Genomic DNA, 42,153 nt, shown 5'->3' on the forward strand with positions numbered 1-42,153 from the left:
ATCGTTGTCGTCCTGGCGTTCCTGCTGATCGGCTTGTTGCTGGCCTATCTGTTCGCGACCCGCAGCGGTAAGCCGCTCTTCCGCATTCTCTCGACGCTGACAGAGCGTCCCGGCGGCAAGCAGCCCCGGCGGCCCAAGGAGATGTACGGATTCATTCAGCATTCGCTGTCTGCGCTCATTGATAACAATGCGGCCCTGCAGGGCGAAATTGAGCGGCAGGCCCCCCTGCTGCTGGAAAGCTTCTATGAGCGGCTGCTGAAAGGGGAATTCCTCAACCTGAACGAGATCAACACGCTGCTGCGGCATCAGCAGATGGAGATTGCAGGCGAATCCTATGCCGTTGGTATTCTGCATTTCCGCGGGGGGACCCGGGGCATGAGCGCTGACGCGCTGCGCAAGCTGGATGTGGAGCGGGTCCTGATCAAAGAAGCGCTGCGGCTGGCCATGGGCGGGAGCTACTATGTGCATGATGTAGCCGAGGACAAGATTGCCATCCTGTTCGTGGATACCGGCGGGGACAGCATCCGGTTCCGCCGGAGGATTGAAGGCATTATCGGGGATACCGCAGCGGAGATCGGGGAGCGGCTGCCTCTGGGGCTGTATTTCGCCATCGGCGGCTTCCGCGCTTCGCTGCTGGATGTATCCGGCTCCTATGAGGAGGCGCGCCAGTCCCTGTCGTCCATTACCTATGAGGAAATGGTGCAGACCGCCTGGTTCTATGACCTGCCGAGCGAGAACAGCCTGTTCTATTTCCCCGGAGAGGTGGAGAACCGTCTCGGCAATTACACGAAGGCGGGGGAGACGGCAGAGCTGCGCCGGCTGCTGGATTCTCTGTTCCGGGAGAATTTTCAGGAGCGGCACCTGCCGCTGGCGATGCAGCAGCTCTTCTGCTGTGAGATGATCAGCTGCCTGGTGAAGCTGCAGGAGCAGCTGATGCTGCAATACCCGGAGGAGGTAAGCAGCCTGCTCCAGCAGCTGAACGCCACCGGGAATCTGCGCGAGGTCTATCAGCGTGCGGCAGAGATATTCCTCACCATGAGTGAAGAAGCCGACCAGCGCAAGAAGAGCCGCAATGTCAAGCTGCTGGACTCCATTCTCGTCTATATTCAGGAGCAGTTCGGGCAGGCCAATCTCAGCCTGGATGCTGTCGCGGAGCATATGAATATTTCCAAAGGGTATATGTCACAGTTTTTCAAGGAACAGACGGGCACGAATTTCTCGGAATATCTGGAGAATCTGCGGATGAACGAAGCCAAGGCGCTGCTGGCGAACACGGGCCTGCCGATCCGGGAGATCGCCGAGCAGGTTGGTTATCACTCCACGAACACGTTCTGCCGGGCGTTTAAGCGGGACAGCGGACTCAGCGCCACCGCTTTCCGGGAATCCGCAACCGGATGAGGACACAATCTACATTCAATGGGAAGGCCGGGAGACGCTCCTGGTCTTTTTTTCATAACGTATGATGTAATATAAATTAACTTTGAAATAGCGCTGTATTTAGAATTCATACCATTTAATAGAATAAAAAGGCCGAATTCTAATCGAATGCACATCCGAATGGCAACTGCAAAGGCAGATTTCTTAACAAAAGACAACGAAACGTACGATTGACAATTTACGCTCTGACACTCCGGGTCTATGCTGTGGAACAAGGAAGACACACAAACAAGCCACCAGGGGATTGCCCGCAAGTGTGTACCCAAGACAAGCATAAGAGGAGGTGAGAAGTGAATTGAACGACAAGCCCTTCGTCCACAAGCTGATCAAAAGCTGGCAATTGTACGTGCTGATGGCCCTGCCTTTTCTTTATTTAATCATCTTCAAATACGTGCCGATGTACGGAGCCCAGATTGCCTTCAAGGATTTCTCGGTAGTCAAGGGCATTTGGGACAGTGACTGGGCAGGCATGAAGCATTTCAGCCGGTTCGTCAATTCCTACGATTTCTGGCGGATTCTCAGGAACACGCTGATTCTCAGCTTTTACAATCTGATTGCCGGGTTCCCGATCCCGATCCTGCTGGCCCTGGGACTGAATTATCTCCGCAGTATCCGTTTCCGCAAGGCTGTGCAGATGGTAACCTATGCGCCGCATTTTATCTCCATTGTAGTAGTGGTCGGCATCGTGAAGGAGCTGCTGGACCCGCGGATCGGCATTGTGAACAAAATCCTCGGGTTCTTCGGAATCGGGCCGGTCAACTTCATGGGTGAGATTTCGATGTTCTCCTCAATCTATGTCTGGTCGGATGTATGGCAGCATGCCGGCTTCAACTGCATCATCTTTATCGCGGCGCTGGCCAGTATTGATCCTTCACTGCATGAAGCGGCGGTGATGGACGGGGCCACGAAATTCCGCCGCATGTGGCATATCGATCTGCCGGGCATTATGCCGATGGCCATCATCGTGCTTATTCTGAACACCGGCCATATTCTCGATGTCGGCTTTGAGAAGGTGCTGCTGCTGCAGAATCCGATTAACCTGAAGGCGGCCGAGATTATCGACACGTATGTGTACAAGGTCGGCCTGACCTCGCAGGTTGCCAACTATTCGTATTCAACGGCGATCGGACTGTTCAAATCAATTATCAATCTAATTCTGCTGCTGACGGTCAACAAGATCGCGCAAAAAACCAAGCAGGGCAGCTTGTGGTAAAGGAGGCCGACCATGAACACGATTTTCCGCAATGATTCCGCAGCCGACAAGCTGTTTACAGTCCTGAACAACCTGTTTATGGCTTTTCTCTTTCTGGCGGTACTGTATCCGATTGTGTATATCGTCAGTGCCTCGTTCAGCGATTCGCAGGCGGTGGTGTCCGGGGAGGTCTGGCTGTGGCCGGTGCGTCCGAGTCTGGACGGGTACCGAGCGGTTTTTGAGTACAAGCAGGTCTGGGTCGGCTTCGGCAATTCGATTCTCTATACGGTAACCGGAACGCTGGTCAATGTCATCATGACGGTGCTGGCGGCCTACCCGCTGTCCCGCAGAGATTTCTATGGCAAGAACGGCTTCATGCTGCTGTTCATGTTCACCACGATGTTCACAGGCGGCCTTATTCCGAGCTATCTGCTGGTCAAGGATTTGGGGATGCTGGACACGATCTGGTCGATGATTATCCCCGGCGCACTGAGCGTATGGAATGTGATTATCGCCAGAACCTATTTTCAAATGTCGATCCCGCATGAGCTGCTGGAGGCGGCACAACTAGACGGCTGTAACGATTTCCAGTTTGTTTGGAGGGTGGTTATCCGTCTATCGGGTCCGATCCTTGCGGTCATCACACTCTACTACGCCGCCGCGAACTGGAACCAGTATTTCAATGCCATGCTGTATTTAAAAAGCCAGGACCATTACCCGCTCCAGCTGGTGCTCAAGGATATCCTGGTCAAAAATGATGTGGATGTCGGCATGCTCTCAGGCGATCCCCAGGATGCGGCCAAACGCGAGGCGATGAAGACGCTGCTGAAGTATTCGCTGATTGTTATTTCTTCTTTTCCGCTGCTGGTGTTCTATCCCTTCGTTCAGAAATACCTGGTCAAGGGCGTTATGGTAGGTTCACTCAAAGGATAAATAAAGGGGGACTATATTATGAAATTTAAGGCGGTCGCAACACTACTGGTTGGAGTGAGTATGCTGGGCAGTATTCTCAGCGCATGCAGCAGCAATACGAACAGCAGCAATGGAGCAGCATCAGGGAATGGAGGAGCGGCGCAGCAGGCCGTTACAGAGGCAGGGCAGTTCCCGATTGTCGAGGAGAAAATCACGCTCCGTGTCATGACCGGGGCCAATCCGGCCGTCGAGGATTTCGATACGAATGAGTTCACCAAATATTTCGAAGAGCTGACGAATATCCATGTAGAGTGGGAGATTGTCCCGACCAGTACGGTGACCGAGAAGCTGAATCTGGCGCTGGCCAGCGGTGATCTGCCGGATGTGATTATGACGATGAATGTGACGCCTGAACAGCAGGCCCTCTATGGACAGCAGGGCGTGCTGCTCCCGCTGAATGATTATATTGAGAAATACGGGGTGAATACGAAAAAAATGTTCGCGGAAAGCCCGCTGGTAGAGTCAACGATCACCTCAGCGGACGGCAACATCTACGCGCTCCCGGCACCGAATGAATGCTACCACTGCTCGATGCGCCAGAAGCTCTGGATCTACGAGCCGTGGCTGAAGAAGCTGAATCTGGAGATGCCGACCACGACGGAGGAATTCTATGAGGTGCTGAAGGCCTTCAAAACCCAGGATCCTAACGGCAACGGCATCGCGGATGAAATTCCGTTCTCCGGTGCGCCGCAGGTGAATCAGACGTCTACGCTCACGACCAGCGTTGAGAACTTCCTGATGAACTCCTTCACCTATGCGCCGTTCACCCGGATCTATGTCAATGACGAGGGCAAGGTGGATGTGCCGTTCAATAAGGAAGGCTGGAAGGAAGGGCTGAAGTATCTGAACCGCCTGTACAGCGAGGGGCTGATGGACCCGCAGGCCTTGACACGCGATGCCGCCCAGCTCGTGCAGCTGGGGGAGAATCCGGATGTGCCGATCCTGGGAGCCGCCTCCGGTCCGAATATGAGTGCTATGACCCAGCTGAACGGTTCAAGCGGCAGATGGCTGGAGTATGTAGCGGTAGCTCCGCTCAAAGGTCCTGATGGCGTGCAGGTCACGCAGTATGATCCATATCAGGTAGCCCCGGGACAATTCGTTATTACTAACAAGGCCAAGAACCCGGAAGCCGCCTTCCGCTTCGCCGATGCCCTGTATGACCGGGAGATTACGCTCCGCTCCACGATCGGTGAGCCGGATGTGGACTGGAGATGGGCCAAGGCTGACGAGATCGGCCTGAACGGCAAGCCCGCTGTCTATATGGACATGTCCAAATTCGGGGTGACCCAGAACAAGCAATGGTCGCAGACAGGTATCGCTTACCGTCCCAACTCACTGCGCCTTGGCCTGGTAGCGAACCCGGATAACCCGCTGGACAGCATCCTGTATAACGAGACCAAGGAGAAATATGAGCCGTACCGGGTGGATGTCGAGACGGTGCTGCCGCCGATCAACTTCACGGTGGACCAGTCCTCCGAGATCGCCGATCTCTCCAAAACGATCTACGATTACACCAGTGAAATGATGGCCCGCTTCATTATCGGCGATGCTGATATTAATACCGGGTGGGATCAATATCTGGCTACACTGGACAGCATGAACCTGAGCCGTTATCTGGAGATCAATCAAGAGGCCTACGAAACCTACAAGTCGGCTACGGGAAAATAATACTTCAGCCTGCAGCTGCCCGGATTCTGGGCAGCTGCAGATTTAACACGCCCACAATACAAGAATCGGCAGGAGGACACTCATGACTACACTGGAATTCACCGTCCCGGATCACTGGAAATGGTTCACCGACAGCCGTTACGGAATGTTCATTCACTGGGGGCCATACGCGCAGTATGGCCGCGGGGAGCAGATTCTGTTCCGCGAGCATCTGCATCAGCGGGAATATGCTATGCAGGCTGCTGCCTGGAATCCGCAGCATTTCGATCCTGAGCTATGGGCGGCGACGGCAGTGAAGGCCGGCTTCAAATATGCCTGCTTCACGACAAGGCATCATGACGGCTACTGCATGTGGGACAGCGTCTACACCGATTATTCCAGCGCGAAGCTGGCTCCCCGGCGCGACTTCGTCCGCGAATATGTGGATGCCTTCCGCAAGGCAGGGCTGCGGATCGGGCTCTACTATTCCTGGATTGACTGGAGGCTGCCCGCTTATTTCGACGGCCCGGCCAAGGACCCGGAGGGCTGGGAGAAGGTGCGGAATTATCTGCATAACCAGGTGAAGGAGCTGCTCACTAATTACGGACAGATCGATCACTTCTTCTTCGACGGCGTATGGCCGCGCAATGCCGATGAGCTGCAGAGTGTGGAGCTGCTGGAGGAGATGCGCCGGCTGCAGCCGGGCATCCTGGTCAACAACCGGCTGGGCTACTCCAGCGCTCACGATGAATACCGCGCAGACGGCGGCGTGGGTGCGGGCGACTCGGACACACTTGGGGACTTCGGAACCCCGGAGCATCTGATCGTAGCCGACCGCAAGCGCTTGTGGGAATCTTGCCAGGTGAGCACCTGGCGGCTCTGGAGCCATGTATTCGGCGAGCGCTGGCGTCCGGCCGATTATCTGCTGGATATGCTCTGCGAATGTGCGGAGAAGGGCGGGGCCCACGGCGGCAATCTGCTGCTGAACTGCGGTCCGACAGCGGATGGCGAGCTGCCGCCGGAATTCGTGGAGCGGGCGCTGGATATCGGCCGCTGGCTGGAGGTGCACGGGGAAGCGATCTACGGCTCGGACGGCGGCTCCATCACCGAATTCATTACCAGAGGCCGGCAAACTACTCGCGGCAACAATCTGTATCTGATCTTCCGCTTCTGGGATGGACGGCCTGAGCTGCGGCTGGCGGATCTGACCAGTAAGGTGAAGTCGGTAACCCTGCTGACTACGGGACAGACGCTGGAGTTCGAGCAGCAAGGTGCGGAGTTATTCATTAAAGGGCTGCCTGCGGAAGCGCCGTCCCGCCTGTTCCCGGTGATCCGTGTGGAATGTGAGGGGAAGCCTGAAGCCAATCAGTGGGGCCGCGAGCGTCTGTGGGAAGGCGATCCGGCCCGGGTGGCGGAATGGGCGCGCAGCCAGCGCGGCACCTCGGTCTATACGGACGGAATCGAACGGTAATCAGGTCTCTGGTGTGCACCCTGCTGCGGGTAGCGGACAGAGGATCAGCCACAATAGTGGAACCAAAGGAGAGAATAGCATGGGCAAGGTAGAGCAGCGGCTGCAAGAAAAGGGAATTGTACTGGGAAAGGTGCCTCCGGCTGTAGCGACCTATGTGCCTGCCCGGCAGGCAGGCAATGTCGTCTATACCTCGGGCAATGACTGCCGTATTAACGGAACGCTGATGCTGACGGGGAAGGTAGGCTCCGATCTGACCGTGGAGCAGGGGTATGCTGCCGCCCGGCAGGTGGCAGTCAATCTGCTGGCTGTGCTCAAGGAGCACCTGGGGGAGCTGGACCGGATTAAGCAGGTGGTGAAGATGCTGGCCTTTGTCAATTCGGCACCGGGCTTCACGGAGCAGCCGTATGTCATCAACGGCGCGTCTGATCTGCTGGTAGAGGTGCTGGGCGACAAAGGCAGACATGCCCGTTCGGCGCTGTCGGCCAATGAGCTGCCCTTTGACACCCCTGTGGAGATTGAGCTGATTGTAGAGGTTACAGAAGCATGAGCCTCTACGCAGAGCTGCCGACACCTGCTGTAATTATTGATATGGATATTATGCAGCGCAACATTGACGGGATGGCCCGGCGGCTGAAGGCCTGCGGAATTCAACACCGCCCGCATATCAAATCGCATAAATCGGCGGCGATTGCCCAGATGCAGCTTGCGGCAGGGGCCATCGGCATTACGACAGCCAAGCTGGCGGAGGCTGAGGTGTTTGCCGCCGCAGGTGTGGAGCCGATTCTGATTGCTTATCCGCTGATCGGTGCGGATAAGCTGGAGCGGTTCGCTGCGCTGCACATGAAGTGCAGGGTGATCACTACGGTTGACAGCCTCTCTGGAGCTGAAGGTCTGTCGGAAGTCGGCCTGCGGACCGGGAAGCCGATTGAAGTGCTGATTGAAATCGACGGCGGGCTGCACCGGGGCGGCCGGCAGGCCGGCGAAGACGCCCGGCAGTTTGCTTTAACGGTCCAGGCATTGCCGGGCATCCGCATCTCCGGGCTGATGGGGTATTTCGGGACGATCTATCAGAATAGAGGCGAGGCGGCTTTCAGCGAAGCTGCCCGTGCGGAAGCTGCGCTGATGCTGGAGACTGCCGCGCTGTTCAGAGAGGCCGGGCTGCCGGTGGATATCATCAGCACCGGTTCTTCGCCCGCTGCCCTGATGTGCCGGGAGCTTAACGGGGTGACGGAGGTGCGTGCGGGGAACTATGTGTTGTGGGATGCCTCCGGTGTGGGGATGGGGCTTGCTTCTGAAGAGGATTGCGCACTGCGCGTGATTGCGACTGTAGTCAGCACCCCTCTGCCCGGGCGGGCGACGATCGATGCCGGAACCAAGAGCCTGACCAGCGACAAGGCCCACGGGCGTGACGGCTTCGGAATCATTGTGGGGTATCCGGAGGTTAGGCTGGCTGCACTGAACGAGGAGCACGGCTTCCTCCAGTATGACCCGCTTGCTGAGCTGTTTCAGATCGGGGACCGGGTTGAGATTATCCCGAACCATTCCTGCGTCATTCCGAATCTTCATGACCGTGTAGCCGGTGTCCGTAACGGCCGGTGGGCGGAATGGATTGCGGTGGATGCCCGGGGTTGCAATACGTGACGGCGGGCTGGCCGGCAGGGGAGAACTTTCGTTCGAAGCGAAGATTCAGTGTGCTCCTAACGGACCTGAGAGACCCTATTCCCAGGAAAACGCCACTTTTTGCGGTTTAGCAGACTGAGTGGACCTTAACATCTCTTTACGAGATGTTTAAGAGTAGAAATTCCAAGAATAAGCACCATGGGGTCCGTTACTTTGCCCAAGTGGTGATTTTCATCCGGGATAAGCGCGTCTCAGTCCGTTACGCCGGGCCAAACGCCTTAACAAACAACTCCCATCTTTATCTGGGAACGGCACTTGAAGGGGGGAGCTCCATTCCTGTACTCCTTCAGGCATTATAGAACTAAACCAGCATGGAAGATGACATGAAGGATGACAGAAATGACTGGTATGGAAAAGGAGCGTGGCCTTTCTATGGGACAGGTGGAGATCGATCCCGCAGAAATTACCCGGGTACTGCAGGAACTGGTGGCGATTCCAAGCGTTAATCCGGCCTTTGAAGGGGGCTGCGGAGAGGCGGGGGTCGCTGAGTATGTGAAGCGGTACCTTACGGAGCAAGGAATTCCCTACACCGAGCAGCCTGTCCAGCCTGGCCGCAGCAACATTATAGGGATGCTTCCGGGGACAGAGCCGGGTCCGGCTCTGCTGCTGGAGGCGCATATGGATACCGTTCAGACCACAGGGATGATCATTGAACCGTTCGCTGGTACCGTGATGGACGGGAGGCTGTACGGGCGCGGTGCCTGCGATACCAAGGGCTCGCTGGCGGCGATGCTGGTCGCCATGGCAACGCTGAAGCGCAGCGGCCTGCCGTTGCCGGTGGGTGTACATCTCGCGGCTGTCGTAGATGAGGAATACCGGTATACCGGCGTCAGCAGGCTGGCAGCTGCAATCAGCGCAGGGGAGCTGAGCTATTGCGGAGCCGTTGTCGGGGAGCCGACGGGCTTGCACCGGGTAACCGCCCATAAGGGCTGTGTCCGGTTCTACATTGATGTGCACGGCAAGCCCGGCCATAGCTCCGAGCCGGATACAGGCGTCAATGCAATTGAGCAGATGGCCGGGGTGATCCGTTATCTGAAGGAAGAGATTGCCCCTGCCTATGCGCTCCAGAAGCATCCGCTTACTGGAGCACCGACGCACTGCATCAGTGAGATTAGCGGCGGAGCTGCGCCCAATACCATACCGGGCAGCTGCCGTATTACCGTTGACCGGCGGACCGTTCCAGGCGAGGAGCCGCTGGAGGTCTGGCAAGGCTTCAAGGAGAAGCTGCAGGAGCTGGAGCGCCATACGCCGGGATTGCAGCTTACCGTACAGAAGCCGTTCATTATCGACTATGCGCTGGAGACCTCCGGCAGCCATCCGCTGGTGCGCCAGCTGGCTGCGGCGGTTGCTCAGTTTGCGGAAGGCCGCCAGGAGTATGGGGCCGCTTATGGAACGGATGCCAGCAAGCTGGCCCGTGCTGGCGTACCGGCGGTTGTTTTTGGCCCCGGGCAGATCAGCCTGGCGCATACGGAGGACGAATGGGTGCCAGTCGAGGAGTTAGTCTCCGCAGCTTCGGCGCTTGCCGGGCTGGTACTACATTATAGAAGGGATGGGATGTGACATGAGTATAGTCAAAATAGGCATCGTGGGGGTAGGCACCATCTCCGAGCTTCATCTGAATGCATACCGGAGTAACCCGCATGTGCAGATTTGCGCGGTATGCGATCTGAATGAGGAGCGGGCTAAGCAGGCCGCCGACAAGTATGGGGCGACCAAGACCTACACCAGCTACCAGGAGATGTTCGCGCATGCGGGCATTGATGCGGTCAGCATCTGCACCTGGAACAACACCCATGAGGACATCGCCGTTGCGGCCGTTCAGGCCGGAATCGACGTGCTGCTGGAGAAGCCGCTGACCACCACCGTTGAATCGGCGCTGCGGATGGAAGAAGCCGTGAACAAGTCGGGGCAGATTCTGCAGGTAGGCTATGTGCGGCGGTACGACAATAACGCGCAGCTTGTCAAGCAGTTCACAGAACTTGGGGAATTCGGCTCCTTCTACTATGCCCGCGCCTCCAGCATCCGCCGGATCGGCAATCCCGGCGGCTGGTTCGCGGACAGGTCGCGTTCCGGCGGCGGGCCTGTCATTGATATCGGCGTTCATGTCGTGGATCTGTGCTGGTATCTGATGGGCCGGCCCAAGGTGAAGTCTGTCTCCGCCAATACGTACTATCAGCTCGGCAACCGTGCGAATGTACAGCATCTGGCCGCTTACCGGGCTGCTGATTATGATGCTGCCGCGAGCTCGGTCGAGGATATGGCCAATGCGCTGATCCGCTTCGAGGGCGGGGCTTCCCTGATGCTTGATGCCAGCTTCACCCTCCATGCCAAGGAGAACAAGACAGCGATTCAGCTTTATGGGGACAAAGGCGGTGTTGAAGTCGACCCGGTGTTGTCCTTCACCACAGAGCGGAATAATACCATACTCAATACCACACCGCAGACGACACATCCCGGATTTCATCTGGATTCTGCCTTCCAGAATGAGATTGACCATTTCATTGAATGTGTGCAGCAGCGCCGTGAGCCGCTGAGTCCGGTAGCGGACGGCGTAGAGATCATGCGTATGCTGTGCGGGATATACGAATCGGCGGAGCTTGGGAAGGAAATTATTTTTTGAAGGAGTGATCATCGTATGAAGCTTGGCGTCAGCACTTACAGCTTATATAAAGCGATTCAGAGCGGAGAGATGGATGTTCTGGATGTTATCGAATGGACGGCAGCGGCAGGCGGGGAGCATGTGGAGCTCGTGCCGATCGGCTTCGATCTGCACCAGCAGGACGGACTTGCCGAACGAATCCGCACCAAAGCGGATGAATGCGGCATCGCGCTGTCCAATTATGCGGTCCGCGGCAATCTGATTACAGACAGTGAAGCGGCCTATCAGGCCGAGCTGGCCCGGCTGAAGACGGAGGTGGACATGGCGGCCCGGCTCGGCGTGAAGCTGCTGCGCCATGATGCGGCCACCCATCCGGATACCTCCATCAGGCATTACCGGAGGCAGTTCGCCCGGCTGACGGAAGGCTGCCGGGAGATTGCCGATTACGCGGCAGGCTTCGGCATTACCACCAGTGTGGAGAACCACGGCTATTTCCTGCAGACCAGCGACCGTGTGCTCGGACTGGTGGATGCCGTCGACCGGGACAACTTCCGCACCACACTGGATGTAGGCAATTTCGTATGTGCAGATGAGGACCCGCTGGCGGCCGTCCTGAAGAATGCACCGTATGCTTCCATGGTGCATTTCAAGGATTTCTACATACGGCCGGGAGACCGTGATCCCGGCGGCGGCTGGTTCCGCAGCGCCGCCGGGCGTTATCTGCTGGGTGCCGTTGCCGGGCATGGCGATCTGGAGCTGGCGGCTATTACAGCGGCCGTCAAGAACTCCGGCTACGACGGATATATCTCCATCGAATTTGAAGGGCGCGAGGAATGCAAGGCAGGAACGCAGCTGGCGCTGGAGAACGTCCGTAAGCTGTGGGAGCAGGCATAGGCGAGCGCTTCGCTCCCTGCCAAACGATAAGAAACGGGGATGGATATGAACATACTGGTATTTTACGACGATACATTTCCTTATTCGGGTGACAGGCCATCCCGCAGCATTCTTGAAGGAATTGGTCAATGGGCCACGGTGTCGGATGCGTCTAATCTGGCGGAATACCTCCGGGCCGGCGGATGGGATGCGCTGGTTCAGCTGCATGGCCCCTATTTCCCGAAGGCAGCGTGGAATGAAATCCATGCGTATCTGCTGGGCGGCGGCGGGCTGCTGCATACCGGCGGGGTTCCGTTTCGTGAGCCGGTGTCGGTGTCAGCAGGAGCCGGCGGCTGGAAGGTGGAGCGTCCGCAGGTGGCTTACCACCAGCTGCTGAACATTCATGATGCGCTGGCCGTCAGCCCGGCTCCGGTCGCTACCTTCAAGGCTTCCTCCGAATACCCGCTGCTGGAGAATTACGAGGAGCTGTTCACAGTCAAACCTACCTGGGGACTGACGCTGCACCCCACCAAGACCAGCGATATCCCCGAGGAGATGGGCGCCTGCGGCCCGATGGATATGTTTATCTATCCGCTGCTGACCGGGGTGGACCGTACCGGTCGGGAGCGCTCCGCTCCGGTTGTTCTGCTGGAGCTGTATAAGGGGGACTATGCCGGGAGCCGGTGGATATTGATCAACCAGGAGCTGGATGAACATTTTTGGAGCAAGGAAGGGGCTGCCCTGCTTCGCGAGCTGGCGGAGTATACCGCCCAAGGCGCAACAGAAATATGGCTGAAGAGCAGCTTCGCCTCCTATGAGCCGGGAGAGCAGGCGCTCTTGACCTTGCAGCTGCAAGCGTTATCGCGTACTTCTGCGCCGGAGGCTAAATGGCAGTTCAGGCTGGAGGTCAGCCGGGACGGAAGCGACGATGTGCTGTGGGCAGCGCAGGCTGAGCTGAACGCCGGACCGGCCGCACCGGATTTGCAGTTTGTGCGTTTGCCGGTTCCGCTGCGGCTGGAGCCTGGCCTGTACCGTGTACACTGTGCTGCGGAATCCTCGCGCGGTGAACGGCGGATGCTGAAGCAGGCCTTCTGGGGAATGGACCGGGCGCTTCTGCAGAGCGGGGAGCCGCTGCGCGCGGGCCGCGATTATTTCACCCGGTGCGGCAAACCGGTGCCGATCGTAGGCATGACCTACATGACCTCGGATGTCTCACGGAAATTCCTGCAGCTGCCGAATGTGGAGCGGTGGGAGGCGGATATGGCGGAGATGAAGCGGGCCGGGATCAATCTGCTCCGCACCGGAATCTGGACCGGGTACCGGATGATCATGTTCGCGGACGGCCATGCCGCCGAAGATGTGCTGCGTGCGGTGGATGCCTTCGTACTGACCGCCAAGCGCCATGAGCTGGAGGTAACGTTCACCTTCTTCTCCTTCGCGCCGGAGGCGTGGGAAGGGGAGAATCCTTATCTGGACCCGCGGTCTGTCGAGGCCCAGAAACGGTTCATTGCCTCCATCGTCTCCCGCCAGAAAGGGACAACCAATGTGCACTGGGACCTGATCAATGAGCCGTCGCTGTTTCACCCGCGCCGTGTATTTGAAGGGCCGTACACAGCCGGAGACCGCTTCGAGCAGGCGTCATGGAGCGAGTGGCTGAGGGTAAAATATAACAATGACATCGCTGCGCTTCAGGAGTGCTGGAATATGACGCCCGGCCAGCTGCCTTCCTTCGAGGCAGCCCAGGCGCCGGACCCGAATGACACGTACTTCCAGAGTGTAGTGCAGCCGAAGAAGTGGCTGCGCTGGACGGATTATTCCTTGTTCAGCATGGATATGCATAACCGCTGGGCCTCCGCGCTGATCGCCACGATCCGCCGCTCTGACCCGGCCCACCTGGCAACCGTGGGCCAGGATGAGGGCATCTGCTCGCAGCGGCCGTCCCCGTTCTTCTATGCGGAGACGGTGGATTATACAACGGTGCATACCTGGTGGCAGATGGATCACCTCGGCTGGGACGGGATCTTCACCAAGACGCCGGATAAGCCGAATCTGATTCAGGAGACCGGCATTATGCATGTCCAGCGTCCCGACGGTATCGCCAAGCGGACGGAAGAGGAGCTGCGCAACATTCTGGAGCGCAAATACGCTTATTCCTTCTCGACAGGCGGTGCGGGTGCGGTGCAGTGGATCTGGAACACCAATTACTTCATGAATAACGCCAATGAGTCCAATATCGGCGCCTTGCGTGCCGACGGCACCCAGAAGCCGGAGGCGGATGTGTCCTATGATTTCGGCAGCTTCATGGCGGAGATCGCCGGGCTGTTCGAGTCGCGGGAGCTGGAGGAGATTGCGGTGGTCTACCCGTTCTCGAATGATTTCTCGAACCGCAAGCTGGCCTTCGAGGCTACCACCCAGGCCGTGCGGGTATTGGCCTTCGGCATGAATGTACACCCGCGCGGAATCGGCGAATATCATCTGGAGGCCTTGCAGCGCCATCCGGCGAAGCTGATTATCGTGCCAAGCGCGCATAACTTCGCAGATGAAGCCTTCAGTCAGCTGCTGGAGCTGGCCCGGGAGGGCAGTACCGTGCTATGGAGCGGCCCGCTGCGGCTGGATGAGCATTGGGGACCCGCTGGTGAGCGTCTGCGTGAGGAGCTGGGCGCGCTTGAGCATGGCAATATCCTGCGCGAGGAGATGCTGAAGATAGGCGGGGAGCATTTCCCGGTAGCCTTTGGCCAGAAGAAGATCGGCGCTCTGGCCGTGGAACGGCCCGCCGGAAGCCGCGGAGTGCAGGGAGTGCGGGAAGTGCAGGGAGTACAGGAAGCCCAAGAGGTGCAGGGTGCGCAGGAAGTGCTGGAGGTTGCCATTGGTGCGGGCAAATTCCTGTACTGCCCGCTGCCCGTGGAGCTGAATGAGCGCTGGGAGCCGATTCAGGCGCTGTATGCCTCAGCAATAAGCGCCGCCGGCATCGAGCCGGAGCTGGACTGGCTGCAAGGGGGAGAGCTGCCGGGCGTTTACGGGCGCAAGCTGGCTTTTGCGGGCGGGAGCCTGTACATCTTCGTGTCCGAATTCGGCAGCGATGCCGGGATTAAGGTGAGTGATCCTAAGCACGGTACAACGTATGCCTTCACGCTGGAGCGGGAGCGGACTGTGATGTTCGCCGTCGGTCTGGACGGGCAGTTGCTTGCAGTCTACCGTCCGCAGCAGGTGCAAATCCGGGTGGATTTGCCGTAAACTGGAGACATCGAGCGAAGAGAAAGGGTGAACGATAATGAGGTTGGGCTTATCCAACAAAATCGGTGTGATCGCCGACAGCTTCGGCCGGGATTTGCGCAGCAATCTGCGGATGGCCAAGGAGATCGGAGCAGAAGGTGTTCAGCTCTGGGCGATTCAGGGCGAGATGGACCCGGCCGGACTGACGGCGCAGGACCGCAAGGCGATCAGGACTTATCTGGCGGAGCTGAAGCTTGAGCTGTCTGCGCTTTGTGCAGATTACGGCGGCCAGGGCTTTAAGAATCCGGCGGAGAACGGCTGGAAAATCAGCAGGTCGAAGCAGGCGCTCGACCTTGCGCTGGATTTGGGCTGCCATATCGTTACGACACATATCGGAATTGTGCCGGAGGACCCCGGCGCTCCGGAATATGCGGTGTTGCAGGAGGCTTGCAATGAGCTGGCGGTATATGCTTCCGAACGCGGCGGTTATTTCGCCATTGAGACAGGGCCGGAGCCTGCCGCCCGGCTGAAGTCCTTCCTGGATTCGCTTGACGCCAAGGGAGTCGCCGTAAACTTCGACCCGGCAAATATGGTCATGGTGACAGGCGATGACCCGGTCCAGGGGGTCTACACTTTGCGGGACTATATCGTGCATACGCATGTCAAAGACGGTGTGAGACTGCGCGAGATCGATCCGCATGAGGTATATGGCGTGCTGGATCATGAACGGATTGCCGTGATGGGGGAAGGCGGAGCGGGCTTCCGTGAGGTTCCTCCGGGAGAGGGGAGTGTGGATTTCCCCGCTTATTTCGCCGCCCTCCAGGATATTGGGTATAAGGGATATCTGACTGTGGAGCGAGAAGTCGGCAACCGCCCCGAAGAAGACATCGCCGCCGCCGTGAGATTTATCAGACAGTTCCGGTAAGCGTGGCAGGCATCCGGCGGAGATGGTGATAAAGAAACTGCCTGGAAGAAGCAATATTGTGTTCAACCATAAGAACAGCGGCGCTCTCTTCCGTATGAGCCAGCCGCTGTTTTTGTTGCAGTGAAAATTGGGCGGTGCGGGGGCGTGTTGGGGCAAATGTAATCGAAAAACCGATTACATTGAGCGCTGCGGAGGCACGTTGGCGGAATGTAATCGAAAAACCGATCACATTCGGCGCTGCGGAGGCGCGTGGGCGGAATGTAATCGAAAAACCGATCACATTCGGCACTGCGGAGGCACGTTGACGGAATGTAATCGAAAAACCGATTACATTGGGCGTGGCGGAGTCACGTGGGCGAAATGTATGCGAAAAACAGTATACACCGCACCTTTAGCCAAGTGTAGACGTCTAGACTAAACACTATTTACTCTATTAATCCATATTGAGCAGCTGGTAGCCCCATGATAAGATGAGCAGTGCGGCTAAGCTGAGAGAGTAAAGTAAATAGAGAGCAGGAGAGATACAGATGAGCACCAACGTAACTAGAATCATCATTGATTGTGACACAGGAATAGACGACGCACTGGCCATATTGTATGCGCTCCGGGCACCGGGTGTGGTGGTCGAAGGGATTACGACGGTGTTCGGCAACATAGATGTGCAGCAGGCGGCGGATAACACGCTGCGGCTGCTTGAGCTAGCGGCTCCGGGCTATGAAATCCCGGTAGCGCTTGGCGCTTCACGGGCACTGGTGCGCGAGCTAACCGGCTTCTCCACCCATGTCCACGGGGAAAATGGCATTGGCGGCGTTCAGCTGCCCCCTTCCCGGCAGGTGCCTGTTCAAGAGACAGCAGCAGAGTTCATCGTGCGGATGGCGGATACGAATCCCGGAGAGCTGGTATTGGTCACGCTCGGACGGCTGACGAACCTGTCGCTGGCATTGGAACTGGACCCGCAGCTAACCTCCAAGCTGAAGAAGGTGGTGGTGATGGGCGGCACGGTCTTTAAGCCGGGCAACGTCACGCCGGTAGCCGAAGCCAATCTGTGGGGCGACCCGGATGCGGCTGACCGTGTATTCACCTCAGGACTGCCTGTAATGATGATCGGGCTGGATGTGACACTTCAGACGCGGATTACATCTGAGCATGTGGAGCTGCTGAAGCGGCATGGACGTGAAGAGAACAAGGCGGTCATCGATTTCATGGAAGAGTCACTGGCGTATTATTTTAAATTTTACCGTGAGGCGAACTATCTGATTAACAGCGCTCCGCTGCATGATCCGCTGGCCCTGATGGCTGCCCTGCAGCCGGATCTGGTCACCTGCCGCCGGATGAAGGTCCGGGTAGAGCACCAAGGGGCGTTCACCTCCGGAATGGTCGTAGCCGATCTGCGGGCACAGCCCAAAGAAGGCGAGTTCATCGAAGTGGCGGTAGAGGTGGATGTTGAGCGGGCGGTTGGTGTCTTTTTAAGTGCGTTTATGTAGGTGTTAAAAGAACCCCGGACGGCTGAATCTGTGATGGTTACAGAAATTGGTCGAGAAAGTCTACTCCTTTAGGGGAATGAATCGTCTTTGTTTAATGGAGATCCTTATGCTGTCAAAATTGACAATCCTACAGAAATACCAAAACTACCATATCATTAATTAACTATCATTTTGTTTCTTGCCCTAGATACAGACGTAAGCTGCTAGTTGATCAAGTGGAGAAACAGTTTAAGCAAATCGTTATGGAAATATGCTCCGAACAGGATCGACAACTACTCGCAATGGAAGTCATGCCTGATCATATGCATATTTTTCTAAACGCACGGCCAACCGATTCTCCCGCAGAACTAAAAGCGAAACTGAAAGGAATCACTTCACGGCGCCTCCGTGAACAATGTAAGCACTTAAACCACTTGCCTTCCCTATGGACTCGTTTCTACTTTGTAAACACGGCAGGGAACATTTCAAGCGAAACGATCAAACAATATGTTGAGGGACAAAAAACAAGGGGGTGAGACCCTGCAAACCGTAACGATTCAAATCCGCATTTTTCCAACCCATCCGTCTGTATTGCTGGATATGGGCAACGAATACATTCGTACCGTCAACGAACTAACGGAGCAAGCCGAAAGGTCTGGAATGTTCCCTAAACTAACATCAAAAACCGTTCGTGCCAATCTCCCCTCTGCCGTAAAGAATCAAGTGATTCGAGACGCCAAAAGCCTATTTCAGCGGTTCAAGAAAACGAAGAAGCGACCTCTTCTCCAAAAGAGGGTGTACTATGTGAATAATCAAAATTATACGATTTGGGGCAACCATATTTCTTTCCCCGTTATCATGGATGGAAAAGTACAACGTCTTGTGGTTCCTGCGCTTCTTTCGGATCGGGAGCGGGACATGCTTTCGGATGGGAAGCTTGGACTTCTGCGCGTGGTTCAAAAATCAGCGAAATGGTTTGTGCAAATTTCAATCGAATGCCCCACTGAGCCAGCCGATGGTCATGAAGTGATGGGGGTTGATCTAGGCTTGAAAGTTCCCGCTGTTGTCGTAACTTCTAGCGGCAAGACAAAATTTTGCGGAAATGGACGTAAAAATAAGTTTGTTCGCCGTAAGTACAGTACCTATCGCCGCAAATTAGGAAAGCTTAAAAAGCTATCAGTTATCCGTAAACAGAAGGACAAGGAAAGTCGTTTTATGAAAGATCAGAATCACAAAATCAGCCGCCAGATCGTGAATATGGCGATTCAAGAAAAGGTGTCTGTCATCAAACTAGAGAAACTGACGGATATTCGTAAGACGACAAGAACAAGTCGTAAAAACGCTAAAAATCTACATGATTGGTCTTTCTATCAGTTGCAAATGTTCATTGGATATAAGGCGACACTCGCTGGAATCAAAGTGGTTGAAGTGAGTCCGGCATACACATCGCAAACCTGTCCCTCCTGTGGAGAGCGGAACAAAGCAAAGGATCGAACGTATCAGTGCGACTGCGGTTATACAGCACATCGGGATCGGGTCGGTGCCATCAACATCATGCGTCAACCTGTGGCAGATGGTAACAGTCTGCCAGCCTAGATAGCTATAGGCTCTGATCTAGGATGGGCGAATGAACTCGCCCTTAACTTAGCAGTAGGGCAAAGCGGAAACGGATGCGCCCGCTAACTAGCTAAGAATCCCGCCCTCTTAAGGGTGTGGAGGTTCAAAATGTCTTCATTTGCTATATTTATCTAGTTTGATAGAATAATAGGGGATGTAAGGTTGAGAGATTCGTAATCTATCATTAGAGAGAATGGGGAACTTATTCATATGAAGAAGCATTTGGCCAAAATCATGTTATGCGCTGCAATCTCCCTGGGCGGCTTCTCGGCCCTTCCGGCAAGTGCGGTTCATGCGGCGCCTGCGGGCGTCAGTATTATGCTGGACGGCTATCCGCTGCCCTTCCCGGTGGAGCCGGTGATGATGAACGGAACGACCATGGTGCCCTTCCGCGCCATCTCGGAAGCCCTGGGCATTCAGGTGGAATGGAATCAGAAGGCCCGCAAAATCACAGCGACCCGAAAAGCCGCAGCAGGCAGCAACCCTACAGTAGTTGTCCTGACCCTTGGCAGCAAAAATGCCGTAGTGAACGGGACGACGGTGAAGCTGGAGGTAGCGCCGCAGGACATCCGCGGAACCACGATGCTGCCGCTGAAATTTTTCAGCCAGCAGTTCGGGGCAGTGACCTCCTGGAATCAGGCGAGCAAGACGGTATCCATTACTTCCCCGAAGCGTGACATGTACACGATGGGCTTCTACGCACAAAAGGCGTATAGTGAAGTATCGCTTATTCCCAGCTTCAATGCGGTGGCCTTTGGCTGGGCACGGATTGACAAGGACGGCAAGTTCACCACTACCGGCAAGGACTTCTGGTGGCCGGAGGCTGCAGGTGATGTAACACCGGAGTCGATTGTGCAGAATGCCGCAGCGGGCGGGACCGCCCCTTACCTGATGGTCTATTCCAGTGATTCGTCGCTGGAGCTATCCAAGAATCTGGAGGACCCGCAGCTTCAGCAGCAGACGATTGCCAGTATTGTGGAGCTCGCGTCCAGCAAGGGCTTCAAGGGCATCGGACTCGATCTGGAGGGCCTGGGGCTGACCGGGGATAAGGCGCTGGTGCAGAGCCAATATAACGCTTTTGTCAAAAATCTAGCTACTGCCGCACGCGCCGCCAACCTGAAGCTGACCGTCATCCTGCATCCGCTGAACAGCTCCTACAAGGGCTATGATTACAAGACGCTAGGTACACTTGCAGATGATCTGGTCATTATGGCTTACGCCTATGAAGGGGAGACCGGACCGGAGCCGATGAACAAGGTCGATGAGAGCATCCGGCTGGCATTGAAGCAGGTCAGCAAGGACAAGCTGATTCTCGGAATATCGGTCTACAGTGAGAACGAATCGTCCGTCAATGCCAAAATCGGCCTGGCGAAGCGGTACGGGCTGAAAGGTATCGCCATCTGGCGTCTGGGGATCATCGGTCAGCCGGTGATGGAGCGGATGGGCGAAGCCGTGGAGCTGTAGCCCGCTAGTGTGATTCTAATAAGACTGCCCACGGGGAGTGTGCCTGCCGTGCGGCAGTCTTTTTGCAAATATCAAATGTCACATTAACCTCGCGGGCTAACCTGTATAATTCTATAGTTAACTTTATTGCGGATGTACGCACATTCAAGGAGGACTATAGAAGATGAGTACGAAATATAAAGCGCTGGAACTGGATAAGCCGATGACTTACGAGCTGGAAGGGCTGGAGGTCGGGGTTACCTCGAACTGTAATTTCCGCTGCGACTATTGCTGCGCTTATAATAGAAATGACGGCCAGACCCTGGACGGCAAGGAGGTCATCCGCATTCTGGAGGAGCTGCCCCATCTGAAGCGTGTCCGGCTCTCGGGCGGCGAGGTTACGCTGAAGTTCCAGGATTGTGTGGAGATTGTGGCGTACTGCTCTTCGCGCGGCATCCAGACCCAGCTGAATTCGAACGGCAGTCTGCTGAATGAGCAGCGGATCGTGCAGCTGGTGGACGCGGGGCTGACGACGATTCATATTTCTTTTAATTTCACCACGGCTGAAGGCTTCTCGCGGTATTATAATATTCATCCAAGTGTCTATCACAAGATCAGAGAGAACATCACGATGTTCGCCAAAACGCCGGTCAATGTGGTGCTGGAGACGCTGCTGTTCAATGAGACGCAGGATCATATGCAGGAGATCAGTGAGCATGTCTATTCCATGGGCGTCCGAACGCATGAAATTCAGAACAGTATCATCATGGATCACACCGGCTGGAAGGCGATTGCCGCCCGTGAGCAGCTGAAGAACGCTGTCCAGGAGCTGATCGACCGCAAGCCGGAGGACACGACGCTCTATTTCACTTGTATGGACCGGTTCATGGAAGCACTGGGCTTCAGTGAGCAGCCGGGCGTCTACTTCCCGCACTGCATCGAAGGGATGAAGCAGCTCCATCTGCACGGCAACGGCGATATTCTGATCTCCGAGCTGTGCCATCCGGTCATTATCGGCAACATCTATAACGGCACCTCGCTAAAAGATATCTACAGCAATATGCCTGCACCGCTGTCGAATTACCTGGAGAAACGGCCTTGCCCGGCGCTTGACGCCTTGTTCCCGCAAGGGGTATAGTCCGGTTAACTTGACTTAGCTGTACACCGGAGAGGAGGGATCCCGATATGTTAAGTGCAGTAAGGCGCGGACTAGTATCTTCCAATACGGTACTGGAACGGATCATGCCGCTGCTAACACCCGCAGCCATTGTGGTTGGCGTGCTGAATGAGGCGTCGCTGCTTCCGTTAACGTGGCTGGTGCCCTGGATCTTCGCCGGGATGACGCTGATCGGCAGTCTGAAATCCAATTTCCGGGATCTGCTTGCCGTGCTGGTCAAACCGCAGAAGCTGCTCATTCTGCTGATTATCCTGCATATTGTGATGCCGCTGATTGGCTGGTTGGCAGCGATGCTGTTTTTCCCGGGTGATCCTTATACCGTTACCGGGTATGTGCTGCTCTTCGCCATTCCGACCGGAGTGGTCAGCGTAGTCTGGGTGTCCATGCACGGCGGCAATATTGCGCTTACGCTGGCGCTGATCCTGATCGATACGCTGCTATCGCCAATAATTGTACCGGCTACACTGTTCGTCCTGATGGGGGCAAGTGTACAGATGGATGCGGGGGAGATGATGCGGGGCCTGCTGTGGATGGTCGTACTGCCTTCTATAGCGGGTATGCTGCTCAATCAATTCACTAAAGGCAAGATCAGCACTGTCTGCGGCCCTCCGCTGGCCCCGTTTGTCAAGGTGGGCTTGTTCATCGTGGTCTCCATTAATGGGGCCAGCATTGCCCGGTATTTAAAGCATCCGGACGGACAGCTTGCTCTGATTATTGCCGTAACCTTCGTGACTGTTGCCCTCGGCTATGTCATTGTAGCTGTAGTCTCGCGGCGGCTACACTACGATCATGCGAATACCGTGGCTGTTCAGTTCAACTCTGGTATGCGCAATCTCAGTGCGGGAGCGGTGCTGGCGGTACGGTATTTTCCGCCGGCGGTCGCCCTGCCTGTAATCTCCGGGATGCTGTTCCAGCAGATTCTGGCCGCCTGCTCCGGCATGTTCCTCCGCAGCAGGGCCAGACGGATGCAGCAGCAGGCCCGGTTAGCGGCGGCCGCATCATCCGTGCTCCCCGCTCCGGCAGAGAGTCCGCGAACGCTGTAACATCACACTTGATTAGCGAAGTATGCAAACCCGCTTTTCCTTATTCAGCCGCTGTGTGCGGTTGTGAAGGAGGGCGGTTTTTTTGCTATTTAGTAAATCAGGATTTGCACCTGTCGTGGATAAGCAGGCATCCGTTGGCCGCGAAGGCATGTGGGCCGGATGGATGAGAAATCGATCACAATTGGACTGGGCGCGCCGCGTAAGCCAAATGTAATCGAAAAACCGATTACATTTGACTGTGTGTGCCTCACTGATGCTGTGCGCATATCGCGGATGATGCCGGACGTATTTTCACAGAAAACCGAATACAATGTGCTTTCACGAAGGTGAATACAAAAGGTCATAATTCGACAAAATTCGATGTTTTTTCTGAAAATACAACAATTCATATTCATTACGTTCGCGGAAAATCCGATAATTATTGTAATAAAGTTAGCATTTTGGCTGATTAGAAGCTAGAGCTTAGAAAAGGGCGGAAGGAAGTAGAAAATCATGAAGATTCGTATGAAGCTATCGGTTATGATGATTGTCGTTACACTGATTTCTACAGCATTAATGGGGATTTTTACGTACACCAAATCCACAGGCACCATCATGAACCTGACCGAATCTTCTATGGAACAGGCTAATACCAACAAAGCGCAGACCATTGCCGCCATGATTGACAAAGAGAAGCGGAGTATGCAGCTGGTAGCCGGGGACAGCGAGATTGTGCAGCTTTTGACGCAGGCTGGAAATAATGGATTGAGCGGCGGGGATCCCCTGCAGAATCAGGTGAATGTGAAGCTTCAGGGGCTGGTGAAGGATGCAGGCAACCTGGAGCATATGTTTGTAGTTGATCTGAAGGGAACAGCGGTGGCGGATAGCGATACCAAGCTGGTCGGCGCGAATTTCAGCGATAGAAATTATACGAAGAATGTCTTGAAGACCGGGATGCCTGTCATCAGCGAGACGCTGAAGTCCAAGTCAACAGGGGCATTTATTGTAGCTTTTGTCCATCCGGTAATGAGCGGGGAGCAGATGATCGGGTTCGTAGCTTCGGCGGTCAGAGCGGACAGTCTGGTGACCTATCTGGCCGATGCCAAGGTGGCGGGTGCGCCTTCCTCTTACGCCTATCTGGTGGATGAAACGGGGAATACGCTCTATCATCCCGACGGGAAGAAGATAGGGTCGATGGTGGAGAACGAATCCATCAAAGCCGTGGTCGGGCGGGTGAAGGCAGGGGAGAGCGTTGCGGATGGCATTGTGGAATACACCTTCAAGGGGGCGGAGAAAAAAGCTGCCTACACTGTCCTCCCGGAGACGAAGTGGACGCTGGTGCTGACCGGAGATGTGGACGAGGTACTGCAGCCGGTGAGCGAAATGACCCATTTCATTCTGCTGCTCGGTCTTGGGAGCCTGCTGCTTACTCTGTTGATCGGGACGGCGGTGGCCGGGCGGATTGCCTTGCCAATTATGAAGCTGACCGAGCTGGTTAACCGTACTGCGGAGCTGGACCTCCAATATGACAAGCAATATGAGCATCTGACGAAAAGTAAAGATGAGACCGGAATCATCGCCAGAGCGATGTTCCACACCCGTGCAGTGCTGCGAGAGATGGCCGGCAGTCTTATTGCGATCTCCTCCAAGGTGCTGGACAATGCCGAGACGCTGGAGAAGCTGTCGAACGAGGTTAGAGAGAATGCGCATGATAATTCAGCCACGACCGAGGAGCTGTCCGCAGGGATGGAGGAGACAGCGGCTTCCACAGAGGAGATGACGGCGGCCATTCACGAGACGCTGAACAATGTCAGAATGATCTCCACTAAGGTAAAAGAAGGCTCCGGGGTATCGGGCCAGATTACCCAGCGGGCTCTGGAGCTTCAGCACGATGCTGTAACATCCACTGAGAACGCGAAGCAGATCTACAGCTCGGTCCGCAGCGAGATGCAGCAGGCAATCGAGCAATCGGGAGCCATCGGCGAGATCAACGTATTGGCCGATACGATTCTCTCCATTACCAGCCAGACGAATCTTCTGGCCTTGAACGCAGCGATTGAAGCCGCGCGGGCGGGTGAGGCAGGCCGGGGCTTCGCTGTCGTGGCTGGTGAAATCCGCAAGCTGGCGGAGAAGTCCTCCGAGACGGCTTCAGGCATTCAGGAGGTGGTCAGAAATGTCTATGCCTCTGTGGAGCAGATGACCCGGCATTCCGAGGCCGTGCTAACCTTCATTGACCGCAATGTGCTGGGCGATTATGAGCGCCTGACCGAGGTCAGCCAGCAGTATAATGATGATGCTTCTACGATTAATGAGCTGATGAATCAGTTCGAGACGGCAGCCGATCACCTGAACGAGACCGTCTCCAGCATCGCCATTGCTGTCAATGAAGTAGCGGCTACCGTGAACGAGGGAGCGGTCGGGGTGCAGGATATCGCGGAGAAGACGGCGGAGATTGTGGAGAAGACGCTCCATGAAGCGGCCATGGCCGATGAGAATACGCAGAGTGCCAAAGAGATGCAGGAGCTGGTAGAGAAATTCAAAATCTAGGCCAGTTTCAGCAGATCTTTACCTGCCCTTCATCTGATTTTAAGCTTAGGCGGGTATAGTAATCACATACCCCCCTTTAATATAACTTTTGGCCCCGCCGGACGCTGGCGGGGTCCTTTTTTTAATGATTAGGAAATTATGATTTTCGTTCGGTGTGGATAAGTTGTGCGCGTAGGCGCGTGAACCGGATGTGGTCAAAAAACCGACCACATTTGGTGTGGCAGTGGCGCGTGAATCGGATGTGGTCGAAAAACCGACCATATTTGGTGTGGCAGTGGCGCGTGAGCCGGATGTGGTCGAAAAACCGACCATAATAGCGACGCCGCAGGAGTTTTGTTCCTATATAAGGATTGATATGTTTTGGGGTCCCCGCAAAGTATCTGAGTCATCATCTACGCTAAAGCCCCACTTTGTGGGGTTTCTAAGAGCGGCTCGCCGTCTCCAGTAAGGAGGACATTTCTGTATACCCCTGCGACCGGGCATGGGCCAGCGGCGTGACACCCTCGCGGTCGGCGATGGCTGGATCGGCTCCGTGCGTCAGCAGCAGCTTGACGATCGCCTGATGCCGCTCCCCGCCGTCCCCGAGGATGACGGCCTCCAGCAGCGCGGTCCAGCCCAGATTGTTGATATGGTCGATGTCGACATCCGAATGCACAAGCAGATACTTGACAACCTCGACATGCCCCCGATCTGCTGCGGGGATCAGCGCGGTCCCGCCGTAGCGGTTGGTCAGCGTCGTATCCGCTCCCGCCTCAACCGCCATTTTCACGATGTCCAGATATCCGGATGCTCCGGCATACAGCAGCACATTGTTAAGCATACGGTCACGAATGTTGATGTCGGCACCCTGGGCAATAAGCGCCTCGACCGTCCCGGCATGATTGCCATAAGCCGCAGCGACAACCGCCGTTCTGCCGCTTTCATCCTGCGCCTGTATATCTGCTCCGTCCTCCAGCAGCCGCAACACCTCAGCCGTATCCCCGCGCTCTGCTGCTGCGATTAATGGGTTATTCATAGTTATGACCTCATCTCCCCTGTAAGCTTCGACCTTGTTTGTATTATGGACAAGTCTATGATGAAATGTCAAAAGCCGCGGGTAAACAGCATTTGCGCAAAAGCCCTGGCGTCCGGTATGCTATATGTAAGAAATATACTGGGAGGAGGAACCTTCATGAGCAGATTTATGCTCAGCTCTGCGCAGAGTCTATGGACCCACACACAGCGGTTAATGTGCAGAGCGGATAGCAATTCTCCGCTGTAACGATTCGCCAGTTCCTCTGTGAACACCTGTCTGATAGACTCTGCTGCCTTGATAAGTTGAACTAACTTAAAAGGAGCGGAGCAAGATGAAATATGTAAATGCAGATGTGATTTTGCCGCAGCAGCTGCTGCAGGAGGTTCAGAAATACATGCAGGGCGGGATGCTCTATATCCCGAAGCCTGAAGGACAGCATAAGCGGTGGGGTGAGAGTTCAGGCGGCAGATCCTTCTTAAGCGCCCGGAACCAGTCCATCCGTGAGCATTATGCCAGCGGACTGAGCGTAACCGAACTGGCGGAGCAATTCTGCCTGTCGGCCGACAGCATCAAGAAGATTGTGTATGGGAGCAAGCAGAGAGGGTAGAGGTCTTCAGGTTAAGGGCGCGTAACGTAGCTATTTTAGCTTGTGAAGCACCCCAAGAGCTGGCTTCGGCTGCATTATGTACACTAGATTCCTCCGAAATCCCCCGAAAAATAGCATCTGCTGCACTCTGTACAATAGAATTTTGCACAGGCGGCCTTTTGGAGCAAATATGCAGAAATCTGGTGTATGAAATACAGCAGAATGAGTGATTGGACTGGTTGACAGTGTCTCACAAGCGCCTAAATCTGCCCCACCTTGAACAGTGAGGTTGTTCCAAGAAGTCGCATCATGACTCTTGAAGCAGCCTCTTTGTTGTGTGCAAAAGTCAGGTTATACCTGTCTATTATCTATGTCCGCCGCCTCCGCCAACCCTATAATGAATGCAGACATCCATATGAGGGGGCAGCAAGATGAAATTAGAAACAGCAGCGAGGGATATAGCACTGCGGGCGCTCAAGGCGTACGAATTAGATTGGACGAAGATCGAATATCTTAGAACATCCGATAGCGTCACCTTCAAGCTAGAGACGGAAACGGCGGGCAGGCTGCTGCTGCGGATTCATGGCGGACGGTGCAGCCGGGAGGAGATTCTGTCGGAGCTGGAGTGGCTCAGCCATCTCAGCGGGGCAGCGGAGCTGGTTGTCCCCGTGGGGCTGCCCGATTCAAGCGGCAGTTATATGCTGGAGACTGGCAACGAAGCTGGCAATGAACCTGGCGGCGAAAAGCAGCAGCTCAACTATGTTACCCTGATGCGCTGGGTCGAAGGGGAGCATTCAGCGGGCAATCTGCCGGATGAGCAGCTCCACGCTGTAGGCATGATGCTGGCCACGATGCATGAAGCGGGCGAACAGTTTGTGCCGTCGGCGGAGTTCACCCGTCCGGCTTGGGGAGCGGACAGCTTCCGCAAGAATTGGGATAAGCTGGAGAAGCATCTTTCGGTTCTGGTCCCTGAAGCCTGGTGGAAGCTCTATCAGGCTGCCGCCGCCAGAATCCCGGGTGAACTTGAGGCTATGACGCCGCACCCCGTCAACTATGGCCTGATCCACGGTGATCTGCACTTTGGAAACGTGGTGTTCGCTGACGGACAGCCCCGGGCGATTGATTTCGGCCTCTGCGGCTACGGCTTCTACCTGTATGATCTGGCCGCAGCTCTGCTGGAGCTGTCTGCGGAGCAGCGCAGAATCCTGATCCGGGGCTACAGCAGCATCCGTGCGCTGGAACCTGATTATGAACGGAAGCTGGAATGCTTCTTCATCATGATCATGATCGGGAACTACAGCCACCACATCTCTAATTCCGACGAACTGCCCAGCTTGCGTGAAGAACAGCCGTATGCGCTGGCCTATCTAAAGGAATACCTGGCGGACTCCCGCTTTTTGTTCAAGAGAATTGAACCTGTGCAAGTGTAATAAAGCTGTGCAATCTGTAAATATGTCCACTAAACCTAGCCTGAGGACATTTATTGCCCTCCCCTGCGGCGGTAACATAAAGACATCAAAGAGCAGTCAGCTTTGAATTACCGGTCGAAGGGGAGTATACAGATGAAGCGATCCATGCAAAAGAGAGCATCACTTTTACTGATGGGTATGGTGCTGGCACTGGTTGTAACCGCTTGCGGCGGCAACAATGCGAAGAATAACGGCGCGAGCGGCGCAGAGGCCACACAGGGCTCGGACGGGGGCAGCAGCAGCGGCAAAAAGACAGAGCTTCTGTTCTGGTCACCCTTCTCCGGCTCGGATGGCCCGTTTATGAAGAAAATCGTGGATAAATATAACAGCTCCCAGGATAAGTATAAAGTGAATTTCGTGATCCAGCCGAATGGCGAATATTACAAGCAGCTTGATGTAGCGCTCAGCACCGGCAAGGAACAGCCGGATCTGATGATTATGCATGTCGATCAGGTGCCGACCTACCAGAGCAAGGAGCAGCTGCAGCCAGTGGATGAGCTGGCGGCTGCGGCCGGGATCAACCCGGCTGATTTTGCCGAAGCTCCGGTCACCTATGCGACGATCGACAGCAAGCTGTATACGATCCCGCTGGACATTCATCCGGTCGTTATGTATTACAACAAGGATCTGTTCGAGAAGGCGGGCATCACTGCGCCTCCAGCGAACCGCGCCGAATTCGATGACGCTGTGCAGAAGCTGACGGACAAATCCAAAGGGATCTATGGATACGTAGTGCCGACCCTCTGGCCGCAGCAGTTCATCTTCCCGTCCCTCGTCTGGCAGAATGGCGGGGAGCTCTGGGACGGAACAGATGTAGCCTACAATTCTCCTGAAGCGGTGGAGATGGTGCAGTGGCTGCGCGATATGGTCGACAAGGGCATCTCCCCGGCCAACGTACAGCAGGATGGTGAGAACACCCTGTTCTTGCAGGGCAAGAACGCCATCCAGTTCAACGGGCCGTGGATGAAATCCCAGTTCGATGAAGCCGGACTTAATTATGGCGTCGCTGTCATGCCGCAGATCGGCAAGGCGAAGCAGGCGATTTATGCAGGCTCGCATGGCTTCGTCGTTCCCAAGTCCGTGACAGACAGCGCCAAGCTGGCCGGGATCGGCGATTTCCTGAAATATGTCTCCGGCAACTCGCTGGACTGGGCAGAATCCGGGCAGGCGGTAGCCTCCAAGACGGTGATGGACAGCGCTGAGTTCAAGGCGATGGAGTTCCAGAATACAGTATCGCAGAGCTTCTCCTCCGTACAGTTCGCACCGAATGTGCTGAATTGGGGAACCATTATCGAGCCGGTATGGGGAGAGCTGAGCAGTGCCCTTCTTGGCAAAAAATCACCGCAGCAGGCGATGGATGATGCTGTAGCCAAATCCCGTCAGGCGATGAAATAGCCGGTCCGTGAAGCGGATCATTCGGTAAGCAGGGCGGGGAGCGCAGGAGCTTCCCGCTTTTCCTTATCCTTACCCTAAGGAGGAATCACTTTTGAAAACCCTGTGGACTTCACGCTTGACCTCATTTCTGTTCGTGCTGCCTTATCTGGCTGCCTTCGCACTGTTTCTGCTCTTCCCGATTCTGTATGGCTTTGTCATCAGCCTGCAGGACTTCGAGCTGCTGTCTGCTGCTCACCCCTTTGTGGGGCTGCGCAATTACGTGACCATTTTCACCCCGGGGACCTATGAGAACAGTATTTTCTTCCGGGGGCTGTGGACCACACTCCAATTTGTAATATATTCGGTTCCGCTGCTGATCATTACCGGGCTGGGGATCGCAATGCTGGTCAATGCGCTGCCGGCGAAGCTCCGGGGGCTGTTCCGCACCTTCTATTTCCTGCCCTACGCGCTGTCAGCTTCCGTAATGGCTGTCATCTGGCTGATGATGTTCGATACGAACGCCGGGTTCATTAACAGTCTGCTGCAAAAGCTGGGCCTGACCGGTATCCCGTGGCTAACCGCTACGCCTTGGGCCTGGATTGCGCTGGTGCTTACAACACTGTGGTGGACGATCGGCTTTAATATGATTATTTTTGTGAATGCGCTCAATGAGGTGCCGGAGGATTATTATGAGGCGGCTTCCATGGACGGGGCGAATGCCTGGAAGCGGTTCGTGTCGATAACCTTGCCTTCGATCCGGCCGGTCATGCTGTTCGTAATGATCACCTCAACCATCGCTTCCTTCAATATTTATGCCCAGCCGTTTCTGCTGACGCGCGGGGGACCGGGAGACACCACCCGGGTGCTGCTGATCAATGTGCTGGACCAGGCGTTCGTGCGCAAGGATATCGGTTCGGCTTCGGCGATGGCGATTCTGATGGCGCTGCTGATCATGCTCGTGTCCGTCGTGCAGTTCCGTCTTACGAACCGGAAGGAGAAGGTATAGATGGGAAAAGCCAAAAAAACAGGCCTGCTGCTGCTGGCCATCCTGATTGCGCTGTTCGTGCTGCTGCCGCTGGTCTGGATGCTGTCCACGGCGTTCAAGAATGATTTTGAAGCCCTCTCCGGGCGGATGAACTTCCTGCCGAAGAAGCCGACGCTGGATAATTTCGTTCAGGGGCTGAACGGGGAGCTGATGAATACCCCGATTCTGCGCTGGATTGTCAATTCCCTGTCGGTAGGGATTGCAGGCACAGCGATCGTACTGCTGATCGATTCCATGGCTGCCTTTGCGCTGGCCCGTCTGCCTGATCTGCCCCTGCGCCGTACGCTGCTGGCGATGTTCATCGCTTCGCTGATGATTCCAGGCGTACTGACCTTTTTGCCGATGTACATCGAATTCAATACACTTGGTCTAATCAACACATATCAGGCGCTGATCCTCCCGGCTACCGCCGGAGCATTCGGTGTATTCCTGCTGTACCAGTTCTTCGTCTCCTTCCCGAAGGAGATCGAGGAGGCGGCCCGGATCGACGGGGTGAACAAATGGAATCTGTACCGGAGAATCCTGCTGCCTTCGGCGGTGTCGATCATGACGACACTGGGGATTTTCACCTTTATGGGGATTTATAATGATTTTGTCTGGCCGCTGTATGCGACCACCTCCCCGGAGATGCGGACGATCACCGCAGGGATTGCCATGATGGCCACCGGCAGCTATACCCAGAGCTATGGAAAATTAATGGCCATGACCACCATCGCGGCGCTGCCGGTGCTGATTCTGTTCATTGCCGGCCAGAAGTCGTTCGTCAGGGCGATTACCAGCTCGGGAGTGAAATAGTGGAAGACGGGGAGGGAAGCAGATGAGCACGAAACCGGATATACCGCAGAAGGCATGGGCAGGCAAGCATTCACGTACAATAATCTACTCCCTTGCGGCGCTTCTGTGTCTTATACTCGCAGGAGGTGCATATTTATTGCTGCAGCCTAATAACGGCGTAACAGATGAGGTCTACAAGGGGCATGGCGGAACGTTCAAGAACACGCTGGCCGAGATCGATACGCCTGATCCGAGTGTGATCTACAAGGATGGATATTATTATATGACCTTCACCCATAACGGAACAGATATTATGGTGATGAAGTCGCTCACTCTGGATTTCCGCCAGGCGGAGCGGAAGGTCGTATGGTACCCGCCGGCGGAGACGGCCTATTCGGCGAATCTCTGGGCACCTGAGCTGCAGTATATCCGGGGAAGCTGGTATATCTATTTTGCCGCAGATGACGGACGGAACGAGAACCACCAGATGTATGTGCTGCAAGCGGACAGCGGCGACCCGCTGGGCGGTTATACCTTCAAAGGCCAAGTCACCGACAGCAGCAACCGATGGGCAATCGACGGGCTGGCGATGGAGGTGGACGGGAAGCTGTATTTCGTCTGGTCCGGCTGGGAAGGGGAGGTAAACGCTGCGCAGAATACCTATATTGCTCCAATGAGTGATCCGCTGACGATCAGCGGACCGCGGGTGCTGCTGAGCGAGCCGCTGCTTCCCTGGGAGCAGGCCGGAGGCCCGCCGTATATTAATGAAGGCCAGTCCGTGCTTCATCATAACGGCCGGGTCTTCATTGTATATTCCGGTGCGGGAAGCTGGACTCCCTATTACAGTCTGGGACTGCTTACGCTGAAGCCGGGCGGCAACCCGCTGGAGGCCGCAGACTGGATCAAGGGGGAACAGCCGCTGCTGGCTATGGATGAAGCTGCCGGCGTCTACGGTCCGGGGCATAATTCATTCACGGTCTCGCCGGACGGAAGCGAGCAGTGGATCGTCTATCATGCCACGAGCGGGGCGGATGACGGCTGGAACAACCGCAAGGCACGGGCCCAGCGGGTTAGCTGGAATGCTGACGGCCTGCCGGTCTTCGGCAAGCCGCTGCCTTTGAGTGAGGCTATACCGGTTCCCGCAGGCATGGGCGTGTTCCCGGCGGAAGCGGCCCTGCGCAGCGGCAACAAGCTGGAATTCCCGTCCCTGCCGTCCACGGTGGACAGCAAGGTCCCGCTGCTGGTGCATTATGTGAATCCGGGCGGAGAACCGGCCGGGGCGGCAGTCTCGGTGAATGGGGCGGCACCGGCGGCGCTTCCACTGCCGCCATCCGGCGAGGGCCAGACCGGTTATGGTTATCTGAGCCTGCCGTTCACAGCCGGGAAGAATACAGTAGCCATAGAGCTGCCCGAGGGTGCTGGGGCAGAAGTGAAGGCGATTGAAATTCCGCGATATGAAGGCGAAGCCCAGGCCATGGAGGGGAACGCTGCGGCAGAGGATAATCCCTTTGCCTCGGGCGGGGCAGCGGCTGTCTTAAGCGGCAGCGGAGCTGCGCTGAAGTTCAGCCATCTTCAGGTCCCGCATAGCGGAACCTACACGGTCCTGGTGGCGGTGATGAATGCTTCGCCGGATGCGAAGCTGGAGCTGAAGGTGAACGGTGGTGCGAAGAAGGGCTATTCTCCCCTTCCGCAGGAACGCAATCAGCCCTCCCTCTGGCAGCTGGAGCTGAAATTACAGAGGGGGACGAATGAGATCATGCTTTTTGACAGACAAGGCAGCTTCAGTATAGATTATATGGATATATGGCAGAAGAGTGAATGAGCCGGGAGATTCATAGACGGGAAGCAAGACGGGGGCTTACTCATATGAGAGATACTAGCTGCAAGACCGGATACAGACGTATTAAACTGAGTGCGCTTTCAATTCTGCTGATGGTACTGCCGCTGCTGGGCGGGTGTGGTGCAGAGAAGAAGGAGACGCCGCTGGCACCTGCTGTCCAGCCGGTGACTCTCGAATACTGGACCCCGTTCAGTGGGGGAGACAATATCTTCATGACCAAGCTGGTGGAGCAGTTCAACAAGGAGCATCAGGACATCCGGATCGATCAGATCAACTCCCGGCTGGATGATTACTATTCCCGGCTGCGGACAGCCATTCTGTCCGGCAATGCCCCGGATCTGGCTATTATTCATGCTACCAATCTCCCGCAGTTCGTGCAGAACGGTTATATAGAGCCCCTTGACGGATTGGCTGCGGAGACGGGCCTGGATTGGGGCCAGTTCAGCACCAAAATTGCCGAATCCACAGTCTACGGAGGCGCTCATTACGCGGTACCTCTGGATACGCATACCCTGGTGCTCTACTATAATAAGAAATATTTAAGAGCGGCCGGGCTGCTGGATGCAGCGGATAAACCAGTGATCGGCCGGGGAGAGCAGGGCTTTACCGCATTTCTGCAAAAGCTGAAGCAATCCGTTCCGCCCGGTGTCGCGCCACTGGCTCTGCCCAGCACACGGATTGATTCCGTGTGGTTGTGGTGGAGCCTGTACAATCAGATCGGGGGCGGCGGCGTCTTTTATAATCCGGACGGCACTAAGGCGGTCTTCAATAATAAGGCATCGCTACAGGCGCTGGAGTTCGTCAACAGTCTGTACCAGCGGGAGCTGATTCCGCCGGGGATCAATGATGCCTTCAAGCTGTTCTATGACGGGGAGGCAGCGGTGCTGATTACCGGGGTATGGGGAACGGGCGCTTTTGAGAAGGCTGAGAAGCTGGAGCTCGGTGTTGTGCCGGTTCCGGTCATCTATGATCATCCGGCAGTCTGGGGAGATTCGCATACGCTGGCGGTTCCGGCCCAAAGTGAGATGAGTGCGGAGAAACGGAGGGCGGCGATGGTTTTTGCCCGCTGGGCCGTGGAGCACGGGGTGATGTGGGCGGAGGCGGGCCATGTCCCAAGCTCCCGGAAGGTTGTGGAGAGCGGGGCGTACTCCGCGCTGAAATTCCGCAGTGACTATGCGAATACCGCCAACTCCGTAGTCTATTGGCCGCGGAATGTGAAGCAGTGGAGTATTAATGAAGAGATTATCCGGCAGTTTGAGCGGATGATCTATAAGGAGCAAAGTCCGGCGCAGGCGCTGCAGCAGGCGGAGGACAGCATCAACCTTCAACTGAAGAAATGACTGTAAGGAGCAAGGGGGAGATGCGGTTGAAATCCTTTCGCGGCTGGTTCAGGAATCTGGCGCTTGCGCGCAAGCTTATTCTTATCAATGTCGTGTTCATCGTGCTTCCGCTGGGACTGATGGGCTATTTCGCCTTTGCCCGTTTCACGGATACGACGGAGCGCAAGGTAGGTGATTATCAGCTCCAGACGCTGAAGCAGCTTACCCTGAATATCGATACCTATATGAATGAGCTGAACCGGCTGACCGTGATGCCCTATCAATATCCCAAGGTCACTGAGTATCTGGCCACGAAGCGTGCTCCCGGCGAACCCCTGACGCTGGATGAGATCAGCGGACTCAACAGCTTCGTCACCCAGGTGTTTCTGAACGGCCGGGTCGATATTCTGGGCGTATCCCTGTATGGCACGGGCGGAGCTTCCTATGTGGTCATGCCGGAGAGCCAGTATGTCACGACCTACAGGCTGGATGAGAATGTGAGCTGGCTGAATAAGTTCAAGGGTCATTATGGACAGCCGGTGTATGTTGCCACGCATGATCTAAGGTCCAGCGGCGGAAATGTATATCAGGCCTTCTCCATCGTAAGGGAGCTGCGCAGCTTCGATGACGGCGTCACGCTCGGGTACATTGTCATTGATGTGGACCCCAAGTTCATCCGTGAGATTCTGTCCAAGGTCACGCTGAACCCCCAGGAGCTGCTGTACATTACGGATGATTCCGGCAACCTGGTTACCGGCAAGGATCACGGAATTCCGCAGGGAGTAGCTGATGGTTCCATCAGCAGAACGGGCGAAGGGGTCAGCCATGTGAAGTCCGGGGGCGAAGGGCTGCTGGTCGCGCATGTCACCTCAGAGGTGACCGGCTGGACCACCGTGGGCGTTGTGCCGGTGTCCGGCCTGATGAAGGATACCGAGCTGCTGCGCACGTATCTTATTCTCATTGGCGTAATCTGTGTCGGCTTGGCCCTGCTGCTGTATGTGTTCATCGCCTACCGGATCACCCAGCCGCTGCGCAAGCTGAGCCGGCTGATGCGCAGCGTTGAGCGCGGCGATCTGAGCCAGGCCTTTCCGGTGAGCAGTACGGATGAGGTGGGGCTGCTGGGCCATTCGTTTAACGGCATGATTGCCAAGCTCAGCGAGCTGGGGTATCTCCTCTATGAGACGGAAATCCGCGAGAAGGATGCGCAGATTGCCGCGCTGCAGAGCAAGATTAATCCGCATTTTCTGTACAATACACTGGGCTCGATCAGCATGTACGCCGAGCTTGAGGGCAGCCCGGAGATTATCACCATGTCCAACAACCTGAGCAAGCTGCTGCGTTACAGTCTGAGCGGGCGCAAGGAGCAGGTGACGCTGCAGGATGAGCTGGATCATGTAGGCGGCTATATGGCCATCCAGCAGATGCGCTATGAGGAACGGATTCAATTCACGATGAATATTGAGCCCTCTCTGCTGGATTGTAAGGTCATTCCGCTGATGATCCAGCCGCTGGTCGAGAATGCGATTAATCATGCGTTGGACCAGGGGGTGGGCCGGGGCGTGATTACACTGACCGCAGACAGCAGCAATCAGGTGCTTACCATTACGGTTGAGGATGACGGCATCGGCATGAATGCGGAGGCGCTGGAGGCGCTCCGGCTGCATCTGCGGAATACGGAGGAGCTTGGCGGGCGCTCCGGCAACGGGCTGCTGAATGTCCACCGCCGGATCGTGCTGCATTACGGGGAGGAATACGGCCTCTCACTGGAGAGTATGCCGTATCAGGGCTTCAAGGCTATGCTGAAGCTGCCGGTCATTCATTATCAGGGCAGAGCAAGGGAGGATGACGGGGTTGCCTAAAATATTGATTGTTGACGATGAATCGGTCTTCCGCAAAGGATTGCGCAAAATGATCACCAGCCTGGATGGCGGCTGGGAGGTGGTCGGTGAAGCCAGGGACGGCTATGACGCGCTCGACAAGCTGGCTGAGCTGTCTCCGGAGGTGCTGCTCACCGATATCCGTATGCCGCGGATGGACGGTATCCAGCTGCAGCAATTGGCTGCGGGACGCTTCAAGGATCTCATGACCGTCGTGGTCAGCGGTTATGATGAATTCGCCTATGTACAGCAGTCCATGCGCCAGGGGGCGAAGGATTACCTGATGAAGCCGGTGGAACGCCAGGAGCTGGGCCGGGTGCTGGAGCGTCTGGGACGAGAGCTGGCCGAGCGTCACACGCAGCCTGCGAACAGCGGTCAGCCGTGGCAGGTACAGCCCGTGCTGAAACGGCATGTGGCCGGTCATCTGGCCGATAGTCTGCTGAAGGGCAAGACGGAAGATAGCGATTTGCGGCTGCTGCGTGAGCTGGGCTTCGCCTTCAATCATCCCTATTTCATCTGCATGGTCATCAAGCTGGATAAGCATTCCGTACAGAAAGAGCGCTATCAGCGGGGAGATGCCTCGTTGTTCCTCCTGTATATCCAGCAGGTCGTCCAGGAGATGATCGATCGCCAGGCCGTTGGGATAAGCTTCGTGCAGTCGGATACCGAGGTGGTCGCCCTGCTGAATACAGCAGATCCGCAGCATTCCCTGTCGGCACCTGGAGCACTCGGGGACCTGATCCGCAGGCAGATCCGTTCCTTATCTAATCTGACGGTGACAATCGGGGTCAGCAATCCGGCAGAAGGGCTGTCAGGCATCCCAAGAGCCTACAACGAGGCTGGTATTGCCCTTCTGTACCGGTTGATCGAAGGCGGTGACAAGCTGCTGGATTATGCCAAAATGAAGCAGCGCCCCAACGAAGGCAGCAGCCCCCTGAAATGGTCCTGGGAGCTGCTGGAGAAGTCGATTACCGGGGGAAGGGGGGCCGGCATCGGCCCGATTGTGGAGCATATGATCGAGGAGCTGTGCAGCACGGCTGAATCCCCCGAGAGCATTCACCAGCAAATCTGCAAGCTGCTGCTGTACTACTATGAATTGTCCGAGGAGCTTGGGGTTACCGAAGCGTGGCTGGGCACGAAGGATATCCGCAAAGTTCTGTTCGATGTGTGCAGCCTGTCCTCACGGCAGGAGCTGGCTGAGAAATGCCGGGGGCTGCTGCTGGGCCTGACGGGATGTATTGCGAAATCCAGGGAGGCAAAAGATATTGATCCGGTCACCGCTGCCCAGCGCTACATTTCGCAGCATTACCATCATCCGCTGAGTCTTAAGGAGGTGGCCGACAAAGTATATTTGAACCCGGTGTATTTCAGCAATCTGTTCAAGCAGAAGACCGGCGTCACCTTTAGCGAATTTGTCACCCAGATCCGCATGGAGGAGGCCCGCCGGAAGCTGGCCTTCACCGGGGAGAAGATCAGCAGAATCGCTGAGGAGACGGGCTTCGGCAACGTGCGCCACTTCAACCGAGTGTTCAAGAACTGCAGCGGCCTTTCGCCCAAAGCGTACAGGGACAGCTCGCGCAGGATGCAGGCGACATCTATGAATAGCCAAGACAGATAATCCGGACCGAAAGCCGGTCCAGTAGCATAGAGCTTTATCACGAGCAGCCCCAGCGTGACGGAAATCCTGCACAAAGTGCAACATTCGGTGCTCATAAGCCGACAGCATCCATATTTCAAGGCAGCGGAGGAACGCATAGGCTGACTCTGAATTACCTAGTTATGACTCAGAATTACCCGGCAGTCACCCGAATCGTCTGCTCCAATGAAACCAGCTGCTCGCTGCCCTGCTCCATATCTTTCAGCCGCAGCTTCTGTGCAGCGGCTTCGCTTTCACCAATCATGATCACGTAGCGGATGCCTTTGACGCTGGCTGCGGCCAGCGTCTTTTTGAGCTTGCGCAAGCCGCTGTCCACGGTGGCCCGGATACCGGCCGACCGCAGCGCAGCAGCAGCGACGAGAGCCTGCGGCATATATCCGCCGATCGGAACGATCAGCACACCGGAGCGGTCTGCCGGTTCTGCCGGGCGTTCGCCCAGCAGGGCCATGATCGACTCCATCCCGAAGGAGATTCCTACAGTGGGGTATTCGATATCGTCACGCCCGACCAGCTTGCCGATAATCGCGTCATATCTGCCGCCGCCGCCCAGACTGGACGTATAAGCGCCTGTGGCATCAAAGATTTCGTATACAGTCCCCGTATAGAACGACAGCCCGCGCGACAGAAAAGGATCGAAGACGCACACCTCCGCAAGGCCAACCGCATCAATCAGCTGCTGCAAGGCTTGTACTTCGAGCGTGCCCGGCAGCCCTTCCAGCTTATACCGCTCCACCAGTTCCGTGAACCGCGGGTTCACCAGCTCCAGCAGCTCCGCGATCAGCGTAACCGTCTCAGTGGTCAGCTGTTTGTCTGTCAGCTCAGCCAGCACCCCGCCGCTGCCGATCTTAGCCAGCTTGTCGAGGGTCAGCATCACCGAGAGCTGCTCACCTAGCGGAACGCCGACCGCTGTCAGAATCTCGCCGAGGAATCGGCGGTTGTTCCACTTCAGCACTACCGGAATTTCCAGTCTGCTGAACACCTCTGCCGCGAGCTGCATCAGCTCGGCTTCCGCCTGCGGACCGGCAATCCCGACGACATCGGCGTCGCATTGCAGGAATTCGCGCAGGCGGCCTTTTTTGACCGGACCATCGCGGAACACCTTGCCGATCTCATACCGCCGGTACGGGAATTCAATCCCCGGATTCAAGGCAATCACCTTGGCAAAAGGAATCGTCAGATCGTAACGCAGCCCTAGCCTGCGCCCGCCCTGATCAGCCAGCTGGTACATTTCGCGCAGAATCTCATCGCCCCCGGCGTATTTGGAGGTCAGCAGCTCCAGCTCATTCAGCAGGGTCGTATCCATCGATTCGAAGCCGTACAGCTCGAACAGCTCCTGCAGCGTAGTCCGCACCTTCTGGCGGATGGCCTGTTCCCGGCCGAAGTAATCATAGGTTCCTTTAATATTTTGCATCTTAAGCAGCTCCCTTGTGGTTGAATTCCGGTAAAATAAAAAACGCGCCGGACCCCATGGTCCTGCGCGCTTATCTATGCCGCAGGGAGGTCGAACGCGAAATGCGCTAGCCCTCCCTGAATGAATTCAGGTGTGCTAACGCTGCTTGTGATGATGAAGCTGATTCGTTATGATGGACAAGCGGTTCATAGGAATCAATTCCCTTCCGGCTGGATTACTGCACATTATAGCGGATGGGGAGCAGCGGCGCAAGACTAATATTTTTTGGCAGAGGAGCTATTATAATGAAGGATACAGAGCTGATTAGAGCAGCGGAGCATTTCGCGCAGGAGCAATTGGGCCAGGATGCGACCGGCCATGACTGGTTCCATACGAACCGGGTACGGAATACGGCCGCGCTGATTGCCGGGATGGAAGGGGCCAATGTAGTGATCTGCACTGTCGCCGCCCTGCTGCATGATGTGGCTGACGAGAAGCTGAATCCCTCCAAGGAAGCGGGGCTGCTCAAGGTGAGTGACTGGCTGGAGGAGCATCTGCCGGATGAAGCAGCGTGTAAGCATATTATGGAGATTATTGCGACGATGTCCTTCAGCGGCGGAGGGGGCGAACCGATGTCAACGCTGGAAGGGCAGGTCGTCCAGGATGCGGACCGTCTGGATGCGCTGGGAGCCATCGGGATAACGCGGACCATGGTTTTTTCGGGAGCCAAGGGCCGGCCGGTCTACGATCCGGCGATCCCTCCGCGTGACGAATCGCTGCAGCAGGAATACCGGGACTATTCCAAGGGAACGGCGGTTAATCATTTTTATGAGAAGCTATTGAAGCTCAAGGACCTGATGAACACGGCTTACGGCAAGCAGCTGGCTGAGGAGCGGCATCAGTTCATGCTGGATTTCCTGGAGCAATTCTATAAGGAATGGAATCAAGGGGGCATACAATGAGTGAAGCACAAGTGAAATTTAGTGATTATAGACTGAATGAGGAGATTCTCCGCGCGCTGGAGGCTTTGAAGTACATGGACCCTACAGAGGTACAGCGGAAGGTCATTCCGGTGGCGCTGCAGGCGCAGGATCTGATCGTCAAGTCGCAGACCGGCAGCGGCAAAACCGCAGCCTTCGCCATCCCGCTCTGCGAGCTGGCCGATTGGGCGGAGAACAAACCTCAGGCGCTGGTGCTGACCCCTACCCGGGAGCTGGCCCAGCAGGTGAGAGAGGATATTACGAACATCGGGCGCTTCAAGCGGATCAAGGCGGTAGCGTTGTTCGGCAAGCAGCCGTTCGCCCCGCAGAAGCTGGAGCTGACGCAGAAAACGCATGTGGTCGTAGGCACACCGGGCCGCGTTTTTGACCATATTGAGCGCGGTACGTTGAACCTCAGCCGGATTCAGTATCTGGTGATAGACGAAGCGGACGAAATGCTCAGCATGGGCTTCATCGAGCAGATCGAGAAGATCATTAAGCAGCTGCCCAAGGAACGTGTAACGATGCTGTTCTCGGCGACGCTCCCGGATGTGATCAAGAATCTGTGCCGCAAGTATATGACGGACCCCGTGGATATTGAGATTGAGGCCAGCGGAATGACAACTGCGACCATAGAGCACGCGCTGATTGAGGTTGTACAGGCCGCCAAGTTCGGGCTGCTCAGCGACCTGCTGACGGTGGAGAACCCGGATAGCTGTATTATTTTTTGCCGGACCCAGGAGCAGGTGAATGCCCTCTTCCGCGGGATGGCGGACCTGGAATATCCGGTGGACAAGATCCACGGCGGCATGGAGCAGGACGAGCGGTTCGAGGTGATGAATGCCTTCAAGCGCGGGCAGTTCCGTTATCTGATCGCCACCGACGTTGCGGCTAGAGGAATTGATATCGAGAACATCACCCATGTCATTAACTACGATATCCCGCTCGAAAAAGAAAGCTACGTCCACCGCACCGGCCGCACCGCCCGCGCAGGCAAAAGCGGCAAAGCGATCACCTTCGTGACGCCGAATGAACACAAATGGGTCAGGGACATCGAGAGCTATATCGGCTTCACCCTGCCGGTGATGAAGGCTCCTTCGGACGATGCTGTGGCCTATGCCAAACCGGCCTTCGATGAGAAGCTGGGCAAGCGGCAGGTCCGCAAAGCGGGCAAAACCGAGGTCATGAACCAGGACATCACGAAGCTGTACTTCAACGGCGGCAAGAAAAAGAAGCTCCGCGCGGTGGACTTCGTCGGCACCATTGCGAAGCTTGAGGGCATTACCGCTGCGGATATCGGGATCATCACGATTCAGGATAACGTCACCTACGTCGATATTCTGAACGGTAAGGGCCCGCTCGTACTCCAGGCGATGAAGGAGACCACGGTCAAGGGCAAGCTGCTGAAATGCCATATTGCCAAGAAATGAACAAAGCTGTCACACGGGCGGGTTACCGCCGATGTGACAGCTTTTTATTGTGTGCGCGCCCAGAGGCACGCATTATCTAGTTGGTGAAAATCCAACCAAAGGAGGGACCAAGCCACCTT

General features: G+C 56.0%; 33 protein-coding genes (1 of these 33 cut by a window edge). 30 read left to right on the top strand and 3 right to left on the bottom strand.

Annotated features, from left to right (window positions below; genetic code table 11):
* From K1558_RS28505 to K1558_RS28560, 12 genes are all read left to right on the top strand, one after another.
* A protein-coding gene (locus tag K1558_RS28505; RefSeq protein WP_238655368.1) for a helix-turn-helix domain-containing protein crosses the window boundary here: on the top strand, window positions 1-1,398 show its 3' portion. 906 nt of this gene lie to the left of the window's left edge; the window shows 1,398 of its 2,304 coding nt (coding positions 907-2,304); its start codon lies off the left edge, out of view; the stop codon is at window positions 1,396-1,398.
* Between the two features lie 334 nt (window positions 1,399-1,732).
* Entirely contained in the window at window positions 1,733-2,650 is a 918-nt protein-coding gene (locus tag K1558_RS28510; RefSeq protein WP_238655369.1) for an ABC transporter permease, read from the top strand.
* Window positions 2,651-2,662: 12 nt separating this feature from the next.
* Window positions 2,663-3,562: a carbohydrate ABC transporter permease gene (locus K1558_RS28515; protein ID WP_238655370.1), complete on the top strand. Its 900-nt coding sequence runs from the start codon at window positions 2,663-2,665 to the stop codon at window positions 3,560-3,562.
* A gap of 18 nt (window positions 3,563-3,580) precedes the next feature.
* Entirely contained in the window at window positions 3,581-5,269 is a 1,689-nt protein-coding gene (locus K1558_RS28520) for an ABC transporter substrate-binding protein (protein WP_238655371.1), read from the top strand.
* Between the two features lie 82 nt (window positions 5,270-5,351).
* Window positions 5,352-6,719: an alpha-L-fucosidase gene (locus tag K1558_RS28525; protein WP_238655372.1), complete on the top strand. Its 1,368-nt coding sequence runs from the start codon at window positions 5,352-5,354 to the stop codon at window positions 6,717-6,719.
* Between the two features lie 79 nt (window positions 6,720-6,798).
* On the top strand, window positions 6,799-7,266 hold the full coding sequence (locus K1558_RS28530; protein WP_238655373.1) for a RidA family protein: 468 nt from the start codon (window positions 6,799-6,801) through the stop codon (window positions 7,264-7,266).
* Window positions 7,263-8,360 carry an alanine racemase gene (locus K1558_RS28535; protein WP_238655374.1) on the top strand — a complete coding sequence of 366 codons (1,098 nt, stop codon included), beginning with the start codon at window positions 7,263-7,265 and terminating at the stop codon, window positions 8,358-8,360. Before K1558_RS28530 ends, K1558_RS28535 begins: the two co-directional genes overlap by 4 nt.
* Before the next feature lie 378 nt (window positions 8,361-8,738).
* On the top strand, window positions 8,739-9,959 hold the full coding sequence (locus K1558_RS28540; RefSeq protein WP_238655375.1) for a M20 family metallopeptidase: 1,221 nt from the start codon (window positions 8,739-8,741) through the stop codon (window positions 9,957-9,959).
* Window position 9,960: 1 nt separating this feature from the next.
* The gene (locus K1558_RS28545; RefSeq protein WP_238655376.1) at window positions 9,961-11,019 is read left to right on the top strand and encodes a Gfo/Idh/MocA family protein; all 1,059 of its coding nucleotides are present in this window, start codon (window positions 9,961-9,963) and stop codon (window positions 11,017-11,019) included.
* 15 nt (window positions 11,020-11,034) lie between these two features.
* Window positions 11,035-11,892: a sugar phosphate isomerase/epimerase family protein gene (locus tag K1558_RS28550; RefSeq protein WP_238655377.1), complete on the top strand. Its 858-nt coding sequence runs from the start codon at window positions 11,035-11,037 to the stop codon at window positions 11,890-11,892.
* A gap of 45 nt (window positions 11,893-11,937) precedes the next feature.
* The gene (locus K1558_RS28555; RefSeq protein WP_238655378.1) at window positions 11,938-15,105 is read left to right on the top strand and encodes a glycoside hydrolase 5 family protein; all 3,168 of its coding nucleotides are present in this window, start codon (window positions 11,938-11,940) and stop codon (window positions 15,103-15,105) included.
* A 37-nt stretch (window positions 15,106-15,142) separates the two neighbouring features.
* Window positions 15,143-16,009, top strand: a complete 867-nt coding sequence (locus K1558_RS28560; protein WP_238655379.1) for a sugar phosphate isomerase/epimerase family protein — start codon at window positions 15,143-15,145, stop codon at window positions 16,007-16,009.
* Here K1558_RS28560 and K1558_RS28565 read toward each other — a convergent pair.
* Window positions 15,993-16,298: a hypothetical protein gene (locus K1558_RS28565; protein WP_238655380.1), complete on the bottom strand. Its 306-nt coding sequence runs from the start codon at window positions 16,296-16,298 to the stop codon at window positions 15,993-15,995. The two genes, K1558_RS28560 and K1558_RS28565, sit on opposite strands and share 17 nt — an antisense overlap.
* 238 nt (window positions 16,299-16,536) lie before the next feature.
* Here K1558_RS28565 and K1558_RS28570 point away from each other — a divergent pair, with 238 nt between their 5' ends.
* The 7 genes from K1558_RS28570 (at window position 16,537) to K1558_RS28600 (ending at window position 25,278) form a co-directional block, all read left to right on the top strand.
* Window positions 16,537-17,493 (top strand): nucleoside hydrolase, encoded by a 957-nt coding sequence (locus tag K1558_RS28570; protein WP_238655381.1) that lies wholly within the window; start codon window positions 16,537-16,539, stop codon window positions 17,491-17,493.
* A gap of 149 nt (window positions 17,494-17,642) precedes the next feature.
* On the top strand, window positions 17,643-18,008 hold the full coding sequence (gene tnpA / locus K1558_RS28575; protein WP_238655400.1) for an IS200/IS605 family transposase: 366 nt from the start codon (window positions 17,643-17,645) through the stop codon (window positions 18,006-18,008).
* On the top strand, window positions 17,980-19,068 hold the full coding sequence (locus K1558_RS28580) for an RNA-guided endonuclease InsQ/TnpB family protein (protein WP_238655382.1): 1,089 nt from the start codon (window positions 17,980-17,982) through the stop codon (window positions 19,066-19,068). Before tnpA ends, K1558_RS28580 begins: the two co-directional genes overlap by 29 nt.
* Window positions 19,069-19,299: 231 nt before the next feature.
* Complete coding sequence (locus tag K1558_RS28585; protein WP_238655383.1) at window positions 19,300-20,553, top strand: stalk domain-containing protein; 1,254 nt, start codon at window positions 19,300-19,302, stop codon at window positions 20,551-20,553.
* Between the two features lie 163 nt (window positions 20,554-20,716).
* Window positions 20,717-21,670: a radical SAM protein gene (locus K1558_RS28590; RefSeq protein WP_238655384.1), complete on the top strand. Its 954-nt coding sequence runs from the start codon at window positions 20,717-20,719 to the stop codon at window positions 21,668-21,670.
* 47 nt (window positions 21,671-21,717) lie between these two features.
* Window positions 21,718-22,752, top strand: a complete 1,035-nt coding sequence (locus K1558_RS28595; RefSeq protein ID WP_238655385.1) for a bile acid:sodium symporter family protein — start codon at window positions 21,718-21,720, stop codon at window positions 22,750-22,752.
* A gap of 492 nt (window positions 22,753-23,244) precedes the next feature.
* Window positions 23,245-25,278, top strand: coding sequence for a methyl-accepting chemotaxis protein (locus tag K1558_RS28600; RefSeq protein ID WP_238655386.1), 2,034 nt, complete (start codon window positions 23,245-23,247; stop codon window positions 25,276-25,278).
* A 421-nt stretch (window positions 25,279-25,699) separates the two neighbouring features.
* Here the strand turns inward: K1558_RS28600 and K1558_RS28605 are convergent, their stop codons facing one another.
* Window positions 25,700-26,293, bottom strand: a complete 594-nt coding sequence (locus K1558_RS28605) for an ankyrin repeat domain-containing protein (RefSeq protein WP_238655387.1) — start codon at window positions 26,291-26,293, stop codon at window positions 25,700-25,702.
* Between the two features lie 331 nt (window positions 26,294-26,624).
* On the opposite strand from K1558_RS28605, the gene K1558_RS28610 reads away from it, so the two are divergent.
* The 9 genes from K1558_RS28610 (at window position 26,625) to K1558_RS28650 (ending at window position 38,195) form a co-directional block, all read left to right on the top strand.
* Entirely contained in the window at window positions 26,625-26,900 is a 276-nt protein-coding gene (locus tag K1558_RS28610; RefSeq protein WP_238655388.1) for a CD3324 family protein, read from the top strand.
* Between the two features lie 410 nt (window positions 26,901-27,310).
* On the top strand, window positions 27,311-28,309 hold the full coding sequence (locus tag K1558_RS28615) for a phosphotransferase enzyme family protein (protein WP_238655389.1): 999 nt from the start codon (window positions 27,311-27,313) through the stop codon (window positions 28,307-28,309).
* Window positions 28,310-28,441: 132 nt separating this feature from the next.
* Window positions 28,442-29,743, top strand: a complete 1,302-nt coding sequence (locus tag K1558_RS28620; RefSeq protein ID WP_238655390.1) for an ABC transporter substrate-binding protein — start codon at window positions 28,442-28,444, stop codon at window positions 29,741-29,743.
* Between the two features lie 91 nt (window positions 29,744-29,834).
* Window positions 29,835-30,728 carry a carbohydrate ABC transporter permease gene (locus K1558_RS28625; RefSeq protein ID WP_238655391.1) on the top strand — a complete coding sequence of 298 codons (894 nt, stop codon included), beginning with the start codon at window positions 29,835-29,837 and terminating at the stop codon, window positions 30,726-30,728.
* Window positions 30,729-31,562, top strand: a complete 834-nt coding sequence (locus tag K1558_RS28630) for a carbohydrate ABC transporter permease (protein WP_238655392.1) — start codon at window positions 30,729-30,731, stop codon at window positions 31,560-31,562.
* A 22-nt stretch (window positions 31,563-31,584) separates the two neighbouring features.
* The gene (locus K1558_RS28635) at window positions 31,585-33,363 is read left to right on the top strand and encodes a family 43 glycosylhydrolase (RefSeq protein ID WP_238655393.1); all 1,779 of its coding nucleotides are present in this window, start codon (window positions 31,585-31,587) and stop codon (window positions 33,361-33,363) included.
* A 44-nt stretch (window positions 33,364-33,407) separates the two neighbouring features.
* Window positions 33,408-34,721, top strand: coding sequence for an ABC transporter substrate-binding protein (locus K1558_RS28640; RefSeq protein ID WP_238655394.1), 1,314 nt, complete (start codon window positions 33,408-33,410; stop codon window positions 34,719-34,721).
* 26 nt (window positions 34,722-34,747) lie between these two features.
* A complete protein-coding gene (locus tag K1558_RS28645; RefSeq protein WP_238655395.1) occupies window positions 34,748-36,559 on the top strand; it encodes a cache domain-containing sensor histidine kinase in 1,812 nt (603 codons plus the stop codon).
* Window positions 36,552-38,195: a response regulator gene (locus K1558_RS28650; RefSeq protein ID WP_238655396.1), complete on the top strand. Its 1,644-nt coding sequence runs from the start codon at window positions 36,552-36,554 to the stop codon at window positions 38,193-38,195. The genes K1558_RS28645 and K1558_RS28650 overlap by 8 nt, the downstream gene beginning before the upstream one ends.
* 172 nt (window positions 38,196-38,367) lie before the next feature.
* Here the strand turns inward: K1558_RS28650 and K1558_RS28655 are convergent, their stop codons facing one another.
* Window positions 38,368-39,645 (bottom strand): histidine--tRNA ligase, encoded by a 1,278-nt coding sequence (locus K1558_RS28655; protein WP_238655397.1) that lies wholly within the window; start codon window positions 39,643-39,645, stop codon window positions 38,368-38,370.
* Between the two features lie 284 nt (window positions 39,646-39,929).
* On the opposite strand from K1558_RS28655, the gene K1558_RS28660 reads away from it, so the two are divergent.
* Together K1558_RS28660 and K1558_RS28665 are read left to right on the top strand one after the other, a co-directional pair.
* Entirely contained in the window at window positions 39,930-40,586 is a 657-nt protein-coding gene (locus K1558_RS28660; protein ID WP_238655398.1) for an HD domain-containing protein, read from the top strand.
* On the top strand, window positions 40,583-42,034 hold the full coding sequence (locus K1558_RS28665) for a DEAD/DEAH box helicase (protein ID WP_238655399.1): 1,452 nt from the start codon (window positions 40,583-40,585) through the stop codon (window positions 42,032-42,034). Before K1558_RS28660 ends, K1558_RS28665 begins: the two co-directional genes overlap by 4 nt.
* The last annotated feature ends 119 nt before the right edge of the window (window positions 42,035-42,153 follow it).

The sequence above is a fragment of the Paenibacillus piscarius genome (genome assembly GCF_022234545.1).
In the GTDB taxonomy this organism is placed as follows: domain Bacteria; phylum Bacillota; class Bacilli; order Paenibacillales; family Paenibacillaceae; genus Paenibacillus_AQ; species Paenibacillus_AQ piscarius.

What these genes read in the sequence shown, in the direction of transcription:
- K1558_RS28580 (WP_238655382.1), top strand. Translation starts at nt 17,980, where the DNA reads ATGTTGAGGGACAAAAAACAAGGGGGTGAGACCCTGCAAACCGTAACG.
- K1558_RS28635 (WP_238655393.1), top strand. Translation starts at nt 31,585, where the DNA reads ATGAGCACGAAACCGGATATACCGCAGAAGGCATGGGCAGGCAAGCAT.
- K1558_RS28600 (WP_238655386.1), top strand. Translation starts at nt 23,245, where the DNA reads ATGAAGATTCGTATGAAGCTATCGGTTATGATGATTGTCGTTACACTG.
- K1558_RS28545 (WP_238655376.1), top strand. Translation starts at nt 9,961, where the DNA reads ATGAGTATAGTCAAAATAGGCATCGTGGGGGTAGGCACCATCTCCGAG.
- K1558_RS28530 (WP_238655373.1), top strand. Translation starts at nt 6,799, where the DNA reads ATGGGCAAGGTAGAGCAGCGGCTGCAAGAAAAGGGAATTGTACTGGGA.
- K1558_RS28560 (WP_238655379.1), top strand. Translation starts at nt 15,143, where the DNA reads ATGAGGTTGGGCTTATCCAACAAAATCGGTGTGATCGCCGACAGCTTC.
- K1558_RS28540 (WP_238655375.1), top strand. Translation starts at nt 8,739, where the DNA reads ATGACTGGTATGGAAAAGGAGCGTGGCCTTTCTATGGGACAGGTGGAG.
- K1558_RS28515 (WP_238655370.1), top strand. Translation starts at nt 2,663, where the DNA reads ATGAACACGATTTTCCGCAATGATTCCGCAGCCGACAAGCTGTTTACA.
- K1558_RS28520 (WP_238655371.1), top strand. Translation starts at nt 3,581, where the DNA reads ATGAAATTTAAGGCGGTCGCAACACTACTGGTTGGAGTGAGTATGCTG.
- K1558_RS28555 (WP_238655378.1), top strand. Translation starts at nt 11,938, where the DNA reads ATGAACATACTGGTATTTTACGACGATACATTTCCTTATTCGGGTGAC.
- K1558_RS28525 (WP_238655372.1), top strand. Translation starts at nt 5,352, where the DNA reads ATGACTACACTGGAATTCACCGTCCCGGATCACTGGAAATGGTTCACC.
- K1558_RS28610 (WP_238655388.1), top strand. Translation starts at nt 26,625, where the DNA reads ATGAAATATGTAAATGCAGATGTGATTTTGCCGCAGCAGCTGCTGCAG.
- K1558_RS28535 (WP_238655374.1), top strand. Translation starts at nt 7,263, where the DNA reads ATGAGCCTCTACGCAGAGCTGCCGACACCTGCTGTAATTATTGATATG.
- K1558_RS28630 (WP_238655392.1), top strand. Translation starts at nt 30,729, where the DNA reads ATGGGAAAAGCCAAAAAAACAGGCCTGCTGCTGCTGGCCATCCTGATT.
- K1558_RS28640 (WP_238655394.1), top strand. Translation starts at nt 33,408, where the DNA reads ATGAGAGATACTAGCTGCAAGACCGGATACAGACGTATTAAACTGAGT.
- K1558_RS28620 (WP_238655390.1), top strand. Translation starts at nt 28,442, where the DNA reads ATGAAGCGATCCATGCAAAAGAGAGCATCACTTTTACTGATGGGTATG.
- K1558_RS28605 (WP_238655387.1), bottom strand. Translation starts at nt 26,293, where the DNA reads ATGAATAACCCATTAATCGCAGCAGCAGAGCGCGGGGATACGGCTGAG.
- K1558_RS28570 (WP_238655381.1), top strand. Translation starts at nt 16,537, where the DNA reads ATGAGCACCAACGTAACTAGAATCATCATTGATTGTGACACAGGAATA.
- K1558_RS28665 (WP_238655399.1), top strand. Translation starts at nt 40,583, where the DNA reads ATGAGTGAAGCACAAGTGAAATTTAGTGATTATAGACTGAATGAGGAG.
- K1558_RS28615 (WP_238655389.1), top strand. Translation starts at nt 27,311, where the DNA reads ATGAAATTAGAAACAGCAGCGAGGGATATAGCACTGCGGGCGCTCAAG.
- K1558_RS28590 (WP_238655384.1), top strand. Translation starts at nt 20,717, where the DNA reads ATGAGTACGAAATATAAAGCGCTGGAACTGGATAAGCCGATGACTTAC.
- K1558_RS28660 (WP_238655398.1), top strand. Translation starts at nt 39,930, where the DNA reads ATGAAGGATACAGAGCTGATTAGAGCAGCGGAGCATTTCGCGCAGGAG.
- K1558_RS28585 (WP_238655383.1), top strand. Translation starts at nt 19,300, where the DNA reads ATGAAGAAGCATTTGGCCAAAATCATGTTATGCGCTGCAATCTCCCTG.
- K1558_RS28595 (WP_238655385.1), top strand. Translation starts at nt 21,718, where the DNA reads ATGTTAAGTGCAGTAAGGCGCGGACTAGTATCTTCCAATACGGTACTG.
- K1558_RS28550 (WP_238655377.1), top strand. Translation starts at nt 11,035, where the DNA reads ATGAAGCTTGGCGTCAGCACTTACAGCTTATATAAAGCGATTCAGAGC.
- K1558_RS28655 (WP_238655397.1), bottom strand. Translation starts at nt 39,645, where the DNA reads ATGCAAAATATTAAAGGAACCTATGATTACTTCGGCCGGGAACAGGCC.